Annotated in this window: 44 protein-coding genes and 2 pseudogenes (1 of these 46 running past the window's edge); 20 read left to right on the plus strand and 26 right to left on the minus strand. The window is 69.5% G+C overall.

Going from position 1 to position 57,671, the window contains the following annotated elements:
• The 8 genes from DDJ31_RS00005 to DDJ31_RS00035 form a co-directional block, all read right to left on the minus strand.
• Positions 1-662: biotin/lipoyl-containing protein (locus tag DDJ31_RS00005; RefSeq protein ID WP_171480752.1), on the minus strand; the 662-nt coding region annotated here is incomplete at its 3' end.
• The gene (locus DDJ31_RS00010) at positions 659-1,675 is read right to left on the minus strand and encodes an alpha-ketoacid dehydrogenase subunit beta (RefSeq protein ID WP_127182374.1); all 1,017 of its coding nucleotides are present in this window, start codon (positions 1,673-1,675) and stop codon (positions 659-661) included. The genes DDJ31_RS00010 and DDJ31_RS00005, both read right to left, overlap by 4 nt.
• A gap of 1 nt (position 1,676) precedes the next feature.
• On the minus strand, positions 1,677-2,783 hold the full coding sequence (gene pdhA, locus DDJ31_RS00015) for a pyruvate dehydrogenase (acetyl-transferring) E1 component subunit alpha (RefSeq protein ID WP_127182373.1): 1,107 nt from the start codon (positions 2,781-2,783) through the stop codon (positions 1,677-1,679).
• Positions 2,784-2,821: 38 nt separating this feature from the next.
• Entirely contained in the window at positions 2,822-4,210 is a 1,389-nt protein-coding gene (locus tag DDJ31_RS00020) for an enoyl-CoA hydratase/isomerase family protein (protein ID WP_127182372.1), read from the minus strand.
• Positions 4,207-4,983 carry a thioesterase II family protein gene (locus DDJ31_RS00025; protein ID WP_127182371.1) on the minus strand — a complete coding sequence of 259 codons (777 nt, stop codon included), beginning with the start codon at positions 4,981-4,983 and terminating at the stop codon, positions 4,207-4,209. Before DDJ31_RS00025 ends, DDJ31_RS00020 begins: the two co-directional genes overlap by 4 nt.
• A gap of 10 nt (positions 4,984-4,993) precedes the next feature.
• Positions 4,994-6,790: an AMP-binding protein gene (locus DDJ31_RS00030; protein ID WP_127182370.1), complete on the minus strand. Its 1,797-nt coding sequence runs from the start codon at positions 6,788-6,790 to the stop codon at positions 4,994-4,996.
• Between the two features lie 25 nt (positions 6,791-6,815).
• On the minus strand, positions 6,816-7,094 hold the full coding sequence (locus tag DDJ31_RS39800) for a hypothetical protein (protein WP_346656301.1): 279 nt from the start codon (positions 7,092-7,094) through the stop codon (positions 6,816-6,818).
• Positions 7,095-7,097: 3 nt separating this feature from the next.
• On the minus strand, positions 7,098-7,970 hold the full coding sequence (locus DDJ31_RS00035; RefSeq protein ID WP_346656300.1) for a glycine amidinotransferase: 873 nt from the start codon (positions 7,968-7,970) through the stop codon (positions 7,098-7,100).
• A gap of 268 nt (positions 7,971-8,238) precedes the next feature.
• Between DDJ31_RS00035 and DDJ31_RS00040 the strand changes: the two genes are divergently transcribed.
• From DDJ31_RS00040 to DDJ31_RS00055, 4 genes are all read left to right on the plus strand, one after another.
• On the plus strand, positions 8,239-9,306 hold the full coding sequence (locus DDJ31_RS00040; protein ID WP_240678350.1) for an acetylserotonin O-methyltransferase: 1,068 nt from the start codon (positions 8,239-8,241) through the stop codon (positions 9,304-9,306).
• 92 nt (positions 9,307-9,398) lie between these two features.
• Positions 9,399-10,745, plus strand: coding sequence for a DUF6002 family protein (locus DDJ31_RS00045; RefSeq protein WP_240678349.1), 1,347 nt, complete (start codon positions 9,399-9,401; stop codon positions 10,743-10,745).
• A gap of 45 nt (positions 10,746-10,790) precedes the next feature.
• A complete protein-coding gene (locus DDJ31_RS00050) occupies positions 10,791-11,984 on the plus strand; it encodes a hypothetical protein (RefSeq protein WP_127182368.1) in 1,194 nt (397 codons plus the stop codon).
• Positions 11,985-12,245: 261 nt separating this feature from the next.
• Complete coding sequence (locus DDJ31_RS00055) at positions 12,246-13,529, plus strand: MFS transporter (RefSeq protein ID WP_240678348.1); 1,284 nt, start codon at positions 12,246-12,248, stop codon at positions 13,527-13,529.
• A 94-nt stretch (positions 13,530-13,623) separates the two neighbouring features.
• Here the strand turns inward: DDJ31_RS00055 and DDJ31_RS00060 are convergent, their stop codons facing one another.
• Positions 13,624-14,424, minus strand: a complete 801-nt coding sequence (locus DDJ31_RS00060; protein WP_164785081.1) for a methyltransferase domain-containing protein — start codon at positions 14,422-14,424, stop codon at positions 13,624-13,626.
• 151 nt (positions 14,425-14,575) lie between these two features.
• Here DDJ31_RS00060 and DDJ31_RS00065 point away from each other — a divergent pair, with 151 nt between their 5' ends.
• Complete coding sequence (locus tag DDJ31_RS00065; RefSeq protein WP_127182366.1) at positions 14,576-15,415, plus strand: class I SAM-dependent methyltransferase; 840 nt, start codon at positions 14,576-14,578, stop codon at positions 15,413-15,415.
• 58 nt (positions 15,416-15,473) lie between these two features.
• Positions 15,474-16,802 carry a DNA/RNA helicase domain-containing protein gene (locus DDJ31_RS00070; protein WP_127182365.1) on the plus strand — a complete coding sequence of 443 codons (1,329 nt, stop codon included), beginning with the start codon at positions 15,474-15,476 and terminating at the stop codon, positions 16,800-16,802.
• A 625-nt stretch (positions 16,803-17,427) separates the two neighbouring features.
• On the opposite strand, the gene DDJ31_RS39980 is transcribed toward DDJ31_RS00070, so the two are convergent.
• Positions 17,428-18,494, minus strand: a protein-coding gene (locus tag DDJ31_RS39980; protein ID WP_431029095.1) for an IS630 family transposase whose coding sequence is annotated in 2 segments (ribosomal slippage) — positions 17,428-18,045 and positions 18,048-18,494 — 1,065 coding nt in all. Because the reading frame shifts where the segments join, the coding sequence is not laid out codon by codon here.
• 195 nt (positions 18,495-18,689) lie between these two features.
• Here DDJ31_RS39980 and DDJ31_RS00085 point away from each other — a divergent pair.
• Positions 18,690-19,064: an ATP-binding domain-containing protein gene (locus DDJ31_RS00085; RefSeq protein WP_164785079.1), complete on the plus strand. Its 375-nt coding sequence runs from the start codon at positions 18,690-18,692 to the stop codon at positions 19,062-19,064.
• 222 nt (positions 19,065-19,286) lie between these two features.
• Here DDJ31_RS00085 and DDJ31_RS00090 read toward each other — a convergent pair.
• From DDJ31_RS00090 to DDJ31_RS00100, 3 genes and pseudogenes are all read right to left on the minus strand, one after another.
• Positions 19,287-19,529, minus strand: a pseudogene (locus DDJ31_RS00090) (ArsR/SmtB family transcription factor); the annotation flags it as partial.
• A gap of 516 nt (positions 19,530-20,045) precedes the next feature.
• A complete protein-coding gene (locus DDJ31_RS00095) occupies positions 20,046-21,104 on the minus strand; it encodes a TauD/TfdA family dioxygenase (RefSeq protein WP_240678347.1) in 1,059 nt (352 codons plus the stop codon).
• A 23-nt stretch (positions 21,105-21,127) separates the two neighbouring features.
• Entirely contained in the window at positions 21,128-22,954 is a 1,827-nt protein-coding gene (locus tag DDJ31_RS00100; protein ID WP_127182359.1) for a non-ribosomal peptide synthetase, read from the minus strand.
• A gap of 492 nt (positions 22,955-23,446) precedes the next feature.
• Between DDJ31_RS00100 and DDJ31_RS00105 the strand changes: the two genes are divergently transcribed.
• Genes DDJ31_RS00105 through DDJ31_RS00125 form a run of 5 tightly spaced genes read left to right on the plus strand, consistent with a single transcriptional unit; the run spans position 23,447 to position 27,644 of the window.
• Positions 23,447-24,382 carry an ATP-grasp domain-containing protein gene (locus DDJ31_RS00105; protein WP_240678486.1) on the plus strand — a complete coding sequence of 312 codons (936 nt, stop codon included), beginning with the start codon at positions 23,447-23,449 and terminating at the stop codon, positions 24,380-24,382.
• A 4-nt stretch (positions 24,383-24,386) separates the two neighbouring features.
• Complete coding sequence (locus DDJ31_RS00110) at positions 24,387-25,730, plus strand: hypothetical protein (protein ID WP_127182357.1); 1,344 nt, start codon at positions 24,387-24,389, stop codon at positions 25,728-25,730.
• A 32-nt stretch (positions 25,731-25,762) separates the two neighbouring features.
• On the plus strand, positions 25,763-26,566 hold the full coding sequence (locus DDJ31_RS00115; RefSeq protein ID WP_127182356.1) for a thioesterase II family protein: 804 nt from the start codon (positions 25,763-25,765) through the stop codon (positions 26,564-26,566).
• Positions 26,563-27,066 carry a thiamine pyrophosphate-binding protein gene (locus DDJ31_RS00120; RefSeq protein WP_127182355.1) on the plus strand — a complete coding sequence of 168 codons (504 nt, stop codon included), beginning with the start codon at positions 26,563-26,565 and terminating at the stop codon, positions 27,064-27,066. The genes DDJ31_RS00115 and DDJ31_RS00120 overlap by 4 nt, the downstream gene beginning before the upstream one ends.
• The gene (locus tag DDJ31_RS00125) at positions 27,063-27,644 is read left to right on the plus strand and encodes a thiamine pyrophosphate-dependent enzyme (protein WP_127182354.1); all 582 of its coding nucleotides are present in this window, start codon (positions 27,063-27,065) and stop codon (positions 27,642-27,644) included. The genes DDJ31_RS00120 and DDJ31_RS00125 overlap by 4 nt, the downstream gene beginning before the upstream one ends.
• A gap of 449 nt (positions 27,645-28,093) precedes the next feature.
• Here the strand turns inward: DDJ31_RS00125 and DDJ31_RS00130 are convergent.
• Both DDJ31_RS00130 and DDJ31_RS00135 read right to left on the minus strand, forming a co-directional pair.
• Positions 28,094-29,570: pseudogene (locus tag DDJ31_RS00130) on the minus strand (UvrD-helicase domain-containing protein).
• Between the two features lie 215 nt (positions 29,571-29,785).
• Entirely contained in the window at positions 29,786-30,058 is a 273-nt protein-coding gene (locus tag DDJ31_RS00135) for a helix-turn-helix transcriptional regulator (RefSeq protein ID WP_127182353.1), read from the minus strand.
• A gap of 160 nt (positions 30,059-30,218) precedes the next feature.
• Between DDJ31_RS00135 and DDJ31_RS00140 the strand changes: the two genes are divergently transcribed.
• A complete protein-coding gene (locus DDJ31_RS00140) occupies positions 30,219-30,647 on the plus strand; it encodes a hypothetical protein (RefSeq protein WP_127182352.1) in 429 nt (142 codons plus the stop codon).
• Between the two features lie 378 nt (positions 30,648-31,025).
• Positions 31,026-32,849: an AAA family ATPase gene (locus DDJ31_RS00145; RefSeq protein ID WP_127182351.1), complete on the plus strand. Its 1,824-nt coding sequence runs from the start codon at positions 31,026-31,028 to the stop codon at positions 32,847-32,849.
• A gap of 303 nt (positions 32,850-33,152) precedes the next feature.
• Here DDJ31_RS00145 and DDJ31_RS00150 read toward each other — a convergent pair whose 3' ends face one another.
• Positions 33,153-36,824 carry a Helicase associated domain protein gene (locus DDJ31_RS00150; protein WP_127182350.1) on the minus strand — a complete coding sequence of 1,224 codons (3,672 nt, stop codon included), beginning with the start codon at positions 36,822-36,824 and terminating at the stop codon, positions 33,153-33,155.
• A gap of 258 nt (positions 36,825-37,082) precedes the next feature.
• On the opposite strand from DDJ31_RS00150, the gene DDJ31_RS00155 reads away from it, so the two are divergent.
• The 4 genes from DDJ31_RS00155 (at position 37,083) to DDJ31_RS00170 (ending at position 42,437) form a co-directional block, all read left to right on the plus strand.
• Complete coding sequence (locus DDJ31_RS00155; RefSeq protein ID WP_164785077.1) at positions 37,083-38,084, plus strand: TniQ family protein; 1,002 nt, start codon at positions 37,083-37,085, stop codon at positions 38,082-38,084.
• Between the two features lie 173 nt (positions 38,085-38,257).
• Positions 38,258-38,983: a hypothetical protein gene (locus DDJ31_RS00160; protein WP_127182348.1), complete on the plus strand. Its 726-nt coding sequence runs from the start codon at positions 38,258-38,260 to the stop codon at positions 38,981-38,983.
• A complete protein-coding gene (locus DDJ31_RS00165; protein WP_127182347.1) occupies positions 38,980-41,283 on the plus strand; it encodes a DDE-type integrase/transposase/recombinase in 2,304 nt (767 codons plus the stop codon). Before DDJ31_RS00160 ends, DDJ31_RS00165 begins: the two co-directional genes overlap by 4 nt.
• Positions 41,280-42,437 (plus strand): ATP-binding protein, encoded by a 1,158-nt coding sequence (locus DDJ31_RS00170; protein ID WP_127182346.1) that lies wholly within the window; start codon positions 41,280-41,282, stop codon positions 42,435-42,437. Before DDJ31_RS00165 ends, DDJ31_RS00170 begins: the two co-directional genes overlap by 4 nt.
• A gap of 17 nt (positions 42,438-42,454) precedes the next feature.
• On the opposite strand, the gene DDJ31_RS38725 is transcribed toward DDJ31_RS00170, so the two are convergent.
• The 3 genes from DDJ31_RS38725 to tap all read right to left on the minus strand — a co-directional run bounded on the left by DDJ31_RS38725 (position 42,455) and on the right by tap (position 46,413).
• On the minus strand, positions 42,455-43,372 hold the full coding sequence (locus DDJ31_RS38725) for a hypothetical protein (RefSeq protein ID WP_206280770.1): 918 nt from the start codon (positions 43,370-43,372) through the stop codon (positions 42,455-42,457).
• Positions 43,373-43,661: 289 nt separating this feature from the next.
• Entirely contained in the window at positions 43,662-44,180 is a 519-nt protein-coding gene (gene tpg, locus DDJ31_RS00180) for a telomere-protecting terminal protein Tpg (protein ID WP_346656299.1), read from the minus strand.
• 10 nt (positions 44,181-44,190) lie between these two features.
• The gene (gene tap, locus DDJ31_RS00185; RefSeq protein ID WP_127175782.1) at positions 44,191-46,413 is read right to left on the minus strand and encodes a telomere-associated protein Tap; all 2,223 of its coding nucleotides are present in this window, start codon (positions 46,411-46,413) and stop codon (positions 44,191-44,193) included.
• A 269-nt stretch (positions 46,414-46,682) separates the two neighbouring features.
• Here tap and tpg (DDJ31_RS39985) point away from each other — a divergent pair, with 269 nt between their 5' ends.
• A complete protein-coding gene (tpg, locus tag DDJ31_RS39985; protein WP_127175783.1) occupies positions 46,683-47,237 on the plus strand; it encodes a telomere-protecting terminal protein Tpg in 555 nt (184 codons plus the stop codon).
• A 20-nt stretch (positions 47,238-47,257) separates the two neighbouring features.
• Here the strand turns inward: tpg (DDJ31_RS39985) and DDJ31_RS00195 are convergent, their stop codons facing one another.
• The 7 genes from DDJ31_RS00195 to DDJ31_RS00225 form a co-directional block, all read right to left on the minus strand.
• Positions 47,258-48,367: a hypothetical protein gene (locus DDJ31_RS00195; protein ID WP_240677913.1), complete on the minus strand. Its 1,110-nt coding sequence runs from the start codon at positions 48,365-48,367 to the stop codon at positions 47,258-47,260.
• A 13-nt stretch (positions 48,368-48,380) separates the two neighbouring features.
• Positions 48,381-49,124: an ATP-binding protein gene (locus DDJ31_RS00200; protein ID WP_127175784.1), complete on the minus strand. Its 744-nt coding sequence runs from the start codon at positions 49,122-49,124 to the stop codon at positions 48,381-48,383.
• Positions 49,121-50,734, minus strand: a complete 1,614-nt coding sequence (locus DDJ31_RS00205; protein ID WP_431029105.1) for a Mu transposase C-terminal domain-containing protein — start codon at positions 50,732-50,734, stop codon at positions 49,121-49,123. Before DDJ31_RS00205 ends, DDJ31_RS00200 begins: the two co-directional genes overlap by 4 nt.
• Before the next feature lie 166 nt (positions 50,735-50,900).
• Positions 50,901-52,139: an ATP-binding protein gene (locus DDJ31_RS00210; protein WP_240677914.1), complete on the minus strand. Its 1,239-nt coding sequence runs from the start codon at positions 52,137-52,139 to the stop codon at positions 50,901-50,903.
• Between the two features lie 520 nt (positions 52,140-52,659).
• Positions 52,660-54,021: an MFS transporter gene (locus DDJ31_RS00215; protein WP_240678346.1), complete on the minus strand. Its 1,362-nt coding sequence runs from the start codon at positions 54,019-54,021 to the stop codon at positions 52,660-52,662.
• A complete protein-coding gene (locus DDJ31_RS00220; RefSeq protein ID WP_127182345.1) occupies positions 54,018-55,658 on the minus strand; it encodes an acyl-CoA synthetase in 1,641 nt (546 codons plus the stop codon). Before DDJ31_RS00220 ends, DDJ31_RS00215 begins: the two co-directional genes overlap by 4 nt.
• Before the next feature lie 261 nt (positions 55,659-55,919).
• On the minus strand, positions 55,920-56,744 hold the full coding sequence (locus tag DDJ31_RS00225) for an enoyl-CoA hydratase/isomerase family protein (protein WP_127182344.1): 825 nt from the start codon (positions 56,742-56,744) through the stop codon (positions 55,920-55,922).
• Between the two features lie 137 nt (positions 56,745-56,881).
• Here DDJ31_RS00225 and DDJ31_RS00230 point away from each other — a divergent pair, with 137 nt between their 5' ends.
• Positions 56,882-57,671: the 5' portion of a LysR substrate-binding domain-containing protein gene (locus DDJ31_RS00230; RefSeq protein WP_127182343.1), read on the plus strand. The gene runs 152 nt beyond the window's last position; only the first 790 of its 942 coding nucleotides appear in the window; its start codon is at positions 56,882-56,884; the stop codon falls past the right edge of the window.

Raw genomic sequence — 57,671 nt, forward strand, 5'->3', positions numbered from 1 at the left:
GCGATGGCCTCCTCGACGTCACGGCGCACCAGGACTCCGTGCGGCCCGCTCGGAGTGAGCCGGGCGACGTCGACGCCGTGTCTGCGCGCGAGCGAGCGGACCAGCGGAGAGATCACCAGCGGCGCGGCCGTCCCCCCGCCCCCGTCGGTCTGCCCGCCCCGGGAAGGCGGCGCGCCACGGGCCGACCGCGACGATCCAGAGGCGCCTCCCGCACGTGGCTGGCGGCCGACCGGACCCGCACTCGTCCCGTAGCCGACGAGGACACGACCGCTCCCGACCGACGGTTGCACGACCTCGGCCTCCCCGAGCAGGAGTTGACCACCGTCGACCTCCCCCACCGGAAGTCGCTCACCACCCGCCTCCCCCGCCGACGGTCGTGTACCCCCACCGGCCCGAGAAGGCGAGGCTGTGGCTCCCGCGACGGAGACCAGCGGCGCGCCTACGGCGAGAACCGTGCCGACGCCGGCGTGGAGCTCCAGGACGGTTCCGGCGTACGGCACCGGTATCTCGACGGCCGCCTTCACCGTTTCGACCTCGACTACGACCTGATCGACCTCGACGGTGGAGCCGACGGCAACCCGCCAAGCGACGATTTCGGCCTCGGTGAGGCCTTCGCCGAGGTCGGGCAAGGTGAAGACCCGGTGATGCGTGGCCGTGGTCATGCGACTCCCCGGTCGAGATGCCGTACGTCGGGCTCGTCGTCGTACTGGAGCCGGTGGACGGCGTCCAGCACCCGGTGCACCCCTGGCAGGTGGGCGTGTTCCAGCTTCGGCGGCGGGTAGGGGATGTCGAAGCCGCTGACGCGCAGGACGGGAGCCTCCAGCGAGTGGAAGCAGCGCTCCTGCACGCGTGCGACGACCTCGGCGCCGACGCCCGCGAACCCCTGCGCCTCCTGGACGACCACACAGCGCCCGGTGCGTCGTACGGACGCCGACACCGTCTCGTCGTCGAACGGCACGAGCGTGCGCAGGTCCACGACCTCCAGTTCGATGCCCTCCCGCGCGGCTTGCGCCGCCGCGTCGAGCGCCACCGGAACCGCGGGTCCGTAGGCGACCAGCGTGGCATCGCGCCCCTGGCGCCGGACCACCGCCCGGCCGAAGTGCGCCACGCGGCGACGGTCCAGGTCTGCGTCCTCCTCGGACCAGTACAGCTTCTTCGGCTCCATGAACACCACGGGGTCGGAGCTGTGGACCGCGTCCCGCAGCAGCCAGTAGGCGTCCTCGGCGGTCGCCGGAGTGGCGACCTTCAGGCCGGGTGTGTGCGCGTAGTACGCCTCGCTGGAGTCGCTGTGGTGCTCGACCCCGCCGATTCCGCCGCCGTAGGGGATTCGGATCACCATGGGCAGCGCCAGCCGGCCCCGGGTGCGGTTGCGCAACTTGGCCACGTGGGAGGCGATCTGCTCGAACGCCGGATAGGCGAAGGCATCGAACTGGATCTCCACCACGGGCCGGAAGCCCTCCGTCGCGAGACCGACGGCGTAGCCGACGATGCCGGACTCGGCCAGCGGGGTGTCGAAGCAGCGCTGCTCGCCGAACTCGCCGGTCAGGCCGTCGGTGACGCGGAAGACACCGCCGAGCCGTCCCACGTCCTCGCCGAGGACCAGCACGCGCTCGTCCTGGCGCAGCGCGTCCCGCAGCGCCATGTTGAGGGCCTTCGCCAGGGTGACGACGGCCATCTCAGTCCTCCCGTTCCTTCATCTCGGCGGCCAACTGATCGCGCTGTTCGAGGAGTTGGGGGGTAGGTTCGGCGTAGACGTGGTCGAAGAGGGCGAGCGGGTCGGGCGTCTGATCGAGGTCGATGCGTCCGCGTACGTCGGCGGCGACCGCCTCGCCCTCGGCCTGGGCGGTCTCGACATCCCGTTCGGTGAGCACCTCGCGGTCGCGAAGGTAGGTCTCCAGTCGGCGTACAGGATCGGCCGCGGCCCATCGGAGGGTCTCCTCCTCGTCCCGGTAGCGGCTGGGGTCGTCGGAGTCGGTGTGCGGCTCTACGCGGTAGGTCTGGGCCTCCACCAGAACGGGCCCGTCCCCGCGGCGGGCGTGGTCGACTGCTGCCGTCATCACGGCGAGCACCGCCATCACGTCGTTGCCGTCCACCTGCTCGGCGTGCACCCCGTAGCCGATGCCCTTGTACGCCAGGGCCGGTGCGGCGGTCTGCCGGGCGAGCGGCACGGAGATCGCGTACTGGTTGTTCTGCACGAGGAACACCACGGGGGCACGGAACACGGCCGCGAAGTTCAGCGCCTCGTGGAAATCGCCCTCGCTGGTACCACCGTCCCCGACGAGGGCCAGCACCACGCCGTCCTCGCCCTTTCTCCGCATCCCGTCCGCCATCCCGGTGGCGTGCAGCAGTTGGGTGGCCAGCGGAGTGCACTGGGGTGCCACCCGGGTCGCCGCCGGATCGTAGCCGCAGTGCCAGTCGCCGCGCAGCAGGGTCAGCACCTGGACGGGGTCTACGCCACGGGCGTGGACGGCGACGCTGTCCCGGTAGGTCGGGACGAGCCAGTCGTGTTCCCGCAGGGCGAGGGCGGCGCCGATCTGGCATGCCTCCTGGCCGCGGCTGGACGGGTAGACGGCGAGCCGACCCTGTTTGGCCAGCGCCGTGGCCTGCTCGTCGTAGCGCCGTCCCACGACCATCCGCCGGTAGGCCTCGCGCAGCAGTTCATCCGAGGGTGCGGGGTAGTCGGCCGGCGCCTCGGCGGCCTTGCCCGATTCGGTGACGAAGCATACGGGGGCCGGGGCAGGCAGCATGGCCTGGACGGTCTGCGGTGGGAGTGTCGCGGACATCTGCGCACGCTCGCTTTCTTGGACTGGTCTGGGGCGCCTCAGCCGACGGAAGGCCGCCGCCTGCGGTTGAGCCACGTGCGTTCCAGCTTCGCCACCACGTCCGGGCTGTGGAGCCGCACGGACTGCTCCAGCGCGTACCGGCTCATGTAGACGCGAAAGGCGTCGTTGGACTCCTGCCCCAGCCGGCTCATGCGCCGGTTGCTCAGTACGGCAGGATCGTCCAGCCGGGCGGCCGCGGCCGCCACCGCCGCGTCGACGGCCTCGGGCGCGACGACCTCGTCGCACAGGGTGAGCGCCGCCGGGGAGTCGGCGGCGATCTCCTGCCCGAAGAAGATCATGCGGTGGGCCATGCGGTCGCCCACCAGGCGCCCCAGGCGCAGGTTCGCCGCGCCCGGCACGATGCCCTCGTTGAGCGCGGGCAGGGAGAAATAGGCGTCCGAGGCGGCGATGACCCGGTCCAGGACCAGCGCGACCTGTGCGGCGCCGCCGATCGCGAAGCTGTCGACGGCGCCGATCCACGGCTTGCCGCCCGTCGGGCCGAGCAGCTCGTCGTGGGCCGCTTCGAGGTGCAGGCCGTGCATCAGTTTGCGGATGTAGCCCAATTCGCGGCGGAGCATGAAGTCGACGAAGCCGATCCTGCCCTGGTGCAGGTGGGTGAGGTTGATGCCCGCTCCGAAGGCCCGGCGGCCGCGGTGACGGGGGTGGGACAGGACGGTGCCGCGGAGCACGCCGACGGCCACCCGGTCGTCGAGGAGCGCCAGGTCGACGGCGGTCTCCAGGTCCTCGACCACCGCGTCGTCCTCGGCGTTGAGGACCTCCGGGTTGCAGATGGTCACGTGGGCGACGCGGCCGTCCCGCTGCACGGTGGCCCGCCCCAGGTCGGCGTGGCCGGTCCGTTCGAACTCGGTGCGCAGCGCCAGGGCGCGGGCGGTGGGCGCAAGCATGGACAGCAGGAGATGCTCGCCGGACTCGCGTACCCGCAGCACGTGGGAGAAGAAGATGCCCTGGTCGACCTCGACCCCCGACTTCTGCGCCTGGGCCACCTGCCGGTCGGCGGCGATCCGGGCGGGGGTAGGCACCAGTCCGGGGTAACGCTCGGCGGCGGCGAAGGCGAGTTCGTCCACGCGCAGCGGACGGCTGCGGCCGTCGGTCAGCTCGTCGTGGACATGGCCGGTGTGCAGCCGCAGGAAGCGGTGGCGGGCCAGGCGGCCCGCGTGCTGGAGCGCGGCGGCCTTCTCCTGCTGGGCGGGGGTGCGGGCGGATCGGTCCGGCAGGGCGTCGAACTGTTCCTGGTCGGCGGCCAGTTGGCGGGTCAGCAGTTCCGCGTCGGCCGCCGGGTCGCCGGTGAAGTGAGGCGGCAGGCGGCGGTCGGCGTGGTCGGCCCGGTGGGGTATGGGCAGCTTGGTGGAGGCGGGTGAGGCGGTCATGGCCGGAGGTCTCCTTGTGAGGACGGCGCTCCGGCACTGCTCCCGGCGCGTGGGCCGGGAGGTCGGGGGTGTGGCGGCACGGAGCTGGTGATCGCGGTGAACAGGTCGCCGACGCCGACGTGGACGCCGAAGTCCCCGTCGGCGTACTCCCGCCAGCCGTCGAGGCAGTCGGGCGGGACCACCCGGTCCTCACGGGCGCCAAAGATCCGGACGGGGCACGGCAGCGGGTCGGGGGCGGGCCGGTACTCGGCGGCGAGCCGCAGGTCGGTGCGGAGCGTGACGAGCAGCCGGCTCACGAACTCCTTGTGGTGCAGCAGGGGTTCGGGCACGCCGCCAGCCTCCCGCAGGCGGCCGAGTAGTTCGGCATCGGGGAGGGTGTGCAGTGCGTCGTCGGGCAGGTGCGGGGGCCGGGTCGAGGAGATCAGCAGGGCGCGCGGCAACGGGTGTCCCAGCGCCCGCAGTTCGCTGGCCAGCGCGTAAGCGAGCAGCCCGCCGAAGCTGTGCCCGAAGAGGGTGTACGACGGTCCGAGCAGCGGGCCGAGGGCGCGGGCCGCCTGCCGGGCCAGCTCCTCGACGCTGTCTGGCATCGGGTCGCCGAGCCGGTTCTCCCGCGCGGGCAGCTGAACGGCGTACAGCCCGATCCCCTGCGGGAGGTGCGTGCGCCAGGCGGCGAACGCGCTCGCGCCGCTGCCCGCGTGCGGGAAGCAGAACAGCCGCTGCTCAGCGGCGCCTTCGGCAGGGCCGAGCAGCCAGGAGGTCGGGCTGGGGGCCACGGGCTCTCCTCTACGTCTCTTCCGTCGCCGTCCGCTTCGCCAGGAGGCGAGCGACGGCCGACGGGGTGCGGTGTTCCAGCAGGTCGACGAGGGTCGGCGGGTCGGCCGGGAACGCGGTCTGGAGCCGGGTGAACAGGTCCACCGGGAGCAGGGAGTTGCCGCCGATCTCGAAGAATTCGTCGTCGGGGCCCACGGCGTGAAGCCCGAGGGTCTCGGCGACGGCCGTGCGCACCAGTTCCTCCACCGGGTCGCCCGGCGCGGCGAGGCCAGCAGCGGAGGAGAACTCCGGTGCGGGCAGGGCCTTGCGGTCGACCTTGCCGTTGGCGGTGAGCGGCATCTCCGGGAGCCGGACGAAGGCCGCCGGTGTCATGTAGGACGGAAGCCGGGAGCCCACGAACGCGCGTAGTTGGGCGTCGTCCGGCAGCCGTTCTCCCACCAGGTAGGAGACCAGGGCCCGGCCGCCGGGGGCGTCCTCGCGCGCCACGGTGGCCACCGCCCCGACCTCGGGGTGGGCGGCCAGCGTGGCGTCCACCTCGCCGAGTTCGATGCGGTAGCCGCAGACCTTGACCTGGTCGTCACCGCGGCCGAGGAACTCCAGTTCGCCCTCCGGCAGCAGGCGGGCCAGGTCTCCGGTCCGGTACATCCGGCTGCCCGGCGGACCGAACGGGTTGGGCGGGAAGCGCTCCTCGGTCAGGTCGGGCCGGCCCAGGTACTCGCGGGCCAGTCCCTCGCCGGGCACCCCGACGGGTACCGGCCGGTGTTGCTCGTCGAGGACGTAGGCCTGGGTGTTGGCGATGGGGCGGCCGATGGGGATGGTGGGCCGGGTGGTGTCGACGGTCTCGATGGGGCGGCCGGTGGCGAACAGCGTGCACTCGGTGGGGCCGTACATGTGTAGGAACCGGGTATCGTCCAGGTGGGGCAGCAGGCTCGCCCAGCGCAGGATCTCCTCGACCAGGGCAGCGGTGTCGCCCGTGGAGGTCCAGCGGGCGTATTCGCCGGGGTTCTCCAGCAGGGCGAGCAGTCCGGCGATCGCCGCGTGCGAGGTGGTGACGGTGGCTCCGATGAGCAGGCTGTAGGCGTTGAGGATGACCTCCTGCCGGGTGAGCGGGACACCGTCGTAGGCCGCTCGCAGCAGGGAACCGATGAGGTCCTCGGCCTCCGCGCGGCCGGGCTTGGCCACCTCCGCCGCGAAGAGGAAGATCTCGGAGTGCGCCCGGCTGAGCACGGACGCGGTGCCGGCGTCTGCGGGGGCGTAGTCCGGGTCGGACTCGGCGACGGCGGCGTACGTGTAGTGCTTGAGGTGCTCCCAGCCGGACTCAGGGGTGCCGAGCAGCAGTCCGGCGATCGCGATCGGGTAGTACATCGACTGCGCGGCAAAGTCCCAGGTCCTGGTGGTGGCTCCGACGGCCAGCAGACGGCGCGCGAGCTCGCGCAGCGCGGGTTCGAAGGCGCGCACCGCCTGGCTGCTCAGGTACGGGGCGAGCGGGTCCTTCAGCCGGCGGTGCTGCGGGTCGGTGACCGCGAGCATCTGCCCGCCCGCGATGGCCTCGTGCCCCAGGGTGGTGAGAATGTTGCCGCGGGCAGCGGTGAACTCTTCGTGCTGGGCGAGGACTTGGGAGACGTCCGCGTGCCGGGTGACGGCCCAGAACTCCGGACGCCCGGCCATGGGGCACTGCCGGTGGACGGGGTCCGTGCCGCGCAGGTGGGTCCACACCGGGTGCGGGTCGCCAGTGCCGAAGTAGTGCGGGTCGGCCAGGTCGAGGTCGCCGAGCAGGGCGGCGGGTGCCGGGCCGGAGGTTATGCGCATCAGTCAGCTTCCCTCGTCGGTGGCCTCAGTCCAGGTAGTTCTCGGCACCGCCGGTGCGCACGGTGTCGAGGGTGTAGCAGTGGAAGCCGCCGCCGAAGAGCCGACGGTGGCGGTGGCGCACCGGCACGACGGCGAACCCGCGCGCTTCGAGCGTCGCGATGAGCGTCTTGCAGGCGTCGTTGACCATGACGGTCTCCTCGTCCACGGAGAGCACGTTGAGGTCGATGTACGGGCTGGGCGGGATCGGGTCGCCGCTCTCGTACTGCGGGTAGTCGTCGACGGTGGGGGCGGGCAACACGATCACGTCTCAGGTGCGCAGCGCCTTCGGTAGGAAGTCGGCCACCTCCGGCGAGCGCAGCAGCAGCGTGCCAGGGCGCAACGGGACGACCACGCTGTCGATATGACTCTGAGTCAGTTTGTGCATGCGGTGCACCCGGAACCGTCCCTCCAGGTGCCGCTCCAGCCAGTCGACGCCGAGGGCGTGATTGGCGGTGGAGACGTTGACGACGATGTCCCGGCCGAGCCGCAGGCACTGGGCCGCGTCGAACAACATCTCCAGGCCGACGTCGTACGGGGAGGGCCGCGGGTCCTCGATCGGCTCGGTCGGCCCGCCGGCGCTGCTGGTGCGCGCGTACGACAGGTCGAAGGAGGCGTCGGTCATGAGCGGGCGCGGCATCACCGTCCAACGGGCGCCGCGCCGGGCGTACTCCTGGAAGACGGGCTTGAGCAGTTGGGTCTCGAAGTAGCGGGACCGGATCATCGGCGGGGTCTCGATGATCTCGTCCCCGGCGATGAGCGTGTTGTCGCGGATGTTCAACGGGGGCACGACGGACGCGGACCAGGCGGGGGTTCGCACTTCGGCAGTCGCAGCGTCGACGTCCATCGGCCGGTGCACTCTCACCCCGAGGGAGGTCAGGGTGTCGGCCAGCCCCTGCAGGTCCTCGTTGAGCTCGGCGATGTACCGCTGTTTGACGGGGACCAGGACACCGGGTGAGCCGGGCGAATTCGAGCCCCGGGAGTGCAGCCGGGGATAATACCACTCCGACCGGTTGTCGCCCGCGATGTTTTCGTGAAAAAAGAGCTCGAACGACAACTCACGCTCATGCGAAACGTAATTCTCCGCGCCGCCGACAATGACTTCCCTGAGCGGCGACCATTCATCGAAACTATTCAGCTGCACAACTAATCCACGCATACACCCACCGATCAGATGAGAAAAACGTAAGAAGACAGATGGCGCTTACACGTTGAGCCATGGAAGCACAGGTGCGCGTGTGTCGCAACGGCGCCTTCGAGGCCCTACGGATGTTACCTGCGTCACACCGAGGCGTGGTTGACTGCCTCTAATCGATCACCCAATACTCACAGCGGGTAACAGTTCCATCACCCCCACCAGCACCTCAACCGGATCCAGAACTATCGTTCCCCGGATGGAGGCTTGAAAGGAAATGCACCGCCCCGAAGAGAGCGACCCGGACTACCAGCAGTTTTATTTCCTCATGAACGCGCCGGCGCTCTACAACGCGGCCGCCACGGCCGCAGAGCTCCATCTGTTCCAATTCCTGTCGGAACATCCAGGCTCCGAGTTCGAGGAAATCCACAAGTTCACCGAACTTCCTTCACATCAGCTGCGCGTCCTGCTACATGGCGTGTGCGCGGTCGGCCGGCTGAAGAGGGTCGACGGGGGGTACCACAACTCGCGCGTCGCGGCCGACCTGCTCGCCTCGGACTCACCGGACAGCTGGGCCCACACCCTGATCGGCTGGAAAGAGATCTACTATCCGGCCTTCGTCCACCTCACCGAAGCCCTCAAGGCCGACACCAACACCGCCCTGGCGGCCCACCCCGGCGATGAGCCCACCCTGCACAAGCGCCTGACCCGCAATCCCGAGCTGGAGGGCCTGTTCCACCGGGCAATGGCGTCGTTCACGCTCGCTTCGATCGACGACCTCGTGGACCGCGAGGAGTTCTCCGGTGTAACCCGTCTGCTCGACATCGGCGGCGGTGACGGCACCACCACGGTTCGGCTCCTTGAGCGCTACCCGCAGCTGAGCTCGACCATCTTCGACCAGCCGAGCCTGTGCCGGATCGCCGGCACCACGGATGCCGGGAACTTCCCGGACCGGATCGAACTGCACGTCGGCGAATTCTTCGACGACCCGTTCCCCGCGGGTGCCGATGCGGTGCTTTTCAGCCATGTCCTCGGCATCTTCTCGGAGGAACAGATCCTGACGCTTCTAAAGAAGGCCTACGACGTGCTGCCGGAGGGGGCCGGATATGCGTCTACGACTACAACGTCTCGGACGACGAGACGGAGGGCATATTCGGAGCCCGGCTCGGCCTGTACTTCAACGCCCTCGCCAGCGGCACGGGAATGGCATATCCCGCCCGGGACTACGAGGCATGGTTGCGCAAAACCGGTTTCACCGACGTCAAGACCGTTCCGGAACTCTCCTTCGAGCACGGGTTCCACGTCGGAACCAAATAGTGCCCAACGAACTTCCATGAGCCGATAAAAGCCGCAGAAGGGCGACCGGCGACACGGCCCGCGTCGCGTCGGGCGGGCCGTGCCAAGTCCGCGAGGAGAAGACATCCGGAAGGGTGGGACATGCTCGTCGAAAGTGCTCTTTCCAGGTACTATGGGAAAATTCAGGCTGCTCTCGAAGCATTACTGAGCGGGCCAGCTGGCGCGAACTCCGAGGGCTTCACGCCGGGAACCGGGCTTCCCCTCCTCACCGGCGCGGTGCGCTCGTACCTGTCGGTCTCCGACCTCGCTCGCACCTCGCTGCCCTCCTATCGTGGCAAGCGGCTGGCGCTGCTGGACCTGACCCGCAATCCCGCTACGATGACGACGAAGACCTTCGCCTCGCTCGTCATCGTGGCCCGCGCCGTGCGTCACATCCAGGACACCGACGAGCGCGTCACCATCGTCACCCCGTCCTCAGCCAACAAGGCCGTCGCCATGCGCGACGCGGTGCTGCGCGCTGTCGACTGCGGTCTGGTGACGGCCGACCAGCTCAACGTCGTCGTCCTCGTCCCCGAGGGCGCGCTCGGTAAACTGCGCCGCAGCGAACTGTTCACCGACCCGTACCTGCGCACCCGCAACCCGGTCGGGGTGCTGCGCGGGGAGCGTCCCGGCGCGGTCAAGGACATCGCGCGCGGCTTCGTCGACACCCACGGCGAAGAGGTCGCCAAGGACGGCAAGACCCGCCTGTGGTACACGCTCCAGCTGGAGAACTATCTGGCCGCCGACGTGGTCCGGGCACTCGCCGAGGCCGAGTTCTTCCCCGCCGACCGCGACGAGCCCCGCCTGCATGTGCACGCCGTGTCCAGCGCCTACGGGCTGCTCGGTCACGCCTACGGACGCACCCTGCTGCCCAGCGGCACGCGCGAGCCCGCCCCGCACTACTTCCTGGTCCAGCACCTCGGCGCCCCGGACATGGTGCTCAGCCTCTACCACGACGGCTCCACCGATCCCCGCCACGCACCCGCATACTCATACGATCCCGGGTCCGGGCTGTACACCCAGGACGCCGACCCGCACTTCCCCGCAGTCACCTTCGACCCGGCGGAGGAGCTGGATCCCACCTTCTACACCCGCAATCCGCCCACGTCAGCCCGCATGAACGAGCTGATCCGGCGGGACGGCGGCGGTGGCATCGTGGTGTCGCTGGCCGAGTGCCTTCAGCGCTACGCGCAGGTCCGCGCCCTGCTGGCCGAGGCCGGGGCACGGCTTCCGGCCAACCCCATGGCGCTGCGCGAGTGGTCGCTGGTGATGGCCGTCGTCGGCGTGCTCAACGGCATCGACCGCAAACTCGTCCCTGAGAACGACATCCTCGTGCACGTTTCCGGCAACTACGCCGTCGGCGACTTCGACGCGCTTACCGCGCAGGACGTGCACTACGTCCAGGACGTGGCGGCACTGCGGGACCTGACCCTGACCGCCTGCCCGTAAGAGCCCGTGAACAACTTACCGACCGCACCCCCACGAGGTGACCTGGTGCCCGACGCCCGCCCCGCCCCGCGCTCATCGCTCCCCGTACGGCTGCGGATGCACGCCGGCTATCACTGGCGCAACAACGGCCATCCGCTGCTCACTCGCGTCAGGGCGGTGTGGGACAGCCGGGGCGGGGCCGTCTTCCCCTCCGTCCGTTCGGACCTGGGCGAGGTGTCGGTCGGCTACTCGGGTCTGTCCGAAGGGCTCGCCTACACCCTGGAGTTCACCGAACTGCGCCGCGAGCAGGCGACGAAGGAGAGCGCTCGTCGCACTGAGGGCCAGGTGACGGGCGGCCAACTCCGTTCGCCCGCCCGTCTCCCGGACACCGATATCGTCATCGTCGGCACCAGCGCGGCGCATGCCCGCCGGCTGCCCGCCGGCTCCTCCCTCATCGTGCCGATGCGCGTGCACTTCGTCGTCGACCTCGACGACGGTCCGGAAGCGGTTCACCGCCGGATCTCCAAGCGGGAGCGCGAGCAGTTCAGCCGTATCCGCCGTGCCCACCGGTGGAGTTGGGACCTGGACAGCAGCCCTGAGTGGTTCGACGTCTTCTACGACCGCTACTACCGCCCGACCATGTTTCGGCGCCACGGCACGCGCGAGCGGACCGAGGCCAAGGACGTGGCCTACGAGTGCCTCTTCCGCACCGGCCGGATGTTCGTGCTGTCCCAGGACGGTGAGCGAGTCGGCGGGGCTCTGTGCCACTGGGACCGCGTCGGTCGGGTGCTGACACTGCGCCTGCTGGGCGTGGCCGACGGCACCCAACAGCACTACAGCAGCGGCGCGTTCAAGGCCATCTACCACTTCCTGATCGACTGGTCGGCCCGAAACGGCGTGCGCCGGCTCGACTTCCAGGGCACCGAACCCTTCCTCAGCAAGGGGACGTACCAGTGGAAGCGACGGTTCGGCACCCGGGTGATCCAACCGCCCAACCACTTCGGCGCCAAACGGCTCTGGTTCCACGTACGGCGGGACACACCCGCGGTGCGGGACTTCCTGGCCGCCAACCCGCTGCTCGCCGAAACCCCTCGGGGCCAGCTGGAGGCGGTCTACTTCCAGGACGCCGAACGGCCGCCCCGCCTGGAGTACTCGGCCAAGTCTCCCGGCGTCGAGGGCATCCGGCACGTCGACCTCGACGCGTTCCTGGCTCCCACCGCACAGGACCGTCTGTACCGGCCTGGTCGCCGCAAGCTATGATTCCCTCAGCTTCCGGAATCCCCCTCTCCCACGGTCTGCTCGTTGTCGGCCGCTTCCAGGGGCAGGGTGAGCGGTCGTCGGGCTGGCAGCGTTCCATCTCACGAAACCGGCTTTCTCGCTTCACCTCACACCTTCGCGTACCACTCAACATCCTTCGTATGTCGTGCGGTACGCACATTTCGTATGTCATGTGACACCCCATCAGCGCCCGGCTGATGGGGTGTCACCCGTTTCCCCCCTTGAAAGGACGCGCCGAAGCCCATGACCTCCCTCCCCCAGAAAGACGTCAACGACCCGACGCCCGAGGCGCCGCCGATCCCGCTGCGCCGTGTGCCCGGTTTCCGCCGGTTCTGGCTCTCGCGCGCGATCTCCGGGCTGGGCTCCGCGGTCACCACGGTGGCCCTGCCGGTGCTGACCTTCCAGGAGACCGGCTCACCCCTGATGGTCTCCCTGGTGGCGGCCGCCGCGACCCTGCCCTATGTGGTCTTCGGGCTGATCGCCGGCACTGTCGCGGACCGGATGGACCGGCGCCGCCTGATGATCGTTACCGACTGGCTCAACGCCGCCTGCATCGCCACCATCCCCCTCGCCTCCGCGCTGGGCGTCCTGACCGGCGGGCAGGTCCTCTTCGTGGCCCTCGCCTCGGCCAGCCTCACCCTCTTCTTCGAGGCGGGCGTGTACGGCTTCGTCCCCGACATCGTCGGCAAGGACAAGCTGACCGAGGCCAACAGCTCCATCTACGGCGCGCAGACGGTCGTACGCATCGCGGGGAACGCGGTGGCGGGCGGCCTGATCGTCGTCTTCCGCCCCGCCGGCACACTGGCGCTCGACGCCCTGTCCTTCGCCGTGTCCGCCCTGCTCCTCAGGGCCGTCGCACGCACCGTCACCTGGCCCGAGAGGCCGACGGCGGCGAAGCGGCCGGGGTTCAAGGAGTCCATCCGGGAGGGGCTGCACTTCCTCTACCACCACCCGACGCTGCGCCTCATGACCGTGGTCGGCACCCTGCAGTCGTTCTCCGGCGGCGCCATCATCGGACAGCTTGTCGTCTTCGCCGACCGGGTGCTGGGCATCCACGGATCCGACGGACGGATCGGCCTGCTGTACATGGCGTGGAGCGCCGGAGGCATCGGCGGGTCGTTCCTGTTGCCCCGGCTGCGACGCCGCTTCGAGGCCGTCCCCCTGCTGCTGGGGGTGCTCCCGCTCGGAGCGCTGCTGGGCCTGGTGGTCGTCCTCACCTCCGACTGGCGGATCACGCTGGTCGCGCTGACCGTGTGGGGATCGGCCTACCTCGTCGTCCTGGTGAACACGATGACGTACTCCCAGGAAGTGACGCCGTCCGAGCTGCAGGGCCGGGTCAACACGACGCGTCGGATGCTCTCCTCGGGCCTAGGTGTCCCGCTCGGCGCCCTGGTGGCCAGCACGCTCACGGTGCGGGTCGGCATCCAGGCCGGGATGTCCACGGCCGTCGTCTCGATCGCCCTGGCGGCCGTGCTGGTCTGGGGTGTTCAGGCGCGCCGGTGGCTGCGGCCGGGGCAAGGGGCGTAGCGGCTATGGCAGCTCCGGCGCGCCGACGGCCAGGAGGGGGGGTGGGCACCCGACTGGTAGATGCAGGTAATGAAGCCGTTCAGCCATCCCTCCTCTATTTGATGGCCAGGTATCCTTCGAAGCAGAGGCCCTTATGTATCAGGCCGACCACGCTGAATCCCGCCTCCCGGAGCGCCGCGATGTTCTCCGCGGATGTGGAGGGCTCCAGGACGGATCGCAGACTTCTCGTCTTGGCGAGAATCTCCGTCGGCTCGAATCCGTTGCCGAGCTTGTAGTCCGCATACAGCTGATCCACTAGATCCTGGAGTCTGCCATCCCGTTCCCGCACTTTCTCGAACAGGACGAAGGCGCCGCCGCGGGCCATCTTTTCGCACACTGCTTTGATGACGTGGTGGCGTTCCTCGGGACGCAGGAATTGCAGGGTGTAGTACGAGACCACGAAGTCGCTGGGTTCGAACTTGTACGACCTGACGTCGGCCTCGACGAACTGGACGACAGAGGGATTCCCGTACCGCCGCTCAGCCTCGGTCACCATCGACTGCTCGATGTCGATCCCGATGATGCGGCGCAGCTTGCTGGCGTGGCGCTGGGCCAGCTGAGCTGTGAGAACGCCTGTGGCACTGCCCAGCTCGTAGACGATACTGTCCGGACGGACGAAGAAGTCCGACAGCGAGAGGATCAGCTCATGACATTCCGAGTACATCGGTACGCTGCGCGTGATGTGTTCGTCGAAACTGCGATAGACCGTACCGCCGAAGCTCCATGACGCGAGGCTGGCAGATAATTCTCCGTCCACCTTCTCGAGGTCAAGGTCCTGAACCTCTCCGCCCGATATCCTTTGCTGGCTTTTTGCGTCCTGGACGACACTGCCATCGAAACTTCCCGGAATGCTCACCGCGGCTCCTATGATGGATGGGCAATGCATGCTTGGGGCGTCAAAGTATCGAAGCACATACCCTGATTGCTTGCAACAACATCCACCCTTGACTGACGTGACATACGACACATCGAGGCCATATTGACCACCCGAATCATGGATTTACACAATGGTGGACGACTGGCTTACTAATACCCGAATCGAGACAGAGGCTGAGCTCTTGAACTCATTCCGGAAAAACAGTACAGACGCCAGTGAAGCGCCGAGCGGATTCGATGAGCAATGGGCAAAGCAATATGCCGACCGCTATGCGAACCGTGAAAACAATGAAGAAGTCGTCAATTTTCTGCTGAAGTATGGGGGATCCGACGGGACCTACCTCGACCTGTGCTGCGGAGTCGGGCGGATCGCGGTGCCGCTGGCCTCCCGCGGCGTCGGCGTGACGGGAGTGGACAACGCCCCGGCCATGCTGGAGGTCATGACCGAGCGGGCGCGTTCCGCCTCGGTGTCAGTCGCCGCCATCCTCCAGGACTGCACCGAGGTGGCGCTGGACGAGACCTTCTCGCTCGCCTATGTCACCTTCAACTCTCTCTTCCAGGTGGGCGATTCAGCTGCCCAGGAGGCCATGCTGACCAGCGCCGCCCGGCTGCTGGAGCCCGGCGGCGGCCTGGTGGTCGAGGCGTTCGTCCCGCATCCGCCGGCCTCCTCGACGCTCCAGGGTCCCATCGCAACGCATGTCTCCGGCAGTCGGCTGGAGACGACGGCCAGGAACTGGGTCCTGGAGGAGCAGGTGCTGTGGGTGCAGCGGATGATCGTCGAAACGCCCGGAAACGTCCGGCTCAGGTCGCTCCGCTTCCACTACCAATCCCCGGCACAGCTCGACGCTCTGGCCGAGCGGGCCGGCTTCGAGCGGGTCGCGGAGTACACCGACTGGAGCGAGCGTCCCCTCACCGACGACAGCAACAACCGCATCGCCGTCTATCGGCTGCGTAGCGATTCCCCCGACTGACATCGTCCTCGCGCGTGTGCATGCCCCATGCCCACGCTGCCTCCTACCTGGAGCAAGTGTGCACCAGCCATCCGACGCGACGTCTGCCAGCCCCGAGGTCCAGCGAGAACAACAGCATCTGAACCGGCTCTACGGCGCCCTGGACACACAGCGTGCGGCCTTACGGAAGTCCCTCGCGGGCACATTGCGCAGACGCAGCGGCTCCGCGCAAGCGCGGCTGGAGACCGATGTGGAGGTGCGACGGCTCGCGCAGCAGGCCGCCCAGCATGACGCCGCCGAGGAGGGCCTGTGCCTCGGGCGGATCGACATGGAGGGCGGCTATCGCCTGTACATCGGACGCATCGGTCTGCGCGACGAGGAGCTCGACGCGCATCCCCCACTGGTCGATTGGCGGGCGCCGGCGGCCCGCGCCTTCTACACCGCCACAGCCGCGACCCCCCAGGGCGTGGCGTTCCGGCGGTATCTGCACACCCGGAGGCGGCGCGTGGTGCGCGTCGACGACGAGTTACTCAAAGACGCTGCCGCCGAGTTCGCCGGTTATGTCCAGCTGAACGGCGAAGCGGCCTTGTTGGCGGCGCTCCAGGCCGAACGCACGGGCCGGATGCACGACATCGTGGCAACCCTGCAGGCGGAACAGGACCGGATCATCCGCTCCCCGCACACCGGTGTGCTGGTGGTCCAGGGCGGACCGGGCACCGGCAAGACGGTCGTCGCCCTGCACCGCGCCGCCTATCTGCTCTACACCCACCCGCGGCTGGACCGTCGCGGCGTCCTTGTCCTGGGTCCGAATCCGGTCTTCCTCAGCTACGTCCGCCAGGTACTGCCTGGCCTCGGCGAGACCAACGTGCTACTGACCACTGTGGGAGAGCTCTTCCCCGGTACAACGGCCACGCGGGCCGAGACCGACGCCGCTGCCAAGGTCAAGGGCCGGCTGGTGATGGCTGACGTGGTTGCTGCGGCCGTCCGTGCACACGAGGCCGCGGTGCGCAAGCCGATCAGAACCGTGATCGGCGGAGAACTGATCGAACTGGGGCTGGACTTCCTCGCCGAGGCGGTCGAACGGGCACGTGACACCCGGCTTCCGCACAACCTGGCCCGGCCGGTATTCTGCCAGGCGGTGATCGACGAGATCGCCCGTCAGCTCTCCTATACGATCACCGATATCGAAGCGCAGTTTGACAAGGAACTGGCTGAGCACATCGACCACGCCCAGCTCGATCGGGATGTGGCCGCCGACATCATCAGCGTCTTCGGCGAGGGACGCCGATCACCGGTACGGCCGAACAAAAACTACGCGACATCGCCGCATCGAAAGACCACTGGCTTATGGCACTCCCCGAGGACCCGCACGTGCAGCAGCATCTCGACGCGCTGTGGCCCGAGTTGACCCCCGAACAGCTGCTGACCGAGCTGTATACAGACACCAACTTCCTGGCCGAGGTGGCGCCACAGCTGACCGACTGCGAGCGGGCAGCCCTGCTCCGGGCGGCCGGGGGCGAGTGGACGGCGTCCGACGTCCCGTTGTTGGACGAGGCGGCAGAGCTGCTGGGGCAGGACAACCGAATCGACGAGGAGAGGAAGGCTCGGCGCCGGGCCAAGGACATCGAGTACGCGCAGGGCGTGCTGGATATCTCAAGCGGCTCACGGGCCGGTGAGGACGACAATCCCGGTGCGGCCGAGCGGCTGGGGGTGAACGAGCTGATCGATGCCGAGTACCTCGCCGAGCTACAGCGGACGGAAGATCTGCGCACCCTCGCCGAGCAGGCGGCGGCCGACCGCACCTGGAGCTTCGGCCATGTGATCGTCGACGAGGCGCAGGAACTGTCACCGATGGTCTGGCGGCTGCTCGTCCGTCGCTGCCCGACCCGCTCCTTCACGATCATCGGAGACATCGCCCAGACCGGCTCGGTCTCCGGGGCGACGACCTGGCAGCGTGCGCTCGAACCGTTCTTCGGCACGCGCTGGCGGATGGAGCAGCTACTGAGGTTGAACTCGGGATGTCGTGCTGCTGGTCAGGCGGGTCGGATGGTCAGGCCGGTCTCGGTGAGGCAGCCGTCTATGAGGTGGCTGCGGTACTGGATGTGCCGTAGGCCGCTCCGGACTGTGCAGATGAGGTGCTCTGGTGTGGAAAAGGCGACGTTGGAGAGCCAGCCGCGCCGCAGGAGGGACCAGATGCCTTCGACGGGGTTGAGGTCGGGTGCGTAGGGTGGCAGGTAGTGGATGGTCAGCCAGTCCCGGGATTCGGCGAACTCCCGGAGACCTGCGGCTTTGTGGACGTTGAGGTTGTCCCAGACGAGGACGATCGGGCCGCCGAGTTGTTGGTGGGCGGCGACCAGCAGGTCCCGGTAGTCACGCCAGGAGAAGCTTTTGCGCCCGTCGCGCCGGCTGTCGTCCCGTCGCGGTCGGTAGATCAGCCGGGATCGGCGGCCGGGTTTGTAGCAGGTCAGCGCGGCTATGGATATGCGTCTGCGGGAACGGCCGCGGACCCGGACCACCGGGGTGCGGCCTCGTGGTGACCATGTCTTGGCGTGCGGCGGCGTCATGGAGAATCCGGCTTCGTCCTCGAAGACCAGCCAGGCCCCACGGGCCGCCGCTAACCTTCCGCGCGGGGCCACACCTCCTTGACCCACCCCGCGACCGCGTCATCGTCCCGCTCCATGGCACGACGGGCCGGGACCTGGCAGGACCAGCCGTTACGCACCAACAACTTCCGCACACCCTGGATCGTGTACGTCAGATGGAAGCGCCGGCCGATCACCGTCTTCACCCGGTTCAGCGTCCAGCGCTGGTCCCCCCAGCCATGCGCGGCCGGCCCCTTGGCCAGCTCCGCCTCCAGCTGAGCGAACTGCTGATCGCTCAGCCTCGGCAGTGACGCCGGCCCCTGCGACCGCAGGGATCGCGGGCCGCCCTCGGCCCACGCGTGACGCCATCGCTGGACCGAGCGGACACTGACCCGCAGATCTCTGGCGATCGCGGTACTGCCCTCGCCCCGGGCGAACCGCTCGGCCGCCTGGAACCGTAACTCTTCGCGGAACTGCTGCCGTTCGACGGTCAGCCCGCCCCCTTGTGGATACCGCATGACTCCGGTGATACCGCAACTACCAGGCAGCCGTCACCCCCCACGACACCACGCGTTCAACCTCAGTAACCATCAACTACCGTACGCCTGCGGAGATCATGTCCGCGTCCAAAGACGTCCTAACCGCCATCGACCCGGAACTCGAACCAGCCCGCGCTGTCCCGGACGGGAGGCGAGCCTCCGTCTCTCATCCGCGTGCCCAACCGCGAACTCGCCAGCCGGCTGGGTTCCGAAACGGCCCGTGCGGCGCAGACACTGGGGAGTGGGCAGGTCGCGGTGATCGGGCCGGAGCCGCAGCTGACCGCCCTTGCCGAAGCCATCCGTGTTCACGTCCCGGCCGTCTCATGGGGACCGAAGGTCGATCTCGAACAGAAGGTCGTGGTCCTGGGCGCGACGCAGTCCAAGGGCCTGGAATTCGACTCCGTCCTGGTCGTGGATCCAGGCTCCCTGGTCACGGCATCCCCCCGCGGCCTCAACGACCTCTACGTGGCGTTGACCCGCTCCAGTCAGCGCCTCACCGTCCTGTGTCTTGAAGAGGTCCCCGAACTGCTCGCGGGATTGAGCGCCTAACAGGCGGCGCCGAAGCGCAGGAGATCCTTCCACCCGAACTCGCCAGCCAAGGCCACCGGGACTCGGCAGACACCCACCCAGCTTTCAGACCGAGACGCCCAGTTCCGCTACCTCGACATGCAAGTACGCGCCCACCCTAACGCCAGCAGTCGGCTTGTGGCACTGCTCGATCACGCCCCGCCAGCGCACCTCAACAAGACCGTATGACGAGGTCCGCAAAGCTCACCGTTCTGAAGCCTTGACTATGATCTCCCCTACGTCGGTTCGACGATATAGGACGCTTCGCCCAACTCGTTGACGCTCAACGAGACAAGCGTCGCGTAGGACCTTAAGGTGGTTGCCCACCGACCCAAGTGCCTGCCCGCCCAAAGCAACAAGATCTGACGTGCTCCTCGGCGTATCGAGAAGGATCAGAATGCGAGCTCGCGCAAATCCAATCAACTTTCCGAGAGGCTCGGGTACTGGCACGCCTTCTCCGTCGACCAAAACGACCGGACCTTCTCTATTCATGACTCTTCAAGGAGTCGAACTGGGGCTTCGTTCAGCGAAGTTCGCTCTGTACGACAAGGAAGTTGGACAAGCGTCTTCTTGGAGGGTCTCCTGATCGTGGTCACCCAGCAGGGCCAGTAGCGGTGGCGGTGTGGGTTCCCGCCGGCCATATCGAGGACCAGCCGGCCTGGCGACTGTAGGTAAGGGCGTTGTGGACATCGCCGGCCGGTTGCAGCCGTTCGGGCTTGTCGATGCCCACTCGTATCCGGCCCATCGTGCTCCTGTCATGCTTGTTCGTGCGGTCTGTGTTATGGACGGCCTCGCAGGTATTGTTCTACGCGACAACTTGTTCGCAGTCCTCATCGGCGGTGCCGGACGGCACAACGGTGCAATTCATGAGATAGCAGCCGCCAGACTGATCGGTTGAGCGGGCCGACCGGGTCCCTTCGCCACGGCATACCAGGCCATGCGAGCGCAAGCCCGGGAGACGACTCACGCTGAGAGGTCGCCGGAAAAGACCGAGGTACCGTCGGGCCGTCGGGCCACACGGACCTCGCCGGTCATGGCGACCAGCGTCCGCCGCTGCTGGGTGTAGGGCCGACGGCCGTGCGAGACCAACAGGTTGTTGACCACCATCAGGTCACCACATCGCCACGGAAAAGCGTACGTGCAAGCATCGAAGGCTGCGCGGACCTGGTCCATTTCCGCGTCGGGGATCACGGAGCCATCGCCGTAGGCGACGGCCCGCGGCATCTCCTCCTCCAGGAAGAGCTCGGTAAGCGCCTCGCGGGTTGCCGTAGGAAGGTTGGAGGCGTGGAAAAGGTGAGCCTGATTGAACCAGCATTCCTCACCGGTCCCGGGGTGGGTCACCAGGGCCGGGCCCAACTGCCGTGTGCGTAGGCCGTAATCCGTCCAGGTGGTTTCGATGCCACGTGCGGAGCAGTACTTCTCCACCTCCGCCGGGTCTTCGGTCTGGAACGCCTCCTGCCACGTAAGACCCAGTCCCTCGCGGTACGACCGTAAATAAGCTACGCCCAGCCGCCGGTAACGGTCCAGCAGCACTGCTGGCAGGCGTCGGGTGACCGCGCGGATATCGGCGATGGGCGTCTCTCCGCCGGTGGCCGCAGGTTGCAGGCAGGCGAAGAACAGTCGGTGCGGAAAAGCACTCGCGTACGCGTTCTCGTTGTGCTGGACGATTGTCTCACTCGCCGGGTATTCCGTGGATGTGTATACATCGCGAGCCACTTGGTTACGCGGTGTGGAGCGCTCCGTGTAGGCCAGGAGCGTCCCGCCGAACCCCCGGGCCACCAAGGACAGAGACTCCGCGCGGTACACGGCGTCTCGCACCAGCACCGCGCCGACGGTGTCGAGCAGGCAGGTCAGCGCAGTTCGGTGCGCAACCACCCAGTCCTGGATGTGCCCCTCCGGCAGTCGCCGATCGGCAGCTCCTGCCTCGTAGACGGCTAGCCTGGTACCGGCCGAGCCCTCGATGCGGCCAGTGTACGGCCCAAGCCTGGACAACATCTGCGGTGGCAACGACTCGTGCGGCATGCCGGTCTCCTCCCTACGTGGTGTCAACACTGGCCTGCACCCTGCACGGAGGGCGTCGTGTCGGCACTGCGGGCAGCCATCGCCCGCACCGTGCCGCAGCGGAACACGTCCGTCGGTGTCAGAGCAAGGCCGCTACGACGGGCCCGGGCGGCCAGTTGGATACCGAGCAGCGAATTACCGCCCAGTGTGAAGAAGTTGTCGGCCGGATCCACTCGGTCGACGCCGAGCAGTTCGGCGCACAGCCGAGCAAGCAGCTCTTCGGCGTCCGTGGCCGCCCCGCCTGTACCGGGCTCGGAGAGCGGGGCCCTCAGCACCTGCGTGGCCGGGAAAGCGGCAGTCAGCGCAGCCCGATCGACCTTTCCCTGCGGGGTCAACGGCATCCGATCCACGAGCACCACCGCGGACGGCAACATATAGGCGGGAAGTTGCTCGGCGGCCTGGTGCCTCAGCCGTCTAGCCAGCCCGTCCGCTTCGCCCTGTGGAACGACGTGGGCGACCAGGCACAACCCGCCGGGGCCGGGCTCCGCAGTGACACAAACCTGGCCGACCCCATCCATAGCCGCCAGCACCGCCTCCAGCTCGCCGGGTTCGACTCGGTGGGAGCGTATCTTCACCTGCTGGTCGACCCGCCCCACGTAGGCCAAGTCGCCGTCCGGGAGCCGACGTACGAGATCCCCGGTGCGGTACATCCGCGCATTCGAGGAGGCGAAAGGGTCGGCGATGAACCGCTCGGCGGTCAGCTCAGGCTGGTTGAGGTAGCCGAGCGCCACTTGATCCCCCGCGACGAACAGTTCGCCGACTGCGCCATCAGCCACCGGCCGGAACTGTTCATCCAGCACATGGGCTTGCACGCCAGGGGCGGGTCGGCCGATCGGGACAGGCCCTTGGGGCACACTGTCGCCGGGTTCCAGCCGGTAGGTGACGCAGCCGACCGTCGCCTCGGTGGGCCCGTACTCGTTCGTTATCACTACGCCCGGCACACGCCGCCGCCACTCCTCCAACTGCTCGCCCAAAAGCTGCTCGCCCCCTACGACCAGGTCCGTGGTGGGGAGCAGGGGCTCCGGAACGGCATCGAGCAGTGCGAGGTGGCTGGGGGTCACTTTCAGGAAGCCGACTCGGATGCCAGACGCAATGCCGTTCAGCGGTTCACAGGACATATCGTCATCCCTAGCCACCAGATCCCGCACGACGACCGCGCCACCGACCGACAACGGGCCGAACAGGGCAGTCACCGTGAGGTCGAAGGCAACAGCAGAGTGCAGCAGGGCCCCCTCAGCCAGCCCCGGATAGGCGTCACGGCACCATGCCAAGTAACTGGCGAGCCCCTGATGGGTGACCATCACCCCTTTCGGCCGGCCGGTGGACCCAGAAGTGTGGATGACATAGGCGGTATCTAGTGGTCGGACGGCCCGGCCGCGCTCATCGTCGGTGAGCGTGCCGCCGGGAAGTGCTACGAGGGCCTGCTCGGTGCCGGGTTCCTCCAGGCGGAGCTGGGGAGCGGAGAGCTGAGGAACGGAGGGGTACGCCGTGATCAGGAGGACAGGCCGGGCGTCCTCCAGTACTGCGGAGACGTGGGCAGGGGGGTAATCGGGGTCCAACGGCAAGTACGCGGCTCCCGCTTTGAGTACAGAGGAGAGGGCGACCACCAAGTCCGCGGAGCGGGGCAGCGCGACCGCCACAAGGCTGCCAGACCCCACCCCCAGCGTACGCAGATACCGCGCCAACCGATTAGCTCTGGTATCCAATTCGGCGTACGTAAGCACCCGGTCGCCGTCGCGCACGGCAACGGCTGCAGGGATCCGAGCAGCCTGGGCCTCTAATAGTTCGTGGGCGAAGAGGACGTCGTTCATGGGGGTATGCCTCTCAACTCTGACCTACGGCCTACGAGAGCAGGCACCTACCCACGAATTACTGGCGGCGGGACAGCCATACACCGACCTCTCGATGTATGAGGCATCGGTCACAAACATTCGCAGGAGCGCGGGCAGGCATGTGGAGCAATGAAGCTATCCAACTCTCCAACACAAACCCCGGCTACCGCCAGCATGATGATCACCTATGGCTTGATCTCGACGATGTAAGCCCCATGTTGCGAGGAAAGTCCGACCAGACACGCCCCGAACTTGTGCGATATGCACCCCTCTTGGGGGCACATACCAGCCAGACCTAACTGGCACCGGCCAAGGAATGCCGAAAAACTCACAAAAAGGAGCATATGCATCAAGTCACTAAAATTCACCTCCTGTGGATGCGGCCTTGTCTCGCGCACAACAATGGTGTTGCATGGTCCACGAAAGCATGTCTGCTGGAATCACCCAGAAAGGTGCTTTTCCTTGAGTGCTGTGATCAATTGGATCTATCAAGCGGACGATCGGGAACACGATTCAGCGTTGCAGTTCGAGGAAAGCCTGTCGAAACGTTATCTCCCACTGGCACAGAAAGCGGGTTTCGATTTCCGCATCCTCCAGGCGGGAGAAATCATTACTTCCTGCCTCGGTGGGCCGGTGCTGCGATACCGGGGAGAGGATCTGCTCTCGACCCGGCAGTGTTACATAGCCGAAGACCTCAGCAGACGACCCCAGGGGCTTCAGCACATGCGGGCGATCTACCGAACGATTTATTCAAGTGACTCCGTCCTGCTCAACCGATCGATCAGCGGTCCGGACTATCTCGAACGAGACAAGCTCGCCCTTCTGCAGCACGCCGCCGGCCTCGGCGTCCCCACGCTCAAAACCATCTCGGTACCCGCAGAGAAATACGCGCGACGTGTGATCCCCGAGGTGAGGTGCTACCTCGGAAACGGTCCCTACATCGTCAAGCCGAGGGAACTCGGTATGGGCGTCGGAGTCCTCAAGATCGAGACCGATCAGCAGCTCGAAACCGCCATCGACATCGTCTCGACCACCGGCACTGGCTATATCGTTCAACCGTTCCTTCCGCACAGCGCGGACATGCGCGTGTTCGTCGTCGATGGCCGGGTAGTCACCTCGCTGAGCCGCAAGCCCCGGCCGGGCGGATATCTCGCCAGTATCAGCCAGGGCGGATCGCTGGAAGTGAACGACGATCACCTCCAGGTCGAGGAATGGTGCAACACCGTAGCCGAGAGCCTCAATGCCGAATTCCTTTGCATCGATTGGCTGATGACAGATTCCGGGCCGATCCTGAACGAGTGGAGTACAGCCAGCGCCGGCTTCACAGTCCTGCCGGAGCCGCAACTCACTCTACTTGCCGATGCCTTTTTCGGCTGGATCAAGCGAAAATTCGAAGAAGGGAACTGACGGCGTGGCCGAGGAGACCTGGTTCGGCACCGCGGAGCTGCCGGAGAAGTCGCGACTGGCGGTTCCGGAACTCACCGAGCACCTGGATCTTACGCTGGACGACCTGGACTACCCGGTCAACAGCACCTCCATGAACCCGGTGGTTCTGCCGCAGGAGCGCTACACGGAACTCTTCGACGCCACCCGGCAGTTGCTCCGGCTGCTTCGTCGCGCGCTTTTCGGAATCGCCCCGGACTTCCACGGAAGGCTTCGCGCGCTCGGTGCGGCGGAGGAGAACTACCCGCTGTGGGTTCAGGGACCTCTCGAAGAGACGTACGCGACGTGCATGACGCGCCCGGACATCGCCATCGGCCCGACGGGTCCCAAATTCCTCGAGTTCAACATCGGTTCCGGTATCGGCGGTGTCGTCGAGACCTCCGTGCAGTCCGCGGCCTGGAAGGCCGCATACGGTGGCGCCCACGCGGCACCCTTCCGGGCCACGCCTGACCCGCTCTCCGTACGGGACCAGATCTTCGTGCGCGCTGTGCGTGATCTGGGCACCCCTCCCGCCGTGGCCATCGTCGGGGCACTGCGGGAGTTCAACGCCGTACGCACCACGCGGTACTTCGACATCCAGGTCCAGTCGCTGCGCAACCAGGGCCTGCAGGCGGAGTACTTCGAGCCCGAACAACTGCTCCAGGGGCTCGGCCTGGGCGGAGGCAACTCGACGCCCCGCTACCGGCTCGGCCTGCGGCACTTCACCATCTTCGACTGGACGCGGCTCGGGATCGATCTCGCACCGATGCGTTCCGCCCTGGACGCGGAGTGCTTCCTGATCGCCTCTCAGAGCGCCTACCTCGTTGCCAACAAGAAGGTGCTCGGCTGGGTCTCCGAAGGACTGCCGTGGATGACCGCCGAGGACCACGCACTGGTCGAACGGTATCTGCCCTGGACCAGGACCGTCTCCGACCGGCCGGTGCGCTGGCGCGGTACCACCCGGCCGCTGCCCGAACTACTGCTGTCGGAGCGGGAGAACTTCGTCCTCAAGCCGGCCATCGGACTGGGCAGCCACGGTGTCGTCCTCGGCCGCCACGTCGACGACGCCGCCTGGCGCGCGACCCTGGACACCGCGCTGAGCACCGGCCAGTACATCGCGCAGGAATACGTCGAGCCCGTGCCGTACCGCGTGGAACTGCGCGAGGAGGGCAGCGAGGACACCTACGAGACGGACGTCCACCCGGTGCTGAGCCCGTTCCTCTTCGACGGGCAGCCCGGCGGCTGCCTGGTGCGCTACCTGCCGCCCGGCCGTGTGGGTGTCACCACCATCCAGGGCAACGGCGCGTTGCCGTCGGTCGCCCTGCCCGTCTGATGCGCCAGGTCGCTCCCCGACAGGAACGCGATATGACCACGCCTTTGTCCGACCGCGCCGCCCGGTGGCTGCGCACACCCCGGCCGAAGCCGTCGGCGTCCGTCCGCCTGATATGCCTGGCGCACGCCGGGGGAGCGGCCAGTTCCTACCAGGACTGGTCGCCCCACCTCCCCGACAACATCGAGCTGTCCGTCGTCCAGTACCCGGGCCGCCACGACCGCATCGCGGAGCCCTGCGTAAACTCGATGGACGAGATGGCCGACGAGATCGCGGCCGTCGTACGGCCCCAGCGCTGGCAGGACATCGTGCTGTTCGGCCACAGCATGGGCGCCGCCGTCGCCTACGAGGTGGCCCTGCGCCACGCGGAGCACGGACACCCTCCGCGGCATCTGATCGTCTCCGGACGCTCGGCTCCGCACCGTCATCCGGGCGGCGACCTGCACACCCAGGACGACGACGCGCTCGTGGCCGAACTGCGCAGCATGTCCGCCACCGACCAGGCCGTGTTCGACGAACCCGAACTCCTGGCCCTGCTCGTCCCGATGATCCGGGCCGACTACCGGCTCATCGAGCGCTACCGGCGCGAGGCACCGCCCCGGATCGACACTCCAATCACGGTCTTCCGCGGTCGTACGGACGACCGGTTCCCACCTCAAGAGGCCGATTTCTGGCGGGAACTGACGAGTCGTCGCTTTGACCACCGGGTGTTCGAAGGCGGCCACTTCTACCTCCGCGACCGTGCCCATCGGGTGGTGCCTGCGGTCGTTCAGGCCATCGGCACGACCACGACAGCGTGCCGGACAACGGACGGCGGCGCCCGAGGAGCCGGCACATGAGCGATACCACCGCAGCCACTGCTGTCTTCGACGCTCTCGTCGGCCACGACATGGGTCCCTACTTCGCCACTCCGTGCGGCGTGCTGGCACCACTGCTGGCCCAGTTGCAGGAGCGCGCCGACTACCACGTGGTGGCGCGCGAGGACAACGCCGTCGGAATGGCAGCCGGCGTGGCCCTCACCGGAGGCACCGCCACCGTGCTGATGCAGAACTCCGGGTTCGGGCAGTCCGTCAACGCCCTCGCCTCCCTGGTGGTCCCCTACCGCATCCCCATGCTTCTGATCATCAGCATGCGCGGAACCCCGCCGGACCCGACGCCCGAAAACCTCGCGATGGGGCGGCTGACCGAGCCGATCCTGGACGGCCTGGGGATCGAGCACCACTACCTCTCCGCCGGGAGGGCCAACGATCAGATCCGGGACGCCCGGCGCACGGTCGTGGAGAAGCGGCACAGCCATGCCTTGCTGGTACGACCCGACGAATTCGACTGGGAGGCGTGACCGTCGTGCCGTTCGACAAGTCCACGGCGATCGCCGAGATCCTGGCCACCGCGCCCGGGATCCCCACTGTGTTCACCACCGGCTTCGCCTCCCGGGTGGCCGCGTCCTTGGACGACCGGCCGAACCACTTCTACATGACCGGCTCCATGGGCCTGGCCCTGGCTTTGGGGACCGGTGTCGCCATGGCCTCGCAGCAGCCGACGATCGTCGTCGACGGGGACGGCAGCCTGCTGATGAACCCGGCCACGCTGCTCGCCGTGGGAACGGCACCGGACCTGCCCCTGGTGCACATCGTTCTGGACGACGGCCTGTACGCCTCGACCGGTGGTCAGCCCACCCCAGGAAGGCACGCCCATCTGGCTGGGTTGGCCACGGCGAGCGGTTACCAATCCGTATGCGAGGCGAATAACCCGTCCGCTCTGCGGGCTCGGCTCACGACCGCGCTCGACGTTCCCTCGGCCGTCTTCATTCACTGCCCCGTCCAGCCGGACGCCACCCCGCCCCGGAGGCGTGTCACGCCAGATCTCCCGGGCGTCGCCATGCGCTTCTCGCAGTACGTCAGGGGCGCCGCAGCGTAGCCGGCTTGCAGGCCACCCTGGCAGTGCACTATGAACTCCGACGCTCCTGTCGGTTCTTCACCGCCGATTCGACGCCTGGACCATGGGAAACCACATCCAGTCTGCCTCCCCCGCCCTTGACGTCCTGCGGGCCATCCGTACGACACAGCTGCTCGCCTTCGCCGCCGCGCCCATCGGCGCGCTGTGGGTCTTCGGGCGGCATGCCTCCCTGTTCGTCTTCGCCCTCCCGCGACTGCTTCTCTACCCCAAGCTCGCCTGGATGTCCCCTGCTCATCGAGCATCACCGGAGCGGCGCGGGGCTCGGCCGTTGGCCCGGACGGACTTTGCGGCACGTGGTCCTCCCCGTCTCACCTCGCTGTTGTACCAGTGTGCTCGCCGTTTCGAGGCCGCTGATCCCGGCAGCAGTCTTCACAGCGTCATTCCCGCCCCGGCCGAGCCTGCGTGCTGGGTCAGCGGGCCGGGGCATCGGGGTGCTGATCGAGCCAGGCCAGGCCGGCGGGGTCGAGGTGGCGGCGGGCGCGGGTGACAGCGACGTAGGCCAGGCGGGCCTCGTCAGGGTCGATGGGGCCGGGCACGGGGCGCCCCTCGGCGTCGAGTTCGTCGGTGTCGGCAGGCGGGGTGAAGTCGGCAGCGATGCGCACCTGGGACCATTCGCGGCCTTTGGCCTTGTGGGCGGTGGAGACGGTGATCTGGGCGTGGGTTTCGGGGACCAGCCGGTCGACCGCCTGGAGGATGGCGTCGGGGCCATGGCCGTCGACAAGGCCTACGAAGGGCTGGAGGTCGGCGCCGGCGGGGTCGAGTTCGGCGTAGTCGCGCAGTTCGTTCCAGGTGGTGAACAGCACCAGTTCGGGGTGGTGGGTGCGCCGCCCCTGGATGAGGTCGCGGGCGGCGTGGGCCAGGGCGCGCAGCGCGTCTCCCCCGCCGGCCAGTGCGGTGGGGGTGCCGGCCTGCTGGAGGGCGAGGATTTCGGTGACGGCGCCGATGTTGGTGCGGCACAGAACCGCGCCGGTCCGGTCAGTGGACGGCCCGATGGTGGTGGGGAGGTCGGTGCTTCCGGTCAGGCGGATGGGGGCGTCAGCGAGGGTAAGCCAGCGGTTGGCTTCGGCGGCGAGCTGCGGGCCGAAGCGGAAGGAGCGGGTGAGGGTGAGGTGGTTGCCGGTGAAGCCGGTCATGACGTCGCGGGCGCCGCGCCAGCCGTAGATGGCCTGGGCGGAGTCGCCGACCATGACGATCTGGGTGCGCTCTCTTTGGGCCAGGACGATCTGTTCGAGGACGGGGTTGGTGTCCTGCGCTTCGTCCAGCAGCAGGAAGTCGGCCTCGAGGACGGGCTCGGTCAGGGCCCACATCTTGAGGTAGTGGTCGTGCTCGAAGCGGACCGTGAACCGCCCCGGGGTCCTGCAGATCCTGCCAGGCTTTCGCGGCGTACGGCAGGAGCAGGTCGGCGAGTTCGGCGTGGGCGGCCTCGGTTTCGATGCCGCGCAGGTGCGGGACGTGGTGGTGGGTGAGTTCGGTGTCGGCGGACTGGCAGTAGCGGGTCACGGTGCGCAGCACGGTGTTGGACAAGGTGGCGGGCAATAGGTCGCGGCCCTGGATGCGTGCGGGGGTGTTCAGGCCGAGGTCCGCTCCGGTCTTCCAGCCGGGCCGGCGGGGGCTGTTGAGGCGGTCGCGGTAGCGGTGGCCGAGGGCGGCGTAGGCCAGGGAGTGGGCCGTTTTGCACTGGACGGTTGAGGGGAAGCGGGTGGCGGCGTCCTGGGCGATGGCGCGGTTGAAGGCGAGGTAGCGGCCGCGGCGGGTGGGGTTTTGCTCGGCGAGGAAGGCGAGCGTGGAGGTCTTTCCGGTGCCGGCGCCGGCCTGGATGACCAGGTGGTGGCCGCTTGTGAACGCCTCGAGTGCGGTGGCCTGTTCTGCGGTGGGGGTGAAGTTCATGGGTGGGGTCTCCGGAGGCCGTGGCAGACCGCGGGTGCGGGTATGCGGGACGGACCTGCATCGGCCGATGCAGGTGCCGGAGTGAAGGGTGGCAGCCGGTGCACCGGTCTTCGGGGCGTGTCGCACGTGACACCTTCGAGAGGGTGACGGAAAGGGAACGCCAGGGCTGCGCTCGCACGGATGGGCGGGTGCGGGTCCCGATCGGGTGAGGATTCTCAGCGGGCCCGGGGTTCGCCGTGCGGGGGTTCGTGGCCGGTGCACAGGGGGGCGAGGATCTCGCCCAGCGGGAGGCCGAAGGCGTGGGCGAGGGCGTGCCAGGTGGCCAGGGTGCCGATGGTGCGGCCCTGCTCAATCTCGATGAGGGTGCGCCTGGACAGGCTGCTGCGGGCGGCGAGTTCGTCGTAGCTCCAGCCGCGCTCGGCGCGCAGCCGGGACAGGTCCTGGCGCAGCGCCGTCGGGTCCGGGTCCGGCGGCGGGAAGATCGTCACCTGCCCATCCGATGGCGCAGACCCCCGCCCTGACAGTGCAGACATCTGCCCTATTTGCGAGTGCCGGGCAGGGCAGAGCTCTGCACTACGGTGTCCGCTCGTCACCCCCTCCCCCGGCGGCGCCCCGATCCCGCCCTCACGACATGGCCGAAGGGATTCCATGGCCCTGCCCGCACGCGCCTGGAGCGTGACCATCAGCGCGCACGACGGACGCCCGACCGTCACCTGCAGCGTGTGCCACTCCTTCGCCGCCCGGCCGGGCATCCCGGTGCCACGTCAGGCGCGCCACCACCTCGCCGGCCATCTCCTCGGCACTCCACTGCCCGCACACCTGCGGACCTGTCAGTGCCGTGAGCACGGGTGCGTCTGGCACCGGCCGCCCACTGCCTGCTCCGGACCACTGGCGCTGCTGCTGATCTGCAGCGACAACGGGCGCACCTGGCGCCTGGCCGACGCCTGCCGGGGATGCTCCCGCTCGATCCCCCACGCCGCCACCGTCCCCGAACCCCCTCGTGCCGCCCCGCTCACCTCCTCACCCCCGCCTGCAGAACTCACCGCCGACCACGGCGAGTGGGTGGAGGCCCTGTGAGACAGACCGCACCCGGCCGCCACCCGCATCCGCGGTCGCGTCACCGGTCCGCCCGCCTCACGTGGGGTGCGTCCTGCCCACCGGGCACAAGGCGGTGCCCGGCCGGAACCGGTGCGAGCCCGGCGTACGCACGGCGGCCGCGGACGGTCCCGTGGCAGTGCGCGGGCCGCTCACCGGGAGCAGCCGCCTCCCGGTACCGGGAGGCGGCCCGGGACGGTTGGTGCCACGCCGCGCCCGCACCGTGGCTGCGCCGGATCGGATGGGCAGCCTGCGCGTGTTGCCCACCCGATCCGGTGGGTGCGCGCCCGGCCCCGCTTCCCGTACCGGGACGGGCCGTTGGAGCACCCGACAGCAGGCGGGCGAGACGAAGGAACCGCGGTGGCAAGGGACTTCTTCTGTGAGCGGCTTGTGCTCACATCGGACGGCGAGGTGCGGGAGATCGATCTGGCCCACCCGGTGGTGTGCGTCGTCGGGCCGATCGACACCGGCAAGACCACACTGGCCGACTGCATCAAGTACGCGCTCGGGCTGCGCGTCGCCTGGCGGGAGGTGCCCGGGGAGCGCCTGCAGACGGTGACGCTGTTCGTGCGGATCGAGGGGATGCGCATCGGGCTGCGACGCTCCCTGGTCCGGGACGTGTCCAACGTCGAACTCCTGGACAGCAACGGAGGCGGCGTCGAGGAGATCCTCGACGTGGAGCCGAAGCCGGACAGCGATCGGCGGGTGGTGGGCGAGGTGCTGCTGGACCTGCTCGGCCTGGGCGAGATGTTCGCACCTCCCTCCGCCGTGGCCCTGCTGGGCTCCGGGGCACGGCTGACCTTCGAGCAGCTGTACGCGATGTGCTACCTCACCCAGGACGTGGTGGACGGCACCGAGTCGGTGAGGGGCAAAGCGAATACCACCCAGTCCTACCGGACCGTGGTCGAGCTGCTGCTCGGGCTGACCGACGGACCGATGCGGGTCCTGACCGCCCGCAGGGACGAACTGTCGCGCACCCTGAGTGAGCTAAGGCGGCAGGCGGAGACCATCAACGCGTTCCTTTCCGGCAGCGCCGCCGACCTCGAGACGGAACTGGCCCGCTCGCACGACGAGGAGCACGCGGCACTGCAGCGTCTGGAGGAGTTCAAGGGCCGGATGCGGGCCGCCACCGCCCATGCCGACCCGCTGCGCCGCCGGGTCCAGGAAGCGGAGCAGGTCCTCGAGCGGTACCGGCGTGCGGTCACCGACGGCGAGCACACGCTGGGGCGCCTGCAACAGAAGGTCAAGGAACTGATCCACCAGCGCGACAACGGTCCTGGGCGGTGTTCGCCCTGCCCGGTGTGCTGCGCCGATCTCACTCTGCGGCCGGTCCCCGAGGGGGACTGCCCGTTGTGCCTGAGCGAGCTCGATCCTTCCGTGCTGGCGCATGCCCTGCATGCGGCGCAGGACGCGCTGGCGGCGGCGGAGCGTCAGCTGACCGAACAGGTCAAGGCCCACAGCGAGGCGCAGACCGCATGGGAGCAGGCCCGCATCGAGCTGGATGCCCGTACCCGGGAGGAGATCAGCCCGCTGGCCGCGCAGATCGAGCTGCTGGCCGCGGCGCACGCGACGGCCCGTACCCGGACCACGATGCTGGAGCGGGAGCTGGAGCCGCATCGCCGGCTGGCCGAGCTGCACCGCTCCGTCCAGGCCGCCGAGGACGAGCTGAAGGGCGTGCGGGAGGAGATCCGCACCCGCAAGAACCTGCTGGCCGGGCGGCAGACCACGCTCGGCGAGTTCGAGGAGCACTTCACCGAACTCGCCGGCTCCGTCGGCCTGCCCGGCGATCCGGGCGCCCGGCTCAACCACAGCTCGCTGCTGCCGCAGGTCCGCGCCGGAAACCTCACCAAGGTCGGACACGGGGTCCGCTGCGCCATCAACGTCGTGTACCGGATGGCGTTCCTCAGCTACGCGCTGGTGACCGGGGCGACGGACCTGCCGTCCTTCCTCGTCATCGACTCACCCCGCAAGAACGTCGGGTACGGGGACGACGACCAGGAGCTCGTCGGCCGGCTCTACACCCACTTCCTCGATCACATCGCCGGGGTGCGCAGCGGCGGTGCGCTGCGCGCCCGGCCCCACCAGATCATCATCGTGGACAACGACCTGCCCCAACTGCCCAAGCGGCTGCTCGATCAGATGCACACCATCGAGCTGACCCGGGACAACCCGCTCGTCCCCTGAAGACGGCGGGCCAGGCTGGCCTGCTCGCGAGCCGCGGAGCCGAACGGCGAAGGCAGAAAATGGGTCGAAGCACCCTGAACAGTTCACCTGCTCCAGGTAGGCTCCGTGCAGAGCCAGTCGCCGCGGGCAGCTGGAAGTGAAGCCAGGCGGTCCGGGGTAGACCGGGAGCCCGGCTCGGCGCATGTCCGGACCGGGCACCCGGCCCAGCGACTGGTCATGGTGGAACAGAAGTCCCGGAACCTGATCTTCGGCGGCACCGCTTCGCGCGCCTGGCCGGCATCTGGTGCCAGTACGGGCTGAGGCCTACCGGTTGCCGCGCGAGAGTGTCCGTTCCCCTGCCGCCCTGGTGGCGGCGGATTGATCAAAGGTCGTGGGGTCATGGGCCCAGATCGCCGCGGTGACCTTGCGCATGACTGCGGTGGGTTCGGTTGGTGCAGGGGCGTTGGGTGCGACGGCCTCAGGAACGATGATCGCCGTCTGAGTGGCGCGTTGCGGGCGCTGGCCCATCAGCGGGCGGAGCGCGTCGACCAGTTCGATGGTGGTGTAGTGGTCGGCGGGCAGGACGACCGCGTCAAGATCGGGGGGCATGGGGTCACTCGCGCGCTGGCAGCGGATCACCGGCTGGTTGTGCTGCTGGCGGGTGGCGCCTTGCGGGGGTACGACGATTTCTGCGTCGAGCATCTGCACGGCCAACTGGCAGGCAAAGGCTTCGGCTTGTTTCAGGTCCTTCAGTACGGCTACGACGCGGCGCAGGTTGTTGAGCTCGATGAGGTGGGCCGCCCCGATGGCTTGAGCGCGCCAGCGCATGGGTGAGTTGCTCCAGCGGGGACCGGGCAGGGGCGGTGGCTGTGGGACGTGGATCTGCATCCACTGGTAGGGGCTGAGCACCTCGTCGGCTTCGAGTTCGGGCCGTTCCGCGGTGTGCTGGTGGATGCCGAAGATCGGCTGGTTGGGCATGTTGACGGCCCAGGCGTCCCACATCTGGTCGGCGTGGACGGGGAGTTGGTAGGGGATGCAGGGGGTGGCTGTCAGGTAGAGGCGGCTGTGGGCGAGGATGCCGTCGTCGTAGTGGATCGTGGCGTGTGGGTGGTGCGGGTCGATGATGCCTTCGGCGGTGCGGTGGGCTTCCTCGACGATCAGGTGGTCCCAGGGGGGCAGGTCGTGGTCGCGGTGGCTTTCGGCGATGAGTCCTGCATCACGGTAACGGGCCAGGACGAGGGATCCCGGGGGCTGTTGGGTCATCCAGTCGGCCAGGTCACCCGCGCTGGCCAGGGTGGTGCCTGCATTGCCGTTGCGGGTGGGCCGCATGTTGAGGGCGGCCAGCGGCCCCGGGCGCACCAGGCGCCAGGTCTTGACCACATGGTGGAGGTAGGTCGGGTCGGGGCCGAGAACCAGGCAGACGGGGCTCGCGGTCTTGCTGGCCAGGGTCGCCGCGATCATGGTTTTGCCTGCTCCGGCCGGCAGGCTGAGGAGCTGGCGCCGGCCGCCGTGGAGCAGCACCTCGGAGAGTGCCGAAGGTGCCGACTGGCGGTCGGCGATCCAGAACGCCGGGTGGTGCCTGCTAGGTTGGGCGAGATCGGGTGGCGGCGTGGGCTTGGCGGTGTCGGCCGGTAGCGTGGCGGTCGTGGGGGTTGCCGGCAGCGCGGCCGGGGCGTTGTCGCAGGCGAGTCCGGGGAGCCATTCCATGGCCAGGGCTTCGACGGAGTCGATCTCTTCGTGGTTGAGGAGTCCTTCGCCGACCATGATGCGCAGGTCGGCGATCCACCGGCCCAGCGGGAAGCGGGTGCCGCCGTGGTCGTCGGCGTAGTCGGCCGGGACGCGCAGGTGCTGGTGGCGGCGGAAGAAGCGCCGCGCGGCCCGTAGGCCCTGGGCGTGGGTGCGGGCCTGGTGGCCGTGGGGGCGGCGCAGGGCGAGGGCCAGCGGGTCGTGCCGCAGGGCAAGCGCCGCGAGTTGGCTCTGCTGGCCTTTGGTGAGGGTGGGGAAGGCGTCGAACTGTTCGTCCAGCCAGCGGGTGAGGTCGTCCGCGTGGGTGGGCAGCGGGCCCGCCGGGATGGTCAGGCGCCCGGCTCGGGCGCGGGTGCACATGCGCTGCCATTCGCGGGGCCAGGAGGGGTTCCAGTACGGGTCGATGTCTTTGAGCGCGCGTTCGTAGGGCGGAGGCAGTGTGCCGTCGGCGGCGGCCTGGCGCTGCTCGGCGAGCCACTGCCCCAGCGGGCGGCCCCGGAATTTATGTGCGGGCTCGGCGAGCAGGTGCCCGTGTTCGCTCGCGTAGGCCTGGGCGAGGTGGAGGTAGTGCTCGGTGCTGCCCTTGGGGTGGCTCCAGGTCATCTTGCAGGTCGCGAGGGCTGCGGTGCGGGCCGGGGTGAGGTTGCCGGCCAGTTTGAGGGCGCGCTGGTAGCCGAGCCAGCAGCCGAGGTGGAACCCGGCTGCGTCGATGTAGTTACTGGGGACGTTCAAATGGCCCTGGTCGTCGAAGTACTGCTGGGCGGCGGCCATGCCGGTGTCCCAGACGTCGGGCTCGGGCTCCATGATCCGCAGCATGAGGTGGGGGGCGATCTCCCGCGCGCGGGCGGGACGGATGGCGATGTCGTTGTGGCTGAGCCGGCTGGCCGGGCCGCTGACGGGCAGGCGGACGAACACGTGCTCGTCGTACGCCCGCAGAGCGATCATCACCTGGTGCAGGAGGTGGTAGGGGGTGCCGAAGGTGGCCTCCTCGGGACGCTGCCCAGGGCCGAACACCACAGGAATGATCAAGGTGGCGATCTTGTCGGTGCCGGGGGCGATGCGCAGCGCACGGCCGATGGCCTGCACGATGTCGATAGTGGAGCGTTTGGGGTCGGTGAAGAGCACGGAGTCGGCCAGCGGGAAGTCGACGCCTTCCACGCACAGCCGGACGTTGCACAGCACGTTCAGGTCACCCAGGGTGCCGCGGGCCGGCGGGAGGCCGGGGCTGGCGAACCGGTCGGTGCGTTCTTTGCGCAGCGCCCGCGAGTGGCCGGAGTGGATGGCGGCCGTCCACAGGCCGTCGGCGTGGCGGCCGGGGAGGATGGCAGCGGTTTCGGGGAGGGTCTCGGCGAACGCGTCGCACTGCACGATGCTGCGGCTGAAGACGACGGTGCGGCGGATGCCGTGCCGGGCCCGTGCCTCGAACAGGGCCAGCTGTCCGGCCGCGACGCGCATGGCGTCGCCCTGGGGGGTACGCAGGCAGCGGCGGCCGTTCAAGGCCAGTGCCGCGCGCAGCTGCGGGTCGTGGATCTCCGGGGCGGCGATGCGGTAGTCGGCCAGGCGGCCTTCGTGGATGGCCTGGGCGAGGGAGTAGCGGTAGGCCACTTTGCCGTACAGGGTGACGTCGTCCATGGAGGCGACCGGCTCGGCGGTGATGCCTTTGTTGACGTCCCAGATGCGCGGGGTGGCGGTGAGGTAGAGCCGGTGGCGCGCCGGGATGGCGTCGTTGTCGTGGACGATGCCCCAGCGTTTGTTGCGGGCGCCGGCGGTGCGGTGCGCTTCGTCGACGACGATGAGGTCCCAGCGCGGCAGCAGATGCTCCTGGTGGGCCGGGGGGAGTTTGTGCAGCGACTGGTAGGTGACGAACACGCTCGTCGGGCCGTCGGCGGCGCGCAGCCGGGCAGTCAGGTCAGCGGGGTCGCGGGTCAGGGTGAGGACCCCGGCGAGCGCGGCCTCGGATGTCTCCTTGTCCGAGCACAGTCCCAGGTAGGTTCCCTTGCGGCCGGCGTCGTACCAGACGCGGGCGGTCTGGTGGAGCAGGTCGAGGGTGGGCACCACGACCAGACTGCGGCTGTTCGGGGCGATTTCGTGGGCGATGTGGACGGCCAGGTGGGTCTTCCCGGTGCCGCACGGCATGACGACGAGTTGGCGTTCGGCGCCCATGGCGAAGGCGTTGAGGACGCAGTCGGCGGCGTCCCGCTGCGGCGTCCACAGCTGGCTGGGCAGGCGGGTAACGGCATCGTGCAGCACGGGCGGCTCCCCCTGGGGCCGGCGCGGTGAGGATCCCCGGCAGGATGCCGCGCGGCAGGCGTGGCGCGGGCTCGTCTGCGTCCGTTTGTCATCCGTGCGGGTGAAGTTGATGGGCAGGGCACGGATGGCGTGGTAAGGAGGGGCGGCGACCGTGGGCCGACAGACCACGGGCGCGGTGCGGCGAGCGGCGGATCGGCCGATGCCGGGGCGCAAGGAGGGTGGGGAACGGTGTACGGCGGGAGACTGGCGGCGCGGCGTGTGCTGCTGCTGGCGGGCGAGTCCAACGCGTCGTATCTGTCCCGGGTGGCCGCCGTGCAGGGGGTGTCGGTGGACTTTCTGCTCGGCGAGCTGGGTGCGGGCCCGCCCGGGCAGCAGGCACTGGCGCCGCATCTGGCTGAGGTGTTCCTCAGCCGTGCCGCCGTCGACCGGCTGGCGGTGATGGTGCAGATGAACTGGCCGCGGCTGCGCCGGGCGCTGCCGCATCTGCGGGAGCCGCATCTGCTGCCGGGACAGCAGGCCCGGTGGGACTGGCCCTGGCAGCCGCTGCCGCACTATCTGGTGCCCGCCTGTCCTCTGTGCGCGGCCCGGCGCGGCGCATCCGAGACGGCAGTGTGGCTGGTGAGGCCGGATGTGTGGACGATCTGCCGGCGACACGACCGGTTCAGCCACGTCCGGCAGGTAGGCACACAAGCGGTCGATGTGCGGCGGCTGCCGGAGACGGTGCGCGCCCACCGCGTGCGGCTGCGCCTGGAGCGGCAGTGGGGGTCGGCAGGGGCGTTCTTGTCCGCAGATGCCTTCGCGATCGTCGGATGGTGGTGGCGTCGTTGCCTGTTCGGGCCGGTGTGGCAGGACCGGGCGCGGCGGGCGCACCTGCAGCTGACGGATCCCGGCACGGCATGGCTGCTGCTGTATCCCGAAGCGGTGCAGATGGCCCGGCTACTGCTGCGCCATGAGCGACGGCGTGCCGTGACGCCGGCCTCACAGTGGGGTCGGGCCGAGGCCGAACTGGCGGCAGCCGGGTCCGAGTTGGCCGCGGCGGCGGGGGTGTCTGCGGGGCGATGGCAGGTACCGGTGGCGGAATGGCTGGCGCTGCACCATCGCTGCGACGCGCCCGCCCGCATGGAGGGCTTCGTGCCCGGCCGCGACGGGCCGGCGCCGTGCGTGAGCGCCGTGGTGCATCACAGCAGTAACGAGCAGGGCGCGCTGGAGGACCGGTGCTGTCTGCCGTGGGAGTGGAGCGACCCGTCGGCGCCCGTCTGACCGTGCGTTCGCGCGAGCACCCCACCCTGCACATTCCGCAAGTGGAACATGCGCTCGACTTATCGCCGGTTCGGGTGGCCGGTGGTGAAGTGCCCTGCCCTGGGGGTCGGGTCGGCCGATGCTGGCCGGGGCTGTTTGCGTGGTCGTCCGCCACGAGGTCAGGGGGTGGGAGCGTGCCCGTGTATGCCCGGGACATCACGGTCGTGTACGTCGACCGTTTCGGACGGCAGCAAGCCCTGCCGGTTCAGCGGGCGGGCCGTATCCCGTTCGAGGAGTTGCCGCCGTTGCGGCCGCCGGTGGCCTATCCGGGACGGACCTCGTTTGTCACCAACGCCGCGGCCCCGGTCGGCGGCCAGGCGCTGGTGTGTTCCTCGCTGCGTGAGCTGGCCTGCTCGATGCTGCTGGATCGCGACCCGCAGCCGGGGGTGCGCAGCGCCGGCCCGATGGAGCTGCACTGGCAGGGTGAGCGGCCGCACCGTGTGCGGCCGGCGTTTGTCGCCTGGCGTGCGGGGCGCCGCGAGGTGGTGTGCGTGCAGCCGTCCGAGATCACGGAGCAATGGAGCCTGGAGCAGCACGTGTTGGCCACGGCGGCCGCAGCCGCGGGCTGGCTGGTGCGGGTGATGGTGCCCCCGCAGGGCCTGGAGCTGGACAATCTCACCCTGATGCACGCGGCCCGCGACGCCGTCGACTGCCCGGAGCAGCTCGAGCTGCTGCTCGACCGGGTGCCCCGTCCGCGCCGTATCTCACGCGCCGTACGGGCGGCCGGACTTCCGCTGCTCAGCGGCGTGGACCTGGCCTACCACCTGCTGTGGAAGGGCGCCCTGCTGTTCGATCCCGGCCACCTGCTCACGCCCGCCACGACCGTGTGGCGCGCCGCCGGTCCTGGGGTTCCGGCGTGAACGGGCACCGCCTGGAGCCGCCCCCGCTGTGGGACAGCCTCGCCCTGGGGGACACGGTGCGCTATCGCGGCAACACCTGGAACGTCATCGCGTTCTGCGGGCCCCATGTGTATCTGGAACGGCCCGGGCAGGTGGCGGCGGATCCTCTGGTCATCGTGCAGCGGGCGCTGACGGCGGCGCCGGACTTCGCCGTCGTCAGCCGGCCGGCCAAGCGGACCGTGCTGCCGATGCGAGTCGGTGAACTGCAGGGCCTGCCGCGGGCGTTACGCAAGGAGGCGCAGCGGTGGGAGCGGCACGTCCAAGAGGTCCTGCACGAACAGGCGCCCTGGATTGCCGCCGACACCCCGCCCGCGGCCGCGTTCGACCCCCACCTGCGCACCCTCGAGCAGCGCTGTCAGGCCAAGGCGGACCAGCTCACCGCGCTCGGCCACCAGGTGTCGGCCGCCACCGTAAAACGCAAGTGCGCCGCGTGGCGGGCGGGCGGCCTGATGGCACTGGTCGACAAGCGCAGCCTGCGCGGCGCGTCCCTCACCGGGCACCTCGACGCGAAGGTGATCGACCTGGTGTGGGAGGTCTTGGACGACGAGCGGGAAACGGGCCGCTCGCCGGGCACGCTGTCGCGTCTGATCGACGACGTGAAGCGCCTGATCGCCGCCCGCTACGCGAAAGACGGCAAGCTCCCCAAGGAGTGGCGCTGCAGCCAGGCCACCTGGTACCGGCTGCTGGCCGGCCTTGGCATCACCGCCGAGAACGCGCATGCGGTGGCAGCGGCCCGGTCCGCCGACAGCGCCCACACCGCCAGCTGGTACACCGGGCGTCCGGCGACCCTCGCGCGCTGGCCCGGTGAGCTCGTCCAGATCGACACCACCGGGCTGGATGTCCTGGTGATGGGCGATGACGGGCGGGTGATCTCGGTGGAGTTGACCATCGCCATCGATGTCGCCACCCGCAGCATCATCGGCGCGCTCATCGTGCCCAAACGCCACCGCCGCGGCGACGGCAAAGGCCGGTGGATCGCCGGGCGGGCCACCCGGTCCTTCGACACGGTGCAGGTGCTCGGACAGGCGCTGGCACCGCTGCCGGCCCGGCCGGGCTGGGGCCCCGAGACCCTCATGGAGGGATCCGCCCTGCCCTACGAAGAACTCCTGGCCGCCGACGAGCGGTTCGCCGGCTCCGCCGCCCGCCCCGTCATCAAGCCGCACACCGTGGTCATCGACCATGGATCGCCCTACATCTCCGAGGACTTCACCCGGGCCTGCCTGTCGCTGGGCATCCAGGTACGCAAGGCCCGGCTGCGCACCGCGATCGACAAGGCCATCGTGGAACGGGCCATGCGGGCCATCAAATTCGGGTTCAGCCAGTACCTCGCCTCCTACACCCATCACCGTCTGGACCTGCGCGGAAAGAAGGTCCGCAAGCAGCTGGTGTGGACGATTCCCCAGCTGCAGGACCTGTTCGAGCAGTGGGTCGTGCTGCACTGGCAGCAGATGCCGCACGGCGGACTGCGCAGCCCCTTCCATCCCGGGGTGAAGGTCTCCCCCAACGCCATGTACGCCGCCCTGGTGGGCATGCGAGGCTACCGGCGCATCAGCCTGACCGAGAGCCAGACACGCAAACTGCTGCCCGCCTGGTACGTGCGCGTCACCCGCAAAGGCTTTCAGCTCAACAACCGCACCTACAACCTGGAGCGGGGCGGCCTGGACGCCTTCCGCGGCCCGTCCGATCTGGCCTGGCTCAAGGGCCGCTGGGAGGTGCACTGCTCCCCCAACAACCCCGAATTCGCCTGGTTGTTCGACCATCAGGCCGAGGCGCGCGGGGAGGACCCGTGGGTGGAGGTTCCCTTCATCCACCGCCGGCTGCTGCTCGACCGGTGGACGGAGGAAGCCTGGGAGGAAGCCGTACGCATCCACCAGGCCCGGGGCGGCAGCATCCGGGACGAGGTGGCTATCACGCGGGTCCTGGCCGAGCTGCAGCGCACCATGGCCGCCGGGCCGCAGGAGCCGCAGCCCGGCCTCACCACCCCCGCGGCCGCGCCGGCCCGGCCGGCCCCGCCGCGGCCACGTGCGCTTGCGTCCTCGGTCGAAGCCACCGCTGAACTGCCGCCGCTGGACATCGAGTCGGTGCGCCCGTTCCGCTCGCTGGACCGGCCCGCGCGCGATCTGTTCGACACCCCGGAACCGGTACGGGGCGGCGCCCAGAGCCTTGAGGACTTCCTCGCCTCACTGCCTCAGACCCCGCACCCCGACAGCGGCACTCTGCCGCCGGATGACCTCCCGCCCCCGCCAGGAGAACGATCATGACGAGCCAGACCCGCGCACCACGCACCACTGCCACCCGCTCGGCGGCGCCGCTGCACCCACAGGACCTCACCAGCACCGTGCACGGCTGGAACGCGCTGGCGCGCGAGGATCCCCCCTCTCCCCCGCCGCTGCCCGCCGCGCCGCCCAAGGAGGTCGCCGAGGACGATCCGCGGGTGCGCTACCACGGTCGGCTAGGGCTGGTGGAGACCCCCGACATCAGCAAGGGCCTGCTCACCGCGCGCCGCCTGCTGCGTCTCAACGGTGAACGCCGCCACCCCTGCCCCCACGTCGCCATCGACAGCGACTGCCGCGGCACCGGCAAGCGGACCCTGCTGCACCACATCGGCCTGGGCTTTCAGGGCCGACTGGAGAAGCTGCACGGCATCGACGACACCGTCATCCCCGTGGTCTGCCTCAACACCCCGCCCGCCCCCGGCACTCCGGCCGACTGGTCCGCCGTCATGGCCACCTTCCTGGGATGGGACCTGTACCGCCACAACGCCGAAGGTCAGCTTGTCCCGCGTATGAAGGACTTCACCGGGCCCGCGCTGCACATGCTGCGCACCAGCCGTACCCGCCTGTGCCTGATCGACGGCATCGACCGGCTGCGCGCCGAAGACCTGCAGCCGACGTTCGACTTCTTCGACTACCTCACTGACGAACTGTCGCTGACCATCTTCTGGAGCGGCATCGGCTCCAGCGACATCCTGCGCGAGGCCCGCACCGCCCGGATCCCCGCCCTGCGCCGGACCGGCCAGAACACCGCCGCGCTGCGGCCCCGCGCGGTGCCCACCCTGTGGGTCAACCGGCTTCCGCCGCGCAGCGCGAAGCACCCCGACGAGTGGGTCAGCGCACTCGCCACCTTCGACGGCAAACTGCGGCTGATCCAGCACGTGCCGGGCACTCTGCTGAAATACCAGAAAGTGCTGTACCGCATCACCGACGGGCTCATGGAGCACCTCGCCCCGCTGATCGGCATGGCCGGCCAGCTCGCGATCCTCGACCACAGTGAAGCCCTCACCCCCGATGTGCTGCGGGACGCCGCCGCCTACCTCGACCTGCCCGCCGGCGACGACATCGACAGTCTCTGGGCAAGCGATCCCGAGCCGGAGGTCACGGACGCCCCCACCACTACAACGGACCGTACGGTGTGAAGGCGCCTGGCAGTCGGCTACTCGTGCATGGTCAGCGGTGCCCGCACATAGGTCGTTCGGCCGGCCCAGATCGCACCGTCCACACACGTCGGATCAGCCATCGGCCCGGTAATGATCACAACATCCCCCGCCGCGGCGACAGCCCGCCGCCACGCTGCTGACGACGGCATTGTCCCTTCGTAGAAGCACAGCCCGTCCGGGAAGGACACGCTCAGCATGTCGCCGGGCAGGCGCAGTTGCGCACTCCAACCAGCCGTGCGCTCAGGGGCGAACAGCGTGCTCGTCGACAGAGGTTTCCCTCCTGCCTCGCGCACGAGGAACTCCACGACGTCCGCCACCTCTACCTCGCCCTGCGCAGTCTCCATTTTCATGGTCATGGGCTGCAGCATGAAGATCACAGCCTGATCGGCGAAGTGCCCGCTCTGCGCCCTCAGTTGCGATTCACCGGGGCCAATGTCGAGCGGCTCCTGACTTCGGGGATGATCCGCGCTCAGCGCGGCCACCAGGGCCACGGCCGTGTCCGCCGCATCCCGCCGCTCCTGCATCGTGCAGTCCGCGCTCGTGGCACTTCCCGTCCGCGCGCCGTCGGCCCACGGCTGTGCAAGTCTGCGGAACGCGGCCGAGGTTCGCACGACGGCGTCCGCCGACCCGTCGCCGTCCAGGAGTGCCGCAGGGAACCCGCCGTAGACCTCCAAAGCGATCACACACGCCCACTCCATCAGCTTGCCGACCGATCGAGCGTCCGTCGCCACGCGATCCAGCAGAACCGACCGGCACCCCTGACAGCCGTCCAGCGCCGCGTCGTACAACTGGTCCATCACAGCAGCCCGCGCCCCGAAGTCCGGCACGTAACATTCCGAGGGCGCAACGAACCGCCGCCCACGATCTCTCGCATGATCGTGCACATGATCGGCGGCAGCGACGAGCTTCTCCACAGCCCCTCCAAGGCAGTCCCGTCAGTCCAGCCCATCGTCTCGGCGCTTCGAGAACCCCCACCCCAAAAGCGCTGAAACCACCACGCGGAGGCCGATGCTTCGGTACGGAGCCACAGGGACAGCGCCAGCCCGCCCTGCCCCCACGAACCCAGCAACCAGGCCAGGCCACAAGATCGCGCCCGTTCCGATCAGCGCCCAGATCCTCAGGAGTTCTCACTGGATCTGCGCCCTTCTCAATCAACCTGCACCACAGCAGGCCAGAGCACATACAGCGGGACACACTCCGTTCTCAACTATCTGCAACCCCGCAGCTCACAGAGCGCCCAGGATGCATTCTCGATGAGAAGTCACAGGCGGCGATCTCCTTGAGCTGCTGGTCGGTGGCGCCTGCTTCCTGGGCGTCGAAGAGGCGGGCGGCGTAGCGGGGCGGCAGCGCGATGGTCAGGTGCCGGATGCGGTCCTGGTCCGTCGACCCGATCGGCGCGGTGTAGCCCATGCGGGCGCAGGTGTCGATGACGATGCCGCCGGTGGTCGCCGCCTTCTGCCGGGCCTTCGCCCGGATCTGCGGCTGCCACCGCTTCTTCACCTCGCGCTCCAGGCGGGCGGCGAGGTCGGCGCGGGGCTTCTTGATCTGGTCCTTCACGTACCGCTCGACGGTGCGCTGGGAGATCCGCAGCATCTGGGCGACCGCCTTGGTGCCCCCCAACTGTTTGACGAGGTAGCGCATCTGCGGGCCCGCACTCTTGGGCGCCGGGCGGGTGAACGCCTTCTGCACCGCGGCGTCCAGGCCGTCCCCGAACAGGCTCATCGCGCTCTACCTACTCCCCGGTGTCCTGGTCGGTGACGGTGCCGTCCTTGATGTACCGGGCGAGGTTGAGGTCCGGGGCGTTGAACTGCTCGCGAACGCCCTCGCCCCACAGCACGCTCTGCGTGCCCTCCCACTTGACCAGCCCAGGGTTCACGCCGAGCTTGAAGCCGCCCGGCAGTGGCTTGCCGTCCCGGTAGGGCAGGAAGTCCAGCGGGGAGGGCCCGTCGGAGGCGTAGACGGCGCAGTCCGAGAGGACCGCCACCGGGTGCTGCCCGGTGAAGGCTGCATGCTTGACGATCTTGCGGTGCATGTTGATCCGGGTCCGGGAGATGACAGCGGCGCGGATGTCCGGGCGCCACGTCGGCCGGGCAAGGGCCCGCCACGGCTGCCCGGGTTTCCAGCCCTCCCCGCGCGGGCGCTCGCGCAGCTTGCCGATGCCGCCCTTCACGGTCGCCTTGACCGCGGACACCACGATCGCCAGCTGAGGGTCCCGCTGCCGGTAGCCGTCCATCGCCCTCAAAAACTCCTCCGGCGACAGGTCCGCGCCCACCCCGAGGTCGGCCATCGTGGCGAGGTAGGCATCGCGCAGCCGGTTGTACCAGCCGTCCAGGTAACGGCCGTTCTCGTACCGGACGTACGCCTCGATCGGGCGCACCTCGTAGCCCAGTTCGACCGCGTACGCGACGGTGGGCGTGGCGTACCACGCCGGGCCCTCGGGCCGTTCGCCCTTCGGCGTGAACGGGCTGGGCAGCAACGAGCCGTCCAGGTCCACCCACGTGTCCTTGGCGACCTTCACCCTCGACAGGTCGACGTGGGACAGGTCGACCAGCCACGCGCCGGGCAGCTTCGCATCGAAGGCGGGGTTCTTGACGTGCGTTGGCGCGCCCAGGCCGACCGTGAGGCCGTTCGCGCCGGCGGCGAAGGCCATGTTCACGTCGATGCCCACCAGATGGGGGCGAAGGCATTCGGCGTCGGTGAGTGGGCGCGCCCAGTCGTACGCCTCCTCCACCAGGACCTCAGCCGGGGTGCGGTGATGGAAGCGCGGCAGGTCTGCGAGCAGCGGGTGGCCGTCGGGGGCCTCGCACGGCGCGCAGTCCACTGGATCCTTCCCCAGCGAGCCGGGGTTGTGCTCGGAGTGCCTCTTGCCTGTCTCGTCGGGTTCGGAGGCGCGGGTCGGCGGGTGCAGGGCGTTCATCAGCTCCAGGCCTGTGACGGCGGTGGAGCCGCGCGGCGTCATCACCCGGGCCGCATACGTGCCCAACAGCCGGGCCAAATCCGCCGGCGGCAGCTGCCCCGTGTTGGCCCAGTGCCGGGTGTCCAGCGCGTCCCACGACGGGATGCACAACTGCACGCACGCCCGCTCCGAACCCTGCGCGGGGCGGTAGATCCTCGCCCACGGCCCGAAGCCGCGCTTGGTCAGCTTCCAGTCGGCGCGCGTCAACTGCTTGATGACCTTGTGGCCCTCCGGGATCCGCCCGGCCAGGCGCTCCTCTTTTGTGATCGTGACCGGCAGGCCGTAGTGCTCCAGTGCAGCCTCCGTGAGGACGAGCAGCGGATCGGCGCCCTTGCCCGGACCGGACAACTTCGGCTGACCGAGCCGCCCCTCACTCAGCGTCCACTCCACCAAGGCCGGAACGGACTTCGCCGGTACGTCTAGGACCAGGCCGCCGACGCAGTACGCCAGCACCTGGCCGTCTTCGACGTCGACGACCGCGAGCGGCCCGTTCTCGAACCGCGCATCGACACCACCGGCTGGGCTGCCGACGGGGGCGGCCTTACGCGCGGGCGGCCGACGCGACGTCGGCCTGGTCGTGGCCACCGGATGCGGCACAGCGGCGGGGCGCAGCGCGGTGTCCTCGGAAACAGGCTCCAGGATCCGGTCTGCGGTTGGTTCGGTGCGAGCTTTGGCCGGTTCAGCGACCGATGGCGCAGGAACGGCCGGGACGGCAGGCGTCTCGGGGACCGCCGTGTCCTCAGAGGGCACCGGGGCGTTGGCGGGGTAGAGCTGGGCGAGCTGCTTGAGCATACGGGCGTACGCGTCGCGCTCCGGCGGCCGCGGCTCGGTCTTGCCGGCCTCCCAGCCGCTGACCGTCGCGCGCCGCACCTGCAGTGCGGCGGCCACCTCGTCCAGCGTCAGACCGTGCGCCTGGCGCAGCCGTTTGCGTTCCGCCGGGGGCGGCAGCGTGGAGCGGGACGAGACCAGCGCGTCGACCGCGTCGAACAGCTCGGACATACAGAACCTCCTGCCCCAGACCCTAGCGTGAAGCGCACCTTTCGCGTACCAAGCACGTACGGATGGCGTAAATGGCGGTTGGGGGTTCACGGTTGCTTCGGGAAGGGCGTTCTCGGGTTTGGGTTACTGCTGTCTTTAGCCGAGTGCTGCAGCTGGTGTCCTGGCTATGCCTGAACTGGTCGGGGAGAGCGGCTTGGTGTGAGAGATCTGGGAGAGCAGACGGCCGCCGTGCACCAGCCATCGCGGGGGCAGAACGCTCGGGGGCGGGCATGGGTGAGATCGTCAAAGGGCTCGAGCGGGCGTTGCTGACCCGTCCCGTACCTACGAGTGATGCCGCTGTGCGCTTCCTACTCAGGGCGGAGAAGGGCTCCACGAAGAACGTGGCTGTCCTCCTGGGGATCTCCCAACGCACGGTACAGAGGTGGGTCACCACCCGGCCGGGAATGCGCCGCCGTCCCAGTGCTGTGCATACGGGGCTGATCGATGAGGCCGTCAGGGCACGGTGGCAGCCCCTGGTGCGCGCCCGCCGAAGGGCCCGGGCCGAGGCCGACGGGTTTGTCCTCCACACCAGGGCGCGGTTCGGATTCGCCGCTCCGGCAGGCTCGTCGGACGACCCGCGGGTACGGCTCATCACCCAGCACCTGTCGGGAGAAGTGGCCCGCGAGCTGTTCGCCGCCCGGGACGCCGGCGGGGGCGAGCAGCAGCAGATGGTGATCCTCGCCCGAGCGCTGGGGCATGCCTACTTCCGGGACGGAGGCCTGCGCGCCCACGGTCTCGGGATCGCCTTCACCGACGTCGAGTTCGCCGATTTCTCCATCGACTGACCGTGCAGCAGGGTTCGCACTCAGCGCGAGGGCGGCCTCTGGTTCCGTGTCAGCATCGCGTCGTAGTGCTGTGCTTCCTTGCGTTCGCGCCAGTCCCACTGGATACGGCCGGCAGGGCCGGTGTGTTGGCCGGCGGGCGGCTGGGGCGGGCAGAGCCGGGCTACCTCCGCCACGCGCAGCAGATGGGTGCGGTCGTGAGGGCCTGCCAGCAGATGCTGGTCCTGTCCAGGAGCGAGCCGGGCGAAGCAGACGGCGGCCTTCAGGAAGACGCGCGCCCACGGCGGCACGCGGTGGGTGGCGCAGCCGTCGGTGTAGCGGGCGCGGTCATGCAGGGCCAGAGTGGCCGCGGCGTCGTCGTAGTCGCCGGGACGGGCGGTGGCGAGCTGCTGGAAGGAGACACCGGTGAAGAGCGCGACAGCAAGGGCTGCGGCCAGGCGGGGGTGGGCCGTCACGGTGGCCAGACGGCGGGCGGCTTCCCGGACTGCCTGCTCGGTGAGCAGTGCGGGTGGCGGGCGGTGCCGGAAGACGATCGGCGGCGGCGTGCACGGGGCGGTACATGGAGCGGGGCTGTCGTAGGAGACGAGGCGGTCCAGCACGGGCAGGGTGAGCCACCGGTTGGCCGACCGGGCGGGCTCGTCAACAAGCGGGGATACGGCGGCCGGTGTGCCGTAGTAGTGGCGGCGGGCGGCCTGGAGGTCAGCGGTGACGCAGTAGTCGGCCGTCTGCAGGGCCTGGTGCAGGGCGGCGGGAAGGTGAGGGCGGTGGCAGACCAGCGTCAGGTGGATACCGGTGAGGGTGCGCAGCTCCAGGAGGCGCATCGTGCGGCGGGCGGTGAGGCGGTGAGCGCGCAGGACAGTCAGCCGGGTGACGGGCACGGCAGTGATCCATGCGGTGGCGGCTTCCCAGGCGGGCTGACGGCCGGCGGGAAAGCCGCCCGGGAGCAGGGGCGGTTTACCCAGGGCGACGAGAAGGTCGTGGGCAAGACCGGTTTCGCTGGTGGTGCCCGGTCCGGGGTGCAGGGTGATCCGGCCGGACGGCACGTGGTGGGCGGCCAGAGCGGTGCGCGTGTGAACCGCATCGTCGCCCGGGTCGATGACCACGGCGACGGGCGACGGCACGGCGGGCGGCATGGCGGCGTGGTGGTCAGGCGAGGCGGCTGAAGGCCCAGCGCAGCAGTTCCTGATCCACACGGGGTCGGCCGGTGCGGGCCAGGCCGGTGCGGGTGTGGGCGGTCAGCTGGGCCCAGGCGCGGAAGTTGCCGTGCGCGGCGTGACTGTCGGCGAAGGCGATGGCCTCGGGGTCGGCGTCAGCCCAGACCGGGTGGAACAGCGGGATCACCTCGAGGACCTCGTCGGGTGTGAGGCGGGAGAACTGCTGCCAGATGAAGACACGGGAGGACAGCATCGGTTCGCGGCGCAGCACGGTGTGGCAGCCCGCGCCACCGACGAAAATGATGGCGAGCTGGGTTGAGGGTTCGTCCCAGAGGTAGCGGAAGTATTCGAACGCCTCCCCGTTGAGCCACTGGGCCTCGTCGACGAGGAAGGTACGGGGGCGTTCGGCCAGGGCCGTCTTCAGCAGACGGTCGAACTCGCTGGGGTGGCGCGGTGGCTCGCCGGCCAGGTCGAGCGCGGTGAACAGTTCGTAGCGCACCGCGCGGGCCGTGGGCCGGGCCCGGAAGGTGATCTTTCGGACATCCTCGCCGGGTTCGAGTGCGCGCAGGCAGGTGTTGACAGCGAGGGTCTTGCCGAAGCCGGCCCCGCCGTGGATGCACATCATGGCGCGGGCAGCGACCGTGTCGGTGATGTTCTCCCGGGCAGTGAGCAGGGCGCGGGTGGTGACCACGGAGGCGTCGGGCAGGTCGACGTACTGGTAGGTGGCCGCGGTCACGAGGCGTCTCCGTCTTCGTCGGTGGTGGGAGGTGCGGGCCGCCCGCCTGGGCCGTCGGGGGCGGAAGCGCCGTCACGGCCGTACGGGTACCGGACGGGCGGGCCTGGCGTGGTCAGCGCGGCCAGGGAAGCCGGGGTGCGCCAGTCGGCCGGTGGCGCGGCGTGCGGGATGAGGTCCGGCATCGCGAGCTGCGCGAGGTCGGAGTCGGCAGTCTGGGCGAGTTCGGCCTCGGCCTGGGCGGTGGTCAGCGCGCCGAGCCGCCGGGGGGCCTCGGGCTGGTTCACGGCGGCGTAGCGCTCGCGCTGCGAGGCCTCCAGGTCCTTCTTCAGGCGGCGGGCACGAGCGGCCCGCGCCCTTCGTACGGCGCTGATCTGTTCGTCGGTGGCCTGGTCGGCCAGGTCCGCGGGGCCCAGGTAGCGGCCGGTGGCGGCGTGGTAGACCTCGATGCGGTGGTCGTGGTGGGGCATGAAGCGGATGCGGACCTGGATCCCGGCCTGGCCGGTCATCCACGGCCCCACGTAGTCGCGCCTTTTGAAGCGGATGCCGCGGGTGGTCAGCGTGCGGGTGCCGGCGTCCTCCAGGGTGAACGTCCACAAATCCGCGGCCGGCACATCCCGCAGCGGGGTGGGATCGTCCTGCCACGCCTCAAGCGGAGTCTTGCCCCGCAACGGCGCCGGGCGGTGCTCGGTGTTCCACCAGAGCGTCCAATCCAGCAACCGGGCGGTGAAGTCCTCAAAGCCCAGCAGCACTTCGTCCTTCGGACGGGAAGCACGTTTGCCGGGGCGCGACTGGCGGGCGTAGCCGGGCAGCGAGGCCAGGAACATGCTCTCCACCGCCCGGTTCAGGCCCTCCACGGTGCCCTTGAGGTGGGGGGTGTAGGCGGGCAGGTCCTCCACCGTCACGTCCAGGAGATCGAACGCTGCGGTCACCGTCCGGGACAGGAAGTCCTTGCCACGGTCCACCCGTACCTTCTCGGGCACGCCGCCGAACGGACCGTAGGGTTCCTCGCGCAGGACCGCGGAGCGCAGCGCGGCCAGCACCGACTCCCGCGACGGATCCCCCGGCGCGACCGCGACGCCAGTGATCGCGTTCGTCGCGCAGTCGGTGAACCAGGTGATCCACGGCCTGCGAGCCTTGCCCTCGACGTCGACCAGCACCGGCGCCTGCATGTGGTCCGTCTCCCACACCTGATTGCGCCAGCCCCGCGGCCGGGCCAGGAACACATCATGCTTGCGCGCCTCCCGCTCCCCTCCCGCAAGTCCGGCCCGCTCCCCGGGCGTCAGATCACGGCGGATCGCCCGGTGCAGCGTCGTCAGCGACGGCGCGTCTGCAGGCGGAGACTGCGTGGCAGCACGCAGGACCAGTTCGCGGTGGACCGCCCGCACGTTCCCCTTCCACAGCGCCAACAGTCCACGGACCTCGGGCGTGACCGTGAACCTTGCATCGACCCGGGAGCGTGCGCCGGGGTTGGCAGCCGCGGTCTCATCGCTCTGAGCGGTGGCCAGCCAGCGCCACACCGTGCGCTCCGACACCCCTAGCGCGTCCGCGGCCACCCGTACATGGACTGCTGTCAGCTTCTTCGCTGCCCGCAGGGCGAGCAGCCGCCGCACGGCCGGACCGCGCAGCGCCGTCCTGGACGCCGCAGGCAGTCCGCCGTCTGGGCGGATGGCGTCGCCGTCCTTCATGTCAGCTCCCCTCAGGCGGGTGGGACGTCGTGTGCTTGCCGGTGGCCGGGAGCATGCGATCGCCTCCCGTCCCTTGCAGGAGCGCTTTCGTTCACAGTGGCGGCGCGACCCGCTGGAACAGCCGCCTCAGCAAGGCCCGGTCGATGGACGCGTCAGCGGTGGCGAGCAGCGCGTTCTGCAGGTGCGCAGTCAAAGCGGCCCACGTGCGGAACGTGCCGTGCGCGCACGACCGGTCGATCCACGTCAGGTCCGGGGCCGGTACGGTGCGCCACAGCGGATGGAAGCCGGTCACCACGGTCGCCACTTCCGCTCCGGTCAAGCGTGGAACCTCCTGCCACGCGACCACCCGCGATGCCAGCTGCGGCAGCCGGGACAGCGCCCGCTCGCTGCCCGCCCCGCACAGCACCAGCGTGATCCGGGTGCCGGGGTGGTCCCACAGGCTCTGCAGGTACTCCAGGCACGGCACGGGCAGGCGCTGTGCCTCATCGACCACCAGCACCCGCGCCTCACCCAGAGCCCCCGCGACCGCGGCGTCGGCCAGCGCAGATGTGTGTGGGAAGCGGCCCGCCAGCGCCAGCGCGTCGAATACCGCCCGCCTCATGCCGGCCACCGACGGGCGCACCGGTACCGGCACCCACGTCACCTTCCAGCCCGGGGGCACTTCGCTGAGCGCCATCCGCACGGCGGCGGTCTTGCCCCGGCCCGGATTGCCGAAGACACACACCGCGCCCTGGGTCGCCATCGCCTGCCCGACCGCCTCGGCCACCGCCCGCACCAACGACGTCCGCACCAGCTGCGCTCCCGCCGGCAACGCCACACCTGCCAGCGCACCGTTCTCCCCCACCTGCAAGCTCCCGGTCGCCTCTGGTACGAGACGCGGCAGCCGGAGCGCAGCCACTTTCGCCGCGCCTGCCTCACGCGGCCCGGCCAGAGCGAGGTCAGCGAGTGCCTGCCGCGTTTGCTGTTCTTCCCGCTCCCGCCGCGCCACCGCGCGGTCCGGCAGGATCCTGCCGGCCTGAAGGTCCCGGCGCACCGCCCGGTGCAACGACGCCAGGGAGGGCACCTCGCCCCCGGCTGCCTTCAGGTGCCGGTGCAGCGCCGCAACGTTCCCGCCCGCCTGAGCCAGTGCCTCCCACATCTGGTCGGACAACTCCAGCCGGGCCCGCGGCCTGTGCTCGACACGGCCCTCCGTCCGCGCCGCATCCAGCCAGCGCCACACCGTGCGCACATTCACCCCGCCGACCTGGGCGCCCGCACGCACATGGGCCGTGGTCAACGCCCCGGCCGCCTCGAGCTCCAGCAGCCGCGCAACCAGCACCGGTCTGGACACCCTCAACCCCGCCGTGACCCCACCCCACGCGCCCGGCTGCCCCACCCCGCCCCCTTTCGCCCGCGCAAAACCCGACACGGACCACCGTGCCGCCGCGCAGCCCTCGGAAAGATCAGAAGTGCCGTTCTCAAGACAGTGGAGCGGAGTGGGGTGTACCGGCCTATGACAGCCGCACCGCTACAGAAACCGCCCCACGACAGTGACCACGCCCTTCCTCAACGCCCGACCAGCGAAAACACCCAGCTCTGATGTGCCGTCACTGACCCCCACCCACTGACACCAAACCGGCACATCGCACGCCGCCTACGGAATCCAGCTCGGCCTACTGATCGGCTCAGAGTTGGCCTTCGGAGGCATCGGAGAGAGCCTCCCCCTCGTTGCAGACGCCCAGAGCTCTGCCGCCCTGGGCGCGGCAGCGGGCTCAAGGCGGCAGAGCTGGGGGTGGGCCTGGTCGGCATCCATGGCGGCAAACCGTCGGAGTCCGAAGGCTCCGGAGGCGTGATGCGCGGTGGGCGCCAGGTCAGTCGTCGATCACGGTGGTTCGGGTCAGTGACAGTTGCTTCGTCTCCCGGAAGGAGGCGAGCACCACCAGGGCCGAGACGACCGCCAGGGCCATCAGGTAGAAGCCAGGGGCCAGTGGAGTGCCGGCGACGGTGACGAGCCCGGTGGCCACGAACGGGGCGGTGCCACCGAACAGGACGTAGGCGGCCGTATAGCCCAGCGCCGAACCACTCGCGCGAAGCTGCGCCGGAAACATCTCGACCATGGCAGGCACATTCGACGTCCCGATAACCGAAACGAACACCGCCAGGACAGTGGCACCCACCAACGCTCCGGCGAGGGATGTGCCGATCAGCCAGAAGGCGGGCAGGGTGCAGACCGCGAACCCCGTGCAGGCGGTGAGCAGCATGGGTTTCCGGCCCCAGCGATCGCTGGCCGCCGCCATGAGCGGGCATGCGGCGCTGTAGGCGAGCATCGACACGAACCCGGTGAGCATGGCCTCTGTCTTGCTGTACCCGACCTCCTCCGACATGTACGCGATGAGGTAACTGCTCATCAGGTAGTAGCCGACGGCGTTGGTGATGCTGTACCCGAAGAGGGTCAGGACCTGGCGTCGGCAGACCCGCCAGGCTTCCCGGATGGGGGCGTGGAGCACGGCCTCGCGCCGTTCCATGGCCCGGAAGACGGGGGTGTCCTCGATCCGGTTGCGCAGGTAGAGGCCGATCAGGCCGAGCGGTCCGGCCAGCAGGAACGGGATGCGCCAGCCCCAGCTGCGCAGTGACGCGTCGTCCACCGACCACGTGATGAGCAGCCCGGTGAGGGAGCCGGTCACCGAGGCGAGGCCGACGGTGAGGGCGACGACGCTGGCGTAGCGGGCGCGGCGGCCTTCGGGGGCGTACTCCATGATGAACGCCGAGGCGCCGGTGTACTCGCCGCCTGTGGAGAATCCCTGGACGGCGCGGAGCAGGAACAGCAGGACGGGCGCGGCGACGCCGATCGTGGTGTAGCTGGGCAGGAGGCCGATGAGCAGGGTGGAGCCGCTCATGCAGAGCACGCTGAGGGCGAGCATGCGGTTGCGGCCGATGCGGTCGCCGTAGCGGCCGAAGAAGACGGCGCCGGCCGGGCGGGCGATGAATCCGCCCGCGAAGACCGCCCAGGTCGCCAGGAGGGCGGCGGTCTTGTCGTACTGGGGAAAGAAGATTCCGGCGATGGTGGCCGACATGATGGCGTAGGCGCCCGAGTCGAACCACTCGACGAAGTTGCCGATCGCGGTGGCGAGGGTCACCTTGCGGCGGACCGCCGGGGACGGGGCGGAGGTGGTCTCCGTGGTTCTCGGGATCTTCTCCGCTGTGGGTGTGCTGTCGGTGCTGTGTCCGGTCACCTCGGTCCGTCCTTCCGGGTCGGTGTTCCTCCGGTGGGGGCGGGAGTGGTTGTCTCCAGGTCACGGGTGCGCAGGGCGGCCCGTTGGATCTTGCCGGTGGCGGAGCGGGGCAGTTGGTCGACGAACTCGACGATCCGCGGGTAGGCGAAGCGGGAGTGTGTTCCGCGGGCGTGTTCCGCTATCTCGCGGGCCAGTTCGTCGGAGGGCCGGTGGCCGGGCGTGAGTTCGATGTATGCCTTGACGGCCTGGCCGCGCAGCGGATCGGGGACGCCGACCACCCCGGCGTCGGCCACGGCGGGATGTTCGCGCAGGGTTGCCTCCACTTCGTAGGGACCGACACGGTACCCGGAGGTTTTGATCACGTCGTCGGTGCGGCCCAGGAACCAGAAGTAGCCGTCGTCGTCGCGTATCGCCTGGTCCTTGGTGTGGTACCAGGTGCCGCCGAAGGCTTCGGCGGTCGGCTCGGGGCGCTGCCAGTAGCCGAGGGGGAACTGGGGGTTGGAGCGGGCGCGCAGGCAGATCTCGCCGGGTTCGCCCGCCGGGACCTCGTGGCCGTCGTCGTCGAGCAGTCTGACGTCCCAGCCGGGCAGCGGGCGGCCCATGGAGCCGGGCTTGACGGGGACGCCGGGGAAATTGCCGAGCAGGGGGTAGGACTCGGTGGAGCCGTAGTAGTCGAGGAGGGTGACGCCGAACTGGTCGCAGAACCAGTCGATGAGGTCGGCGGTCAGCGGTTCGTTGGAGCAGCAGACCACGCGCAGGTTCTGCGGGTGACGGGTGCCGGCGTCCGGGACGTCCTGGCGCATCTTCCGCAGGAAGGTGGGGTTGACCAGGGCGGTGGTGACGTTGTTGCGGGCCATGGCGGCCAGCAGTCCGTCCGGGTCGAACCCGGCGGCCGGGCGGTACACGAGGTGGGCGGCGCCGGCTCGCAGCGGGCCCATCAGCTTGGCCATCGACCAGGCCCAGTCGCCTGCCCCGTAGAACACGTCGCCGGGGCGCAGGTCGTGGCAGTGGCGGAACTCGTTGTGCCCGAGGAGGGTGCGGTGGGCGTGGACGATGCCCTTGGCGGGGCCGGTCGTGCCGGAGGTGTAGAAGATGAGCGCGGGGTCGTCGGCGGCGGTGTCCGCGGTGGTGAAGTGCGGGGGCCGGGCGGCGATCTGCGGGTCGTCGACGTCGATGACGGTGCCGGTGAAGTCGGCGGCGCGGTGCAGGGCCCCGGGTTCGGTGACCAGTACGTCGGCGCCGGAGTCGGCGAGTCGGTAGCGGATGGGTTCGTCCGCCCACAGCAGGGACATCGTCACGAGGATCGCCCCGGTGCGCAGGACGCCGAGGTAGGTGGCCGGGGTGTCCGGGCGCTGCGGGAGCAGTACGGCCACCCGGTCGCCCTTGCGCACCCCGGCGGCGTGCAGATGGGCGGCGATCTGTCGGGAACGGTCCTGGACCTGCTGCCAGTTGACCTCCTGACGGTGCCCGGTGTGGTCCTCGAAGATCAGGGCGAGTCGGTCACCGGGGTGGTGGTCTGCGACGTCGGCGGCCATGTTGTACCGCTCGGGGACGGACCACTGGTGTGTTTCGACGAGTCGCCGGTAGGCGGCCTCGCCGTCGTGGAGCGGGGCGGTGGGGGTGACGCCTGTGGACATGGGTCGGGGCCTCCTGGGAGTGGGTCGGGGGTGCTGCCGTCGCGCGCGGCGGGTGTGCCGGGTGGCTGACCGCGGTCAGCGGCAGGGCCGGGGATCGTGGGTCGCGCTGTCCGGCAGGCCGGGGCGCCCGGTCGGTCGGCGGCGCGATCGGCGCGGCGCAGGGCCCGCGGGACGGCGGTGCGATCAGCGCGGCGCAGGGTGGGCGGGACGGTGGTGCGGTGACGGCGTCGTCGGCTCGGGGCGGACGGGTGGCTGGCGCTGTCAGCGTCGGCGGCCGGCCAGGAAGCGGGCCATCTCCCGCTGCGGCTCCCCGGTGGCGTACGCGGCGACGTGTACCTTCTTGGCCGCTTCGATCGCCTCGTCGAGGCCCGCGTCGTCCAGTTCGCGCAGCCGGCCCTTGGTCAGCGCGACGGCGCCGGGCGGCAGCTGGGCCAGGCGCGTGGCCTCGAGAAGGGCCTCTTCCTTGACCCGGTCGGCGTCGACGAGACGGTTCAGCAGTCCGAGGCGGAGCGCCTCCTCGCCGTGGACCAGCCTGCCGGTGAGGGCGAACTCGGTGGTCTTCGCGCGGCCGAGGATGCCGCGCATGGCCCAGATGCCGGTGATGCTGGGGATGCCGGAGAGGACCTCGGGCTGGCCCATGCGCACTCCCGCGTGGCCGATGCGCAGGTCGGCGAGCAGGGCGAACTGGAATCCGGAGCCGGCGGCGACGCCGTTGACCGCGGCGATGACCGGCTTGTCCAGGCCGCGCACGGTCCGGAACAGCAGTCCGAAGTCGTCGATCCACGCCTCGGCGGCGGCGTGGTCGTCGGGGTCGATGGCGGCGGTCTCCGCGAGGTCCTGGCCGGCGCAGAACGCCCGGCCGGCGCCGGTGAGCACGACGCCTCGGCAGCGGTCGTCGGCGCCGGCCTCGGTCAGGGCGCCGACCAGTTCGGCGCGCATCGCGGCGGTCCAGGCGTTGAGCTTGTCGGGCCGGTCGAGGGTCACCTCGGCGAGGTGGAGGGCTTCCTCAGCGGTGCCGTCGACGGAGACGGGGTGCCGGGTGACGGTGACGGTACTCGTGGCGGTGTCAGTGCTGGGCCGGGACATGGCGGTGTTCCTTCCTCGGTGCGGTGTGCCGCCGTGACGCGTTGCGTCTCGGCGGGCAGTCATGCAAACAGCGAGGGGTGTGACCTGGCCAACACCAATGAGGACTGCCCGCGATATCGCAGCGATATGGTGCCCCCATGGAGCTCCGTCACCTGCGCTATTTCGCCGTACTGGCCGAAGAACTGCACTTCGGAAGGGCAGCGGAACGTCTGCACATGGCGCAGCCGCCGCTGTCCCAGCGCATCCGGGACCTGGAGCGTGAACTGGGGGTGCGCCTCTTCGACCGGGCCCGCCCGCGCATCCAGCTCACCGAGGCGGGCGCGCTGCTGCTGGAGCACACGCGTCCGGTGCTGGCCGGAGTGGAGACGGCGCGGGAGGCGATGCGCAGGCTGCGGCCAGGGGAGGCGGGTGTCCTGCGGGTCGGAGTGCCGCCTGACACTCATCCGCCGGTGCTGCGCACGCTGAACGAGTTGTTCTCCCGGCGCGTTCCCGATGTCCTGGTCGATCTGCACGAGCTGACCACGGACGAGCAGTTGCTGCGGCTGCGGGAAGGCGAGCTGGACGCCGGGGTCGTGCGTCATCCCTGCGACTTGGTCGGCCTCGAGTCCGGGCCGAAGGCCCGTCGGGACCTCGGCGTGGTGCTCCGCACGGATCACCCTTGTGCCCGGGACGGCGGTCCGGTGCGGCTGCGGGAGCTGAGCGGCGCGTCGCTGGTCATCTTCCCCAGGGCGATGGCTCCGCAGTTGTACGACCACATCCTGCTGACCTGCCGGGACAGCGGTTTTCTGCCCGGCGCCATCCGGCACGCGCGCAATCCGCACTTCGTGCACGGGCTGGTGCTCGCCGGCCGCGGTGTCCATCTCAACGAGGCGCCGACCGCGCCGCTCACCGACGGGCTGACCTGGCGTCCGCTCGACGGCACGGATC

The organism is Streptomyces griseoviridis, assembly GCF_005222485.1.
Lineage (GTDB): Bacteria > Actinomycetota > Actinomycetes > Streptomycetales > Streptomycetaceae > Streptomyces > Streptomyces hintoniae.

Bases quoted from the DNA above. Each gene is read 5' to 3' on its own strand.
- DDJ31_RS00020 (WP_127182372.1), bottom strand. From the start codon at position 4,210: ATGACCGCCTCACCCGCCTCCACCAAGCTGCCCATACCCCACCGGGCC.
- tpg (WP_127175783.1), top strand. From the start codon at position 46,683: ATGGGTGAGATCGTCAAAGGGCTCGAGCGGGCGTTGCTGACCCGTCCC.
- DDJ31_RS00220 (WP_127182345.1), bottom strand. From the start codon at position 55,658: ATGTCCACAGGCGTCACCCCCACCGCCCCGCTCCACGACGGCGAGGCC.
- DDJ31_RS00195 (WP_240677913.1), bottom strand. From the start codon at position 48,367: ATGCCGCCCGCCGTGCCGTCGCCCGTCGCCGTGGTCATCGACCCGGGC.
- DDJ31_RS00140 (WP_127182352.1), top strand. From the start codon at position 30,219: ATGGCCCTGCCCGCACGCGCCTGGAGCGTGACCATCAGCGCGCACGAC.
- DDJ31_RS00095 (WP_240678347.1), bottom strand. From the start codon at position 21,104: ATGCCGCACGAGTCGTTGCCACCGCAGATGTTGTCCAGGCTTGGGCCG.
- pdhA (WP_127182373.1), bottom strand. From the start codon at position 2,783: ATGTCCGCGACACTCCCACCGCAGACCGTCCAGGCCATGCTGCCTGCC.
- DDJ31_RS00065 (WP_127182366.1), top strand. From the start codon at position 14,576: ATGGTGGACGACTGGCTTACTAATACCCGAATCGAGACAGAGGCTGAG.
- DDJ31_RS00030 (WP_127182370.1), bottom strand. From the start codon at position 6,790: ATGCGCATAACCTCCGGCCCGGCACCCGCCGCCCTGCTCGGCGACCTC.
- DDJ31_RS00100 (WP_127182359.1), bottom strand. From the start codon at position 22,954: ATGAACGACGTCCTCTTCGCCCACGAACTATTAGAGGCCCAGGCTGCT.
- DDJ31_RS00170 (WP_127182346.1), top strand. From the start codon at position 41,280: ATGACGAGCCAGACCCGCGCACCACGCACCACTGCCACCCGCTCGGCG.
- DDJ31_RS00010 (WP_127182374.1), bottom strand. From the start codon at position 1,675: ATGGCCGTCGTCACCCTGGCGAAGGCCCTCAACATGGCGCTGCGGGAC.
- DDJ31_RS00045 (WP_240678349.1), top strand. From the start codon at position 9,399: ATGCTCGTCGAAAGTGCTCTTTCCAGGTACTATGGGAAAATTCAGGCT.
- DDJ31_RS00120 (WP_127182355.1), top strand. From the start codon at position 26,563: ATGAGCGATACCACCGCAGCCACTGCTGTCTTCGACGCTCTCGTCGGC.
- tpg (WP_346656299.1), bottom strand. From the start codon at position 44,180: ATGAGCCTGTTCGGGGACGGCCTGGACGCCGCGGTGCAGAAGGCGTTC.
- DDJ31_RS00055 (WP_240678348.1), top strand. From the start codon at position 12,246: ATGACCTCCCTCCCCCAGAAAGACGTCAACGACCCGACGCCCGAGGCG.
- DDJ31_RS00040 (WP_240678350.1), top strand. From the start codon at position 8,239: ATGCACCGCCCCGAAGAGAGCGACCCGGACTACCAGCAGTTTTATTTC.
- tap (WP_127175782.1), bottom strand. From the start codon at position 46,413: ATGTCCGAGCTGTTCGACGCGGTCGACGCGCTGGTCTCGTCCCGCTCC.
- DDJ31_RS00225 (WP_127182344.1), bottom strand. From the start codon at position 56,744: ATGTCCCGGCCCAGCACTGACACCGCCACGAGTACCGTCACCGTCACC.
- DDJ31_RS00115 (WP_127182356.1), top strand. From the start codon at position 25,763: ATGACCACGCCTTTGTCCGACCGCGCCGCCCGGTGGCTGCGCACACCC.